Consider the following 40,669-nt stretch of genomic DNA (forward strand, 5'->3'; position numbering starts at 1 on the left):
CCCGCTTTGATTGCACCTGCATTGGCACCATTGCTTGCCAAGTTCCAGCCTTTGTCTAATTCACTGATCGCAGCACCTACGTTGTTCACGTCTGTGCCATTCACGCTATAGGTCGGTGCTGTCACTGCGCCTGTCGTACTGTTGTATGTTGCACCACCACCTAAGTTGTTGGCCGTGCTGTTGCCCAATGCATCAGTTTTGCCATCCGCTGCTGCTGTTACTGCATCCAATTGGCCTTTGTTCACCGCTTGGTCTGCTGTGGTCGCATCTGCAACATTGCTGATGTTGGTGTTTGCTGCATCAATGCCCGCTGTCGTGATGCTTGGCCCACCTGTAATCACTAAGCCACTGTTGTCGAGCTTACTGTTACCTGTGGTCACGCTGTCAAGGTCAAGGTCACGGCTTAAGCTGTATTGAATTGTGTTGCCACTCTTCGCAACTTGTAAATTCGTTTCGCCTGCTGCTGTACCGATATCTACCGTATCGCCCGCTTTGATTGCACCTGCATTGGCACCATTGCTTGCCAAGTTCCAGCCTTTGTCTAATTCACTGATCGCAGCACCTACGTTGTTCACGTCTGTGCCATTCACGCTATAGGTCGGTGCTGTCACTGCGCCTGTCGTACTGTTGTATGTTGCACCACCACCTAAGTTGTTGGCCGTGCTGTTGCCCAATGCATCAGTTTTGCCATCCGCTGCTGCTGTTACTGCATCCAATTGGCCTTTGTTCACCGCTTGGTCTGCTGTGGTCGCATCTGCAACATTGCTGATGTTGGTGTTTGCTGCATCAATACCCGCTGTCGTGATGCTTGGCCCACCTGTGATGGTTAAGCCATTGTTGTCTAATTTGCTGTTGCCTGTGGTCACGCTATCAAGAACGATATCGGATGCTAAACTAAGCTGTACACCATCTGCAGTTGTTACACTATTAACGTTGCTGTCACCTTTAACATTAATCGTTTCACCCAACGCATAGTTGTTTGATGTAGTACCATCGCCAAAATTAATACCTTTCTGAGCTTCACTTAAAGCAGTGTTAGCAGTACTTTGTGCTGCATTTGCAGAAGTCTGTGCATTATTAGCATTAGTTAAAGCAGTATTCGCTGTGTTTTGTGCTGTAGTTACGTTGTTGTTGGTCGTGGTTAATTGACTAAAATTAACCGCATCACCAGGTGCTGTACCTGCAGCAAGATTGGTAATTTTTTGGTTATTTAAATTTGCTCCACCATTTAAATTACTCACGCCTGTAACACTTAATGTGCCACCAGTTGCAAGATTTCCAGCTGTCACCGTACCAGCAAAAGTTGGTGCATCAACTACGTTATACTTATACGTATTTGTTGCTGCATCATAAGTTGCTGTTGTATTGGTGCCATTCGCAAAATTAACAGTTTCCCCTAATTTTACGTTATCACCAGCACCACCATTTACGCTGAAATTCAAACCCTTTTGAGCTTCTGTCAGTGCATTATTAGCATTAGTTAAAGCAGTATTCGCTGTGTTTTGTGCTGTAGTTACGTTGTTGTTGGTCGTGGTTAATTGACTAAAATTAACCGCATCACCAGGTGCTGTACCTGCAGCAAGATTGGTAATTTTTTGGTTATTTAAATTTGCTCCACCATTTAAATTACTCACGCCTGTAACACTTAATGTGCCACCAGTTGCAAGATTTCCAGCTGTCACCGTGCCAGCAAAAGTTGGCGCATCAACCACGTTATATTTATAAGTATTTGTTGCAGCATCATAAGTTGCAGTTGTATTAGTTCCATCTGCTAGGGTGATGGTTTCACCTAAACTAACTTTATCTGTAGCACCAGCATTTGCTCTAAAATTCAAACCTTTTTGTGCTTCAGTTAAAGCATTGTTAGCTGTACTTTGCGCTGCATTTGCAGAAGTCTGTGCATTATTAGCATTAGTTAAAGCAGTATTCGCTGTATTTTGTGCTGTAGTTACGTTGTTGTTAGTTGTGGTTAATTGGCTAAAATTAACCGCATCACCAGGTGCGGTACCTGCAGCAAGATTAGTAATTTTTTGGTTATTTAAGTTTGCCCCACCATTTAAATTACTCACGCCTGTAACACTTAATGTGCCACCAGTTGCAAGATTTCCAGCAGTTACAGTACCAGAAAATGTAGGGGCATCTGCAATTTGGATATCAACTGTATTTCCCGTAATGACAGTTTTGACATTTGCGTTTGAACCAGTACCTGCAAGACCACCAGTAATATTTAATGTTGATCCAAGTTTATTAGTTGAACTACCTGCATTAGCATTAAATATTATTGCTTTATTTACCGCTGTATCTAAACCAGAAAGTGCAGCACCAACATTATTTACATTACCCGTTTTTGTTCCTGCATTTGGATCGGTAGTGACATTATAGTTCGGTACTGTATACGCATTTGTGGCTGGATCATAGGCTGCTCCACCACCCAAAGCAGTTGCTAATCGGCTATGTGCGTCATCATAAGCCTTGTCTAATTGCGCTACATTCACGGCATCAGTAAGGGCGGCACCATCAGCGACATTCTGAATGCGTCGAGTTGCGCTAGTCGTACCAACTGAAACTACGCCATTCGTAGCAGAAGGTGCGACATTCGTTAGAAAAGAATTACCCGCCTGTGCAGTTGTAGTGGAACCCGCACCTAATGCAACGGAGTTAAGAACATTGGCATTTGCATTTTTACCTATAGCAACGGTGTTATTAGCAGAAGTAGCACTTGTTGTTCCTAGTGCAATACTATCAACTGTATTAGCTGCAACTTTAGCATCTACACCAAAAGCTATAGATCTATCTGCACCAGTTGCAGTTTGAGAGCCCGCCATTAATGCCGCACTATAAGCCGCCTTAGCATCAGGCCCTTGTTGATTGTATATTGTGCCATTTATAGCTGTACCATCGCCACTCGATCCTAACGCCAAAGATCCTTGTCCGTCAGCGATTGGGCTTTTATGGATAGTAGATAAACCACTACCTATTGCCACACCACCTTTACCATTCGATGTAGTAGGGTTTACATTAAAACTAGAACCAATAACTACTGATTGAGTGGCAGTTGTTGAAGCAATGACATCATTACCAACTACTGTTGATTGCGCACCTAAAGCTGCAATATTTGCACCTATAGCTAAAGACTCAACTGCAGGAGCACAAGCAATACTGTTTTCATTTGCAATAGCAATTCCTGCACCCTCCGCCCCTGATCCGGCTGATGTACGCGTACAGTTTGCAAAGGTTGATCCTCCTCCCGCTTCATAACCAGCAAATGCAAAATTTGCAGTAAAGACTGTAAAAATTGCAAGAGATAGAATTTTGTAGTTAAAAACTGAGCTTAATGAAACATCTTCTAGTTGTTGATTTTGTAAACAAGAAGCTTCGACACTACAACGACTTTTTGTTTTTCCTTTGGCTAACTCAGAAACCGCTACCCAAATACCCAAAGATGCATTCCATACAACCTTATAAACCTTATTCATAATAATTTCCAAATGCAGAAAAGAAGTTAGAACTTGTAGCCTTATGTATACAAGTCGGTTTACCAAGTAAAAAAATGTAATTTATTAGACCTCTTGCGAAAGTATCGTTTTACCTAATTTTTGAATTGGCTAAAACCTTATAAAATGTAGCTTTGGGCTGTTTAAATTTTGACTAACGCAAGAAGTTTATTATAGAGTAAAATAAAGTTTTTCTTGTGAGAAGTAAATCACACTTTGACCCGGCTTTGTTGCACAAAGGCTTGAAATGCACAGCTGCCCCTAAGTGATCCAAATTTAAGTGGCAACTTGGGTATGAGGTTGACCTAATTCTGTAAATTTCTTTAAGACTGCCACACGTGCATGAATCTCGTTGACTTGATTGTTAAATTTTTAGCGCTGAGTTTCTCCCCTAATAATTTGATGCAATGCATCTTGGTTTCCACCAAACTTCGCCGATGATAGCCTGACCATTTTTTCCATAGTGTTCTGCCTAAACGTTTAACTGTTCGAAGTAATTCATTTCGCTCCTGAGAATGTGATTTTGTATCTTTCCAAGGTCTTGCATTTTTTCTAGGAGGAATCACTGCATGTGCTTGTCGATCTGCAATGACTTGACGGCATCTTTTTGTGTCATAAGCTCCATCGGTATAAACAGATTCTATTTGCTCATCCAATAGAATCTGATCAAGTAAATCACTAAGTACTTGTGAATCGCTGACATTATTTGTGGTGAGTTGTACTGCACGTATTTGAAGGGTTTCAGCATCTATAGCAATATGAAGCTTATGCCATTGGCGACGATATTCAGGCTGATGTTTCTTGCGTTTCCATTCGCCTTCGCCTAAAAACTTTAAGCTAGTTGAGTCGACCAATAGATGTAGTCCCTCATGACTTTTTTGATAGCTTATCGCAATATCAATATGCTTTTGTCGTCTACAGAGGGTGGAGTAATCCGGTCAGTGGAATAACTGAAAACAATTAATGGGTATATAAGGCTGCTGGAACAGGTAACAGCCGCGGTGACTTTGGTGGTGGTGTCTCTTTTGGTTTCCAATGGAAATAAGAGATTGGATCTTATAGTAGTTTAATATTTATAAAACTACTGAAACTCATTTTTACAAAGTGATGATTTTCATCAGCACCATTAAAATTGGACTTTCTTAAGTCCAACTTTAATGGTGCTTTTTTAATCAAAAAGGTTAATGGAATACTGTGTTATAAAAACTTAAATAAGGATTTATATTTTATAACTTTTTGAAAAGCAAAAGCTCCAAAGTTCGCATCCATTCGGGATGCTCTGTACCTACCGTTTAAAATCGAAAGGGAGCTTGTAGTCAGAGAAAAGGCAGGGGCGAAATTTTAATGCCAGGTGGTCGCTCGTAGACACTCGCCGGCTCTTACTGGAATGATTAAAATATCTAATCAAAACCGTGGAACATTGATTAAAGAATATTCGTGGAACATGAAAAATCATAAAAAAAGCCCAAACGGGCTCGATTGGGCTATAAACTAGAAACTACAGCATTGATTTCTAATGAAAATTATAACACGTTTCGTATAAGGTGTATTATGTTAATTTTAGATTTACTAAAACTATTTTTTGAGAACTAGGCTGTTATGGGAACTGTAAAGCTCAAATCTTCTGATGAAGTTTTTCAATTAAAAATTAGTCTGCTAGGTAGTGATCCTGAAATCTGGAGAACTATTCAAATTTCATCGGCAGCTACTTTATCTAGGCTCCATAAGGCAATTCAATCTGCTTTTGATTGGGAAGATAGCCATTTACATGAATTCACGACTATTAAGCATGAAAAGATCAATAAAAGACAAAAATTGAAAGAAGTTCTACGTGTAGGTAAAAAAATTATATATACATATGATTTTGGCGATTGTTGGGAACATTTGATTACTGTAGAAAGCAGACAATCTCCTGATTTAAATAAAAAATATCCATGTTGTATAGATGGTCAAAATCATGCTCCATTTGAAGATATTGGAGGAATTTTTGGATATCTTGATATTTTAGATGCATTACAAGACCCCAAACATCCAAGATATGACGATTACATGCAAATTATCGAGGATGAAATAGGAGAGATAGAGTTTGATCCGACCTACTTTAATTCACATGATATTAAGTTTTAAACCTGATTTAACATAAGGGCTGTTATACGAATTCCCAAGGCATGGCTTTTAGTCATGCTTTTTTTATCAAAAGACTATAGCTGAATGATAGCAAGCCAAATCGCATACAATATCTATCATTAGACTTAATGCAATAATTAAATGATATTGTTATCATTAATCTAATAGAATTAAGATTAAATGATAGAAATGAATACACGTATTTATCTACGAGCTTCAACTAAAGATCAAGATGCAGAAAGGGCTTTGCAGATTCTTCAGGATCTAAACCAAAACTTGAATTTGGGTGAAACCATTGTGTACGTGGAAAACTATAGTGGTACGAAGTTAGACCGACCTGAATTGAATAAGCTGCTGTCAGAAGCAAATCAAGGTGACACCTTGTTAGTTGAAAGTATTGACCGCTTATCACGCCTAACCCAACGAGATTTTCAAGAGCTGAAGCGCAGGATCCAGGAGAAGGGACTTCGTTTAGTCGTAGCGGATCTTCCTACTACCTACCAAATGATTCAAACCAGTGACAGCATTACTCATTCAATCCTGGAACTCATCAACAATATGTTGATTGATCTCCTGGCAACAATGGCTCGCCTAGACAATGAGAAACGTATAGAACGTATTAAGCAGGGCCTGGCACGTTCGGGTTACAAGCCAACAGGTAAGAAAGCCAATGAGGCTAAGCACAAACGAATAAAAGAATTGCTAGCAGCTGGCAATATGACTAAGGAAGAAATTGCCAAAGCAGTGAATTGTGGAGTTGCAACTGTCTATCGAGTTGCTAAAGTTATCTAAAAGCGGACATTTTTACTTTGGAGAAACCGGACATTTCTATTTTGGAGTTACAAAGATTGCTTCACATAAGAGATTTTATGTTAAATAAATGGCTCCATTAGGAGCCAAAGTGGAGGTTTCCTGTTAATTCAGCACACATCACTACGATGTTTGGAAAGCATTAGAGATGCTGTAGATGGTTCTATCTCCATTTTTGTTAACTCTTGTGCTAATGCAAAACCATCGGTTCTAAACTTTCCAAGAGTTTCCTGTAGCTCACTAATATTATCAGTTTGTATAACCATACGTAATATGGTGCCTTTTAATCTGACTTTATGATCTTTTTTTTCGTCTTTAATCCATTGGAGACCATGTTTACCACTGGCAATAAAAAAATCTCCCCCCATTCCAGCTATACGATGAGTCATATACAAACCGAATCCACTATTTTTCCAAAAGTCGTCTGATTTCCTTTTTTGCTTTTTGCCATATGCAACTTTACTAGAAATACTTGGCAACAATGCAAAATTTAAAGCGTCTTTATCAGTTCCTATATCTGGTAATGTACTGTTTTCATTTAAAGAATTTCGAATACCTTGACCTCTATCAAGAACCACAATTTCAGCTTTTCTTAGATATGGCCAATATTGAGCGCAAAAAGTAATTTTTGGGGCCTTTGAATGTTCAACAACATTTCTAATGATTTCTCTGAAACAAAAAGTTAATGTGTCTACTAGAGTAGTATCTTTCTGAGAGGTAAGTAATTTTGCTAATCTTTCACTATAATTTTCAACAATTTGACCAACTTGCTCGTACGTGTCTCTTGCTTCTTGTCGTAAATTTTCTACATCAACAATGGTGATAGGTATATGGGATGCTTCTTTGGTTGGAAATTCCTCTCTAGGTGGTTTTCCAATATCAAAACCACAATTTTGAAAAAGTCCCATGTGCTTAGCATAACTAATGCCTTCATTATCATGGTAAATACAAGAAAGCTCTATATCTCTAAGTCTTGAAAAAGTTTTAACAAAATTTGAAAAATAGACTATCCCGAAAGGTTCAATAGTTCCTAATTTCCTAAAATCGAGTTCAATTTTTTTAGTGCCTTCAACGATCATATCTCTTATATTTTCACAATAAGATAGTGATGTATCAAACGTTAAACTTAAAATTTCTAAAGTAGTTTTCAAATTAACCCCCCAAAAAAAGAACTAATATTATCATTAAATTAAAATCTATTTTTTATTACAGCCATATGTTCAATAGCTTTGCTCCAGAGCTATTAGGGTAATATTTTTCTCCATGTCATTATGTAGGAATATTCTTCCCAATAGGCTTGAAGTTTACTAGCATTTAATACAAGAGGGTTTTCTTGAAAGCTCCAATAGTGATCTGGAATTTTTTCATAATTTTCGATAGCTCTATCAAAAATATTCATAGATCGAATTTCGATACTATTATGATTTTCAAAAGCTCTCCATAAGCTAGCCTCTCTAGCCTCCCAATCACTTTTTTCACCAATTACTAGGATATATCTGAACTTCCTTACCGCACCAAAAATTCTTCTTTTTTCAGCGGGATTAAACTCAAAATATCTTTGCCAACTTTTTACTTGTTCGATTCCGTGATTTAACTCTGCACTTGGTTCCCTGTTTTGATTAAAAAGTCTTGCACAAGGTTTTTCAATTTCAACTAATACCCATTCAGGACCATCTGAATTATCATTTAGCCAACAAAAATCACATCTAAAATTATTACCAAAACTAACTTCTGAAAAAATGGGCTGTATCCCAAAATGTCTTGAGAATAATTCAGAGAAAAGAAAGCTATTTTCTTTTAGTAATTGTAGAAGTTGTCTTTCAGAAGAATTAGATCTAGCCGTTTTTAGCTGTTCTCTTACTTTTTCTATATCAAAACCCATTATTCATCCGCATAGTTATTAAAATGCAAAATCATACTTCATTGAACCTAAATTTTGCTTAATGAAGTGAAGGTGTTTCTTTTGTGTATAAAAAAATTATTTTTAAAGTTTTCCTAAAATTAACATAATGGCGGTTATACGAAGTCGACTTGTAATGCAATTTGCATTACAGTACTCCTAGTACATTAAATAACTGGGAGATATGATGGCTACTGTTAACTTCAGGGTCGATGAAGCCCTTAAAGAAAAATCCTATTCCATCCTTAAAGAACAAGGTATTGCACCTACAGATTTCTTTACTAGTATTCTTGAGTATGTTGCTACGACTGGGAAACTACCTGTCAAAAAAGCTTTGCTTTCAGAAGAAGACGAAGAATTATTAGCTCTTGTCCGTAAGCGCATTAATGACCCTAAAGAGATGTTTGAGGAAGTCACATTAGATGACTTATAAGCTTTTACGTCACAAGGACTTTACAGCAGAATGGGAAAGACTCCCTGTTGCTATACGAGATCAATTTAAGAAGAAACTAGCCAAAGTCATAGAGCAGCCACATATTCCAAAGAATATGCTTAGAGGCGATCTTGCAGGTTGCTATAAAATTAAATTATTAAAAGCTGGTGTCAGACTTGTCTATCAAGTTAAAGATGATCAGGTAGTTATCTTGCTCATCACAGTCGGGAAACGAGCTGATAGCATAGTTTATGACGAAGCTAAAAAGCGCATTAAAGACTAAAAATGGGAGCTTATAGCTCCCATTTTTGCATTCGTATAACGTGTATTATGTTAATTTTAGAGAAATTTAAAACTCAACATAATTAATTAGGATTTAAGTATGTATTCAATTTCATGGACATTCATAGTCATTTTTTTTTCGGCATTGCTTTTGATCATTTCTAAACGAGATTTCAGACATAAAAAGATGATTCAATATTTTGCTGTATTTACGATCTTTTTTATACCTACTTTAGCAATTTTAGGTTATTTTGATTAAGCCATTTAACATAATGGAGCTTATACGAAATCACTTCTAAAAAATTATTGTTTTTCAATTATTTAAAAAAATAGTCATGACTAAAAAATAGGTGAAAAGCCGACTCCGAAACAAGTCGGCTGCTTTTTAAGCAATTTTGTCACTTTTAGCCAATAAAATTGATTAAAAAATGCTCAAAATTTCAATTTTTCCTGATTTCTAAAGGCCTTCATTTCTGAAATTATCCCCATTTCCTGCGGACAAATATTGGGATAATTTGAGGATATCTGCATGTACGTTTTGGCGTACAGCCATTCAAGAAAATTGCTAATAGGCAGACACCACCAGATTGCATATCATGGCTTCATTGAGAACAGGATGTTCCAGATTAAAATAAGAAGATCAGCGACAGGACGCGAGGGATGACAGGAGTTGCCCCTAGTACCAAATACGAAAAACCCCGACAGGATGTCGGGGTTTTTTATTGCCTATCCTTTCTCATTTGCAAAACAAACATAATGCCCCTAAAATATAGACTATAATCTATATTTTGGTTGTGGTATGTGGACAGTCATTACGACAGATCTATTTAATCAGTGGCTTGAACAGCAAGATGAACCTACACAAGAGAAGGTCCTAGCTGCCCTGGTTGTTCTACAGCAGCAGGGACCGAGTTTAGGCCGTCCTTTAGTAGATACTGTGTATGAGTCTAAATTTACCAATATGAAAGAACTGCGTGTTCAACATCGCGGTAGACCCTTAAGAGCTTTCTTCGCATTTGATCCCTTACGACAGGCTATTGTTCTATGTATTGCTGATAAAGGCGGTAAAAAGCGTTTTTATAAAGACATGCTGGATATTGCAGATGAACAATACCAACTTCATCTCACTACCCTAGGAGATAAATCTAATGGCTAAGACTCTGCAAGAATTGTTAGCTAGCCGCTCTCCAGAGAGCCAAGCCCGTATTCAAAAAATGGCTGATGAATTACTGCTAGAAAATCAGCTTCATCTTATTCGTGAAGAACTCGAAATTTCTCAAAAAGAGCTTGCTGAAACTTTGGGAATAAAACAGCCATCGCTTTCAGCAATAGAAAATCGTGGCAATGATCTTAAGATTTCAACCATGAAAAAGTATGTTGAGGCAATGGGTGGGAAGCTCCGTATTGATGTAGAGCTTCCAACAGGAAAACATATAGGATTCAACGTTTAACAATAAAAATGGGAGCTATAGGCTCCCATTTTTATTGTTAAACGTTGAACCCAACGGTAAATATTCGTGTGATCAACATTCGCACCCCGTTCGGCCAGCATTTCCTGCAGTTCACGATAGCTAATGCCATATTTACAATACCAGCGCACAGCCCAAAGAATGATTTCGCCCTGAAAATGCCGACCATGGAAAGGATTCATATGCTGCACATTTAGCTAAAACAGTCTTCAGCTTACCATTCGTGGTTATTTGCAACAGTGCCTTAAAAAAGCCTGTCATTAACGTCTCACCATTTATCGAAATATTCTTGAATCTGTAATACATTCAGTCATATATTTGATTACGTCACAAAATCAAAAAGTAGATGAGTCATGAGCAATAGTCGTGGCGGAAGCCGAGATGGTTCCGGTAGAAAGTTTAAATACAATGAGCCTACGAAAACGGTAAGAGTACCTGTATCCAAAATTATAGAGATCAAGAATTATCTCAATGAAGTAGAGAAGCAAAGGTTCAATGAAGTTGCATCCATCACGCTGATTGATGCGACTACTCAGATGAGAATCCCTTTGGCTTCAGAGAAAGTCGCTGCTGGTTTCCCTTCGCCAGCTCAGGACTACATCGACAAAACATTAGACATGAATGAACACCTCATCAAAAATGAAGCTGCAACATTCGTTGTAAAGGTTGCTTCACTTTCGATGAGAGATGCAGGCATTGAGATTGATGATGAACTGATTGTAGACCGGAGCATTGAAGCCAAGCATGAAGACATCGTAATTGCGCTGATCGACAATGAGTTCACTGTAAAACGTCTCATGATTGAAGGTGATGATAATCGTTGGCTTAAAGCAGAGAACCCTGAGTATTCCGACATTCATCTGAAGGATGGTCAGGAAATGGTGATTTGGGGTGTAGTGACTTTTGTCATCAAGCCTTTCAGAAAGCGTTAATACTTTATTGGTTTCATGCTCATGCAAGCAGCTCACCATAATATCTACGCTTTAGTAGACATCAACAACTGCTATGTCAGTTGTGAACGCATCTTTAACCCAAGCTTGAACAATAAGCCTGTCATTGTGCTATCGAACAATGATGGCTGTGCTGTAGCACGGTCTCAGGAAGCCAAGGACTTGGGCATCAAGATGGGTGTTCCTCTCTTCCAGATCAAGGACATCGTAGAGCAGCATCAGGTACAAGTGCTATCGAGCAACTATGCACTGTATGCAGAGATGTCCCGCAGATTGATGAAAGTCCTGTCTGACTTTGTGTCTCCTAAAGAGCAGGAGATTTACTCTATTGATGAATGCTTTCTGGATCTGACGGCTCATGCAGAGAATTATGATCTAACCGATTATGCTCAACAGATTCGTCAACGTATCTTTTCTTGGCTTGGTTTACCTGTATGTATTGGCATTGGGCGCTCAAAGACTGAAGCGAAACTGGCGAACCATATTGCCAAGAAGAACAGCTATTTCAATGGCGTATGTAACTTGGTTTCAATGGATCACTGCTCTGCTGAAACACTGTACCAATCCATTGAGGTAAGTGAGATTTGGGGTGTAGGACGTAAACATTCGAAGAAGCTCAACAGTATGGGCATCCATTCTGTCATGGATTTTGTCATGGCTTATCCTCTGATGATCAGGGACCAATTCTCTATCGTAATGCATCGAACTTTATTAGAGCTTCATGGAACCGCTTGCATTGAACTGGAACATACGCCACCTGCAAAGAAGCAAATCATTGCTAGTCGCTCTTTTGGGCAGAGGATCTACCACATAGATGATCTAAAAGAAGCTATGACCCTGTATGTACAAGATGCTGTAAGTAGACTGAGAGACGATGAGCTATTGTGTGGCTGTCTTATTAGTTTCGTGCAATCAAATCCATTTGATGTCTCTAAGCCTTTCTACAATAAGTCTCTATCGCTACCTTTACCAGAACCTACTGACAACCTGTTGGTGCTCTCTAAACTCGCTACAGCGATGATTGATGGCCTGTATGCCAAGGACATTGCCTTCAAGAAATGTGGCGTGATTCTGACGTGTCTCGAACCAAAGGCAAGCCATGTGTATGACATGTTTACCGACATGAAGCACATCGAAGTTAGCAATGCCTTGATGGATTCTATGGAAAGTATTCATAGCAAATTTGGTAAAAGTAAACTTGCCTTAGGTGCTAGCATGTTGCCGGACAGAGCATGGAATATGTCACGAGATCGGCTAACACAGAACTACTTTAAATGGGATCAACTGCTTTGTGTAAAGTAATTTTCCTCCCTATAAAGTGATTTCGTTTTAGTTTCATAATAGTTTTTTATTGATTGCAAAATAATTGTAATTTACAACTACCTAATCGAAGATTATCGGCACTGTTGCAAATAACCACGAATGGTAAGCTGAAGACTGTTTTAGCTAAATGTGCAGCATATGAATCCTTTCCATGGTCGGCATTTTCAGGGCGAAATCATTCTTTGGGCTGTGCGCTGGTATTGTAAATATGGCATTAGCTATCGTGAACTGCAGGAAATGCTGGCCGAACGGGGTGTGAATGTTGATCACACGACTATTTACCGTTGGGTTCAACGTTATGCTCCTGAAATAGAAAAACGTTTACGCTGGTATTGGCGTAATCCTACAGATCTGAGCTCGTGGCATATTGATGAAACCTATGTAAAAGTGAATGGACGATGATCTTATCTGTATCGTGCAGTCGATCAACGTGGCGATACCATTGATTTTTATCTTTCTTCTAGACGTAATACCAAATCAACATATTGTTTTCTTGGAAAAATTTTAAATAATGTGAAGAAGTGGCAAATTCCACAAGTGATCAACACGGATAAAGCACCCACATATGGACGTGCTTTATCACGGTTAAAACGGGAATGTAAATGTCCACCAGACCTTGAGCACAGGCAGATTAAGTATAAAAATAACGTGATTGAATGTGATCATGGCAAGCTAAAGCGGATCATCAGGGCCACATTAGGATTCAAATCTATGAAGACGGCTTATGCCACAATTAAAGGTATTGAAGTCATGCGTGCACTGCGTAAAGGACAAGCATCGTCATTTTATTATGGTCAGCCTCAGGGTGAAGTGTGTCTAATCAACAGGGTTTTCGGTCTCTAAGTACTTTTTAAAGGGAACATCATCGACTCAAATCTCTATTTGCAACAGTGCCCTTACAAAATGGTGTCTTTTTTTAATATCCACTGCATAACCTTAAAATAAAAATTAAATTAATAAGATAGTTATTTTAATAAGTTTTTTTCTAAATTTGATAAAAATTTAACTAAGTTAGGTTCCATTTAATATAATGGGTATTATTCGAAATTAAAATAAAATTATTTTATTTTTCAGCAGTTTATGTAAAAATGAAGTGGAACTCAAACCCGGAAAAGCCAATTTGGAAACAAGTCTGCTTTTTCTTGAACAAAACTGTCACCTTTCACTAATTAAATTGGTTAAAAAGAGATCGATTTTGCAGTTTTTCCAGCTTTAACAGGACATACAGACCGGAAAGTATCCCCAATTTCTGCGGATAAACCTGAGACAATTTTTGGTTAGATTTGTACGCCCTAGCTCACAGCAATTTAGGGATTTTACGGCTATGGCATCTGTGGTTTTTTACTTATGATGAAGTCATACAGGAACAGGAAGTTCCAGAACAGAAAACAATAATGATAAGTTCCAGCACCAGGACGTGGGGTAGTACAGCAGCCCTACCTAGCAGCCAAATACGAAAAAGCCCAACAGGAGTCGGGCTTTTTTATTAACTAAATATTAGATGTAATCCGTGATGTAAACCTTTTCAGATTTTAAATATTTTTCTATTACATCATTGGGATCTAAATATAAGCATTCAATAGGAACAAAGTCTTCCGTTAATTTCACTAGCTTTTCTACTTCTTTAGATTCATCTCGATAAGTCATTTGAATTTTAGATATCAAGTTAGTGACACCAGGAAATATAAAAATATTTTTGATTTCTTTAAGCTCAGGATAAATGAGTTTAATCGCTTTAATATAGAAAAATTGCTTAACTAAATCTGACCATCCTGGAGCATCAGTTGCTCCTGTGGCCGTATAGTATTTACTATCTATGACCCAGCAACGATTCTCATCTTTAATAAATATATCTAAACGCATGCCCTTTTGAGCTGAGATTTCAGTTAACTCTATAGGACCTGAAAATTGATATTGAGGTATAGGTAATAAAGAATTAATTTTTAAATCAACATCGTGAAAAATATTTTTAAGCAAGAACTCCCAAACATAATGAAATTTTCGAATTCCGATCACAACATTATTTGAACCAAGTTCGTGAATCCGTTCTAAATATCTAATAAGTAATTGTAAAGTTCTAATTTCAAGTGATACAAAAGTCGAATGTAATCTTTGCTTCAGTAAAGAAATTTTCTGATTTATATCCAACTCATTGAATAAGATTTTCTCAGCTAATTGATCCTCGGATACAAAATTAAATCTGTCATCTAGCCAATGGAATTTTTTAAAAATATCTAAAATAATTTCACAGTGAATACTTGAGATTAAATCATCCTGATAGACAGAAATCGGATATTTTTGAAGATCCAAATATACTGGAACATCATCACTAGTAAAAACAGGAAATTCTCTATTAACAGTTTTAGACCAATTCGTTCGACCTTTTTCACTATAACTATGCGTTTTAGATCTTAGTATCCCTACATTAAAATACAGGTCAACGATTTCAAAAATGTCTGTTAAAGAAATCTCTTCGATAACACTACCTTGTTCATCTTCATCATATGCTAATAGACTGGAATCAACTGAATTTTTATAAAAATGAATGGCTTTTATTAGGTTGCCTATTGATTTAACGTGATTACCAAATGATTTTGCAGGAGTAAAACAGTATGTGCAGCCATCAAAAATAATGACTCCACAAAATGTAATTTTCATTCCCTGATTAACAACATCAATACCATCAAGTACCTTTAATTTATCAATTACAAAATCAGGAATTTCCTTTAGAGTGACAATTTTTTTGTCTTCAAAATATCGATATTCCATCATTCTGTTTCAGTCTTATCTGTTTTATCTTCATCTTTTTTACTTATAAGAGTTTCTATAAATTTTTCAGAAAAGATACACTTTCCATTTGAATACATTTGATGTAGTTGACCATAGCTATGAATATCACGCTTAAATATTTCATCATTATGGTTTTTATATTTGAGAGCATCATCCCATAAGTATGAACAAATTTTACCAATAAAAGTATCTTTGGCAGTCTCTTCTGTAAGATCACTATCATTAACAAACCATGGCCCAATAAGCTTATCTTCTACAACTTTTAGTTGAACTAAAACCGTATTTATCGCCTGTGCTAAAGTTTTCCATTCTATGTTCGAAAGGTCGGCATGATAGATAGGGATTAATCCTGTTGCACATTCGGTAAAATTTATCGGTAAGTATTCAAAGATCCAACGACGTTTGAAGGCTGTATCCAATGGGAAAACAGCCTGATCACTACTATTCATCGTTGCAATGATTGATAGGTTGTTAGGTATGATCAGTTGGCGATTTAAAATAAACTCATTGGTTTTTAGACCAGGTACATTATTTAATTCATCAAATAAATCTTCATCCTGTATCAGAATTGGATATTCACTTTTCCCTTCTTTATCCCTGTCTAATAATTGAAAAATCTCTCCGAACACAGCTGCAGTATTTGCTCTATTAAGCTCTTCAATGACTAAAAAGTAATGAGTGTGTGGATTCAAAAGTGCTTTTTCAAGAATCTGAATAAAGGGACCTTTTCGGAAACTATAAGTAATGTTTCCACTAGAGTCTTTATGTGGTTTTAAACAGCCAATAAAGTCTGAATATTGAGTTTCTGGATGAAAAACTGTACGAATATAGTTTTTACCCACTACTTTACTAACTGTGGCACTTTTTCCAGCACCTGGGGCACCATAAATGATTTTGTTATAGCCTTTAATTTCACTTGAGGTTGGGCTAGATCCAGTATCCGTTTCTTCATCTTCAATAAGACTTTCATCATCATAATTGACACTAAAAATATTAAATAAATTATCAATACGGCTTTTTTTGTTCTGTAATTCTATAGGCGTTAGAGACGTTGAATTAGGATATAAATCATATAAACCTTGCTTAGTAAAAGATTTTAAAATTCTAGAAGGACCATTTTTGAAAAAGTCTATTTGTCCATCAAATTTTTTATATAGCCGATCTTGTTCTGTGTCATCTGCTAATTTATATTTCGTTTGTTCGACAAGAAAACTAATAAACCCTGAAAATTGTTTAAAGAATTTATGAGAAACAAAGTTATCTTTATTTAAAATTAAAATAAATAGATCTAAATATTCATCTAAGGAGTGTTCGACAAAGCAATCAAATAAATCTATGAAAGAGGTATATTCTAATTTCTTGTCATACCTATTACCACCAGATCTTTCACATGAATTCGAGAGGCTGATATCTAAATGAGTTGTATATGCTACTTTATAGCAGTTAAGTAAGCCTACCTGTAAGTGTTCAATTTGTGCCGCTAATAGAGGGCTATTATCAAACACTTTGGAATCATACTTGGCATATGTATTCAAAAAACTGTCTAATGCTGTCAGAATAGTATCTTTAAATTTTATTTTTTTCAGGCCATCTAAATCTGTAAACTCTTCAGAGTATTCAATAACTGTATGTTTATTATTAGTTTTCCATATTAGATATACTGTAACAAATGCTTCTAAATGCTCAGGAAGAGAAGATTTTATTCCTAATCTTGGGGATACACTTTCAATCACAACTCATTCCTTAAAATTTTATTTCACAACTTAGCTTTACAAAGCGTCAATTGAGGACGCAGAGAAAGTACAAGACTCTATAATATTGGTATCATACAACAATTAAGTTAAATATTTTGCTGTCAAATGAATTCTCAATTAAATGAACACTATCTAAATCATCATGTTAGCTTAGATAAACAGCAATATAGAGACTCCTCTTCTGTACTCCTTAATCTAGACTGCTTAGCAGGACTAGAGTTACTTAAGGATGAATCAGTTCATTTATGCCTAACAGATCCACCATATAACTTGGGAAATTTCATGAAAGGTCGAAATACTGGAGTATTTCGATTAAGAGAAAATCATTTTGTAGCTAGTGGTTGGGATGATTTAGCATATGAAGATTGGTATGTTCAAATGCTAGATTTTCTTCAATTAACATATGCAAAACTAGCTCCAAATGGGGCTGTTATTATCTTTATGTCTATCATGAAAGTTGAGAGCATTATAGAAATTGCGCAAAAAGCTGGTTTCTATTACAAAACTACTGGGATATGGCATAAAACGAATCCAATGCCTAGAAATATGAACTTAACCTTCGTTAACTCAACAGAAGCTTGGATTTACTTCGTTAAGAAAGGTCCTTCGGGGACTTTTAACAATAATGGCAAATTATTGCACGATTTTATTGAAACTGGTCTTACACCAAAATCTGAAAAGAAATTTGGAAAGCATCCAACTCAGAAGCCTGAGAAACTTATCCAACACTTTGTAGAAATTCTATCACACCCAAATGATTTGATCATTGATCCATTCATGGGAAGTGGAACAACAGCTGTTGTATCTAAAAAATGTGGACGACGTTTCTTTGGTACAGAATTAAATTCTGAATATTTTGACTCAGCTTGTAATCGAGTTAAGGATGTATGATGTTAAAAACTATTGATCTATTTTCTGGTGTTGGTGGTATGTCATACGGCTTTGAAATGGCAGGATTTCAAAGTCTTTTAGCTGTAGAAAAAGAGCCAAATATCGCAAAAACCTACCAACTTAACTTCCCATATTCAAAAGTAATAAATGAAGATGTCACTAATTTAAAAATTAGCGAAGTCTTTGCGAATATGGTTGGAAAAATCGATGTGGTGTTTGGTGGACCACCATGCCAAGGCTTTTCTCAAAAAGGTAAACGCCTAAGCCTTGATGATGAAAGGAATTATCTTTTTAAATATTTTTTAAATGTTGTTGAATATGTTCATCCCAAAGCTTTTGTGATTGAAAATGTACCTAATCTTCTTACAACTAGTGATAGCTACTTTTTCAATTTGATTAAAGAAGATTGTGAAAAAATGGGATATACCATTAATGCACAAATTTTAGATGCATCTGATTTTGGTGTGCCTCAACAAAGAAAGAGAGCTTTTATTGTTGGTATTAAAAATAATAAATGTTTCGATTTCTCTGAATTAAATCGAAAAGCGCCTCCAAAATTACATGAGATTTTTTCTGATTTACCTAAGCTTGTAGCAGGAGAAGGTGAAGAGTTTTACGAATATACGTCTCAAATTAAGACTGAATATCAGTCATATTTGAGAGAACATTCATTAAATATTCGAAATCATCAAGCAACGAATCACTCTCCATTAGTCCTTGAACGTCTTAAAATGATTCCTCATGAAGGTGGTGGTAAAGAAAGTTTGCCTCAAGAACACCTTACTAAATCAATTTACAGTGGTACATGGACACGTTTAAGAAGTGATGGGATAGCAAGGACTATTACAACTCGATTTGATACTCCATCATCAGGTCAGTTTACCCTTCCTCAACAAGATCGATGCTTAACAGTTCGAGAGGCTGCTAGAATCCAATCATTCCCTGATCATTTTATATTTTCTGGTCCAAAGTCTAATCAAATGCTTCAAGTAGGGAATGCTGTTCCTCCTTTACTTGCATATGCTATAGCGCATAAATTAAAAGACTATATTGCATAGAAGGAAAAAGAATAGGGAAATAGATTTCGCTATTTAACATAAAAACTCTTATGCACAGTTGGGTTGTAAGCCCCAAATAGAAATGTCCGATTTGGATGAGTGATGTCAAACAGAAGCCATCAAACCAGATGTTATTCCAAACGGTGCTCAGCCGATATAAATACACTGGTTCTCAAAACCCGAAACTTTATTGAAAAGTTCTATCGAGGTTTATAAGTACCCGAAACGAAAAAATGCCTGAACTTCAGGCATTTTCTACATCATCACTAACAGCTTAAAACAATCAACAAACGAGAGTCTTAGTCTTTTGAATATGACTTAATTTTTTCGAAAATAGGATAGAAATCCAATCCCTCATCTTTCATCGTAGAAATCAACGCAACAATTACAGCGATATGTGTAGGCACGACACCTTGTTTACTGTAATTCGTAATCGAATTAGGTTTCATGTCCAATAATTCAGCAAATTCTTTAATTGAAAGCCCTGCTTTACCGATAAGACGTTGAAATTCAGTATATGGCATTTGATTAAATTTATAGAAATGGTGTCTTGAGATTATAGCATAGGGTTACATTTACATAAAAACACACAAAAATATGTGTTAAACACACATTTTTGTGTGTTATAAATAGCTTATCAACTAATCTATTTACCATCTCTATAGGAGAAAACATTATGTATTCATACCCTAATGCAAATACTGAAAAGAAAATTGCACTTATGATCATCAATGACTTTTTCATCCAAAAAGCACATGAACTTTGGATTTTTTTACAACTCGATCAGTGCTTTAACGATTATGAAGCAACACTAATTTGGACTCGACGGTATTTAGAGGAACATCCAGAAGGTGAATACAGCGATATTCAAAAAGCATTTCTGTCTTGTTTTCCAGAAAATTTCTTTAATTTTGACTATTAATTTATGACTACCCTTTCCTCTTTTGTAGCATTTGAAATCAAAGTAACCGCTACAAAAGAGGAAAAATTCAAACCATAAAAAACAGAAAAATGAAAGTCTTAGATTCACTTTATAAAAAATTATTTATTGAGACAAACACACATAAAACATAAACCATTTTCATGAACTAAAAAAAATTTCGACCATCTTCCGATTTACTATTGAAGGTATAAAGGGGATCGGAATGCAAAAAGCAAGCCTACCTGTATATACAAATTCTTCGAATTTTATATACAGGGCTTGTTAGGAGGGAGCCCCTCCTAAGACCACCCTTAGCCCATCACAGATGGGCAGCTCAACTTCGTTGAGCTAAAAGCAAAAGCCTTTCATAGGGGAATGGGATGCGAACAAAAAATAAGATTTTCAGATTAACCGAACTGCAATTAGAGCAGTTGGAAGCCTATCTAAAAAAAGAAAGCATGACCTTTACGGACTTTATTCATTCACTCATTCAGCAGGAGATAATGAAAGATGTGATCACGGTTAAACGACTACACGACCAAGAAGAACCACCAAGAATCAAAACAAAAACGGTTTTACAGGTTATCAATCGGTATCAGCATAGCGACCCACTACTTCTGCTTGAGCTTTCCAAAATTGGTAACAACTTGAATCAAATGGCCAGGGCATTGAACATCATTAAAAATGCCGACACCCAAGAGCAACGCAAGTTGAATATTTTTGGTTGCTTCCAAGTTTTAAAAGCCATGCAGACAGAACTAGAAAATCTGTCCCCCACTTTACCTAATCTCAACCGACAGCCACCTGAACGCATTGAAAAAAAACTGGACTCACTTCAGTCAATGGAGATCGATGAAAGTGCATATTAAGTTTTTAGAGCACGGTAAGGGATCGGCTGCACACGCTTCAGCTTATCTACTGGATGACTTGGATCACAAAGGACATGTACGAGCAGGAATCGAAGTTTTACGAGGCGATGCGACCACATTCAACGCCATTTGCAATGCCACCCCCCACTTGTGGAAGTACACATCGGGCGTGATTGCATGGTCACCTGATGATGCCCCGACTCAAGAGCAAATCCACGAAGTATTAACAGAGTTTGAGAAACATTCGTTTGCAGGGTTAGATCCATCACAGTACCACCTGTTTGCTGTACTGCACACTGACGATAATGGCTCAAAGCATATCCACGTTTTGATTCCACGTATCGACCTGGCAAGTGGGAAAGCAATGAACATTGCACCACCTGGTCATCAAGACCACTTCGACCCACTGCGAGATTACTTCAACACCAAGTATGAATGGTCACGCCCAGATGACATACGGTGGGTCAGGGAAGTACAAGAACCCAACTGGGTTGCCAAAATCAATAAGAGTGCAGAAAAAATCATTCCAAAACAAAATCTTGAAACCATGAAAAGAAAGCAGTTTGTTAGATATGTGGATGCTCACATCCGTGAAATGATGAAACTTGGAGAGATTGTAAATCAGGCTGACATCGTTGCGGAAATTCAATGTTTTAAAGGAGTGAAGTCAGTAAAGGCAGGGAAAGCATTTGTATCAGTCACACTAGACAACGAAAAAGAAACCACACACCGACTTAGAGGAGACCTTTATTGTGAAAACTTCGAACTTGGAGCTTATGCAGAGCGTCTTAGACAGGCAGCAACAGGCCACCGACCTGATAGCGAGCTTGCAGAAGCTATCGGAGAAGCTGAGGAGCTTCTTGAGCTTAGTAGAGCAAAGCGAGCTGCCTATCATGCAAAGCACCACCCTTCTAAACAAGGTAGAAACCAAGACCACAGCTATAGAGTCGACTCTAAGCTCGATTTTGACCGAAATCGGGAACTTGAATCCCCAAGACCTGAAAGAAGAAAAAGCGAGCTTTCTAGCGCAATTAGACGCGACTCAAAAGATAATCTCGAATACAGATTTGTCGAAAATCCAAGAAGTTTCAGTTTCAGTCCAATCGTTGCAGACCGAAATCGACAAGGCAATAAACAGCATTTCGATAGATCAGAAGCAAGTCCAAGCCCTAGTCCAAGCCCAAGTAAAACAAGCGATAGAGAACCAAGCGGAGTTCACACAGACCGCAATCCAGTCTCTATTGCAGTCGCAAGCAGCCAAGCACACGACATGGGGAGTTACAGTGTTTGGAGTGCTGATGCTTTTAATGAGCTTATATACAACCTATCTGTCCAGTACGAACTTAAAAACAATCAGCGCCCAAAAAGAAATGATCCAACAAAACTCGCAGTCAATACAAAGCCAAATCAATTACCTGAACACTTTACGGAGATAAACAATGAAGACAGAAATAGATCAGTACCTAGCAGAACAAAACTACTTGCTGACGCAACAAACCGAATTATTGCTGGAGCAAGTCAGTTCATTAAAAACCATCTTGGATTCCTACAAGACGCTGGAACAAGACTTGAACAACAAAATCAGCGATTTAGAGAAAGAGAACCAAACAAAAAAGGATTTGATTTCGCAGATGAAATCGGAAATTTCACAGCTAGAACACGGAAATTTTTCAGCAGAATTTCAACAGAAATTAATAACCAATTTCACCTCTCAATATCAAAAGTTATGGATGAAGGTCTCAGAAGGTCAGGACTTAGTGAATATGCTAAAAAATATAGTGCAAACGGAGTTGAAAGACGAAAAGACACAGCTCAAGACCATACTCTTGAAGGTGTCGCAGATGCCTGCACCACAGGATTACAGCAAAGAAATAGAAGCATTGATCTCAACGGTAAGCGGCTTACAGACACAGATAAAGAGTGTCATGAGCTTGGTCGAGATATTGATCGACTAACAGCAGAAATCAGCAAAATACGTCCCAAACCTAAACCTGCCAAGGAATTTAAATACCTACGAGGTGATGCCTACTATCCTGACTATGCGCTTGCACATCAAGAGTTTTCAGCACAGCAAGACTATGCCTATCAGCATGGTAGAAAATTTGATGTTATTCATATAATTAGCAGGAAGTCAAAAAAACTTAACGATTACATGAATCGGGCAAGAAATATGCTGAACCAAAGTGACTATGAGCTAATAGAAAAAATCATAAAAAATGACGAAAGGATGCTCAAAAATTTGAAATGTGATGTTGTTTTAGAGCCACAAAATTCACGTTTTAAGGACGAAATATCCGCATACAAGGCCTGTTTAGACAACTTTGAAAGTATGAAATCAACCCTTGAGGCGGTCAAATCTCCAAAACCTAACAACATCACGTCTCAACCGAGCGATAGCGAGCTTAGAGTAGATCAAAGCCTAGACCCTGAGCTGGCCAATACTTTTAACTTTGAAAGTCCTTAAAGAAATCAGCCAACGGGATTTTTTAATGCTTCCCTAACAACATCGGAAATGGTGTCAAAAGTAATTTCTCTCTTTCGAGCATTATCAGAATAGAGTAACTAAAGATTATATAAGTAATCTTTAGCTTAATTTGTCCTGATTTATTTGATGTACACTAAGATTAGTGAATTGATTTATAATAAAAAAATTCGATCAATACAATTTATAAAATGCCAAAATCCTACATTATTCAATCAATAAGTAGCCATAGATTATCTTCATACAGGAGGATATTTAAATGCGGCACAGATGATGACTGCCTTCACTACTACCACTGGAATCAAGCTTTATCATCAGAGCTGTATATTCTGCTTAGTACGATTGAAGTGTGCCTAAGAAATAGGATACACGTAGCATTAAGCGAAGAAGTATCAGCAAAGTTCCCGAAAAAAGTTGAAAGCAACTTCAGATGGTATGAATATTTTAGCTTTGTGGATGTTGACCCTAATGGTGATCCTAAACAGGATAGAAAAGGTAGACCAATCTATACCGAAACAGGAAAAGCATTTAGAAAGATCACCCATAAAGGAGAAACAGACCTAAAGTTGCTGCCACAAATCATCGTGTCAAAACTCGAATTTGGAAAATGGACCTATGTATTATCAGCAAAGAAATACAATAATGGCGATTTGATAGATTGGCATAAGCTATTCCCTATCATCTTCCAAAACTTTACCAACATGGTGCCAGACAAGCATCACCAGATGATCATTGATCGTATTAAAACGGTCAAAGACTGGAGAAACCGATTGGCACATTTAGAACCAGTATGGAAATTCAGTGACGTGAAGGAAAAGGGTACCGGTAAAATTTTAATATATGAACCAACTAATCAAGTAGAAGTAATCAAGCGTTTGAATAATGAGATCCGCTATGCGTTACAGCTGCTTTCGTGGTTATGTGCTGTTACCTTAGAGCATTACAAAGCGACAAAGTCATACCAAAGGTTATTACACCTGGCATCAAATGATGGGATTAGGGAATTTTCGTGCTGACGTGAAAAAGGCCGGTCATTACTGATCGGCCTTTTTCGTATCTCTGCCTACAGATACCAGTCAATAACACTCCTTGGGTTAAAGACCTTATGAACCAAATCATCAGTTCTGTAAGACTACATGGTAATCATACCAATAACGTTGCAAATGTTGCAACATAATAATTATGACGGAAGTCATAAATAAAATTAGAGAACATAAATTGGAAGTTTTAAAAGTGGCATAGTTGCTGAAATATTAACTTTGAATTCATGGTATTAGTTCCCATGTAATTTAATTAAATGCTCTCGTATATACGATGATAGTAGAAAGGTATAATTAAAAATATGAATCTGCTGTTTCTGGTGCGTACTTGCTGTCTACCTGGTCCACTGGACAATCAAGCAGATAGAAATGATTTCGGTAAATAACGAAAGTAACCTGAAGGACATTATACTCGTAATGTCTTTCTGGCCCTGATCACCAAAATAGCCTAAGAATGATTGCTTAGGCTATCCAATCGACGCCCGGCTACTGATCATTGAATTGATTAAATCCAACTCTAATACCTGTTGAGCACTGCCAGCAGAAACGTGCTGTTTCGGTAAATGCTCTGCGTAATCTTTCAAACGGTACAAATCAGCAAGGGTTAAGTCTGACCGCATAAGCTCCTGCATCACATCAATGAATACCGCGTCATTGCATGGCTCAATAGCAAGCTGCTGTTCTGTTGCTGTGGTTACGACTGCAACGGATGCAATATCAATCTGCACCTCATCCAAAGAAACAACATCAGAAACAAAGTCAGGCTTCCCGACTGAAGCGACAACATCAGCAAACTGCTGCATATCTTCAGTCGTGATCTGCTGTTCACTGGCATTGAATAGAGAATCACAAAGCTGCTGCATCACGCTGAATTTTTCCGCATCAATCTTATAAGCAAAATCATCCGTTATCTGTGCAGATGGCTCTATTCTTATATATAGATTATGGGGCATCTGCACACTTATTTTTCTTTTCTCATGTGGCTTAAATGGATTTCTGCAACGTCTGTAACTGATGCCGATATGCTTCAGAATCTCGTTTAAATCCCTGGATGAATATTCGGACGCTTTCCATGACGGCACACCGAAACGAGTTGGGATTGCACCAATGGCAGCAAGCAGCAATCTGTATTTTGTGATCTGCTGAATAAGTGCTTTGGCACCTGTTTCTGTGAATACTGCATTCGGCTGCATGTTCACACCATCGAAGGCCAGTCTGTAAACTTTCCCCATAGCTTCGCGGTATCGTCTAACTGCTAAGTCTTTGGCCTTATCTTGGCTTGTCTTAAAACGGCCCATAAAGGCGTTAAAACGTATCAATTGACCTAAATCAATATCAAAGTGCTGATCATTCAACTCTGCATCATGCTGAAGTCCTAACTTCATTCGCATTTCATGAGCTTGTAGGGCGTATGCTTCAGGATCAGACAGGAAGTCTTTGCGCTGAAGTCTTTGCGCTGTATCTGCATCAATCTTGTAAGCGTTTTTAATCCGTTCTTGATGATCCGCCTTGATCTTGGCCTTGGTGTACTTGAATATCTCTGCATGACCTGAAGTATCAAACTGCTGCACACGTTTAACAGCGAACTTTTTGCTTTCCAGAATCCAAATCAGATTATTGGCGAAATTGGAACGGCGCGTTTCACGTACCTTTTCAAGTTCTGTTTTAAATAATGAGAACTCTGTGATTTTAGCTTTTGATCCTTCTAATGCACTGGCCTGTTGCTTTCCTTGTAATGCGTCTAAAACATCCATCACATAGCGTCTGCTCTGATCCGCGTATATGTGGAACTCTTTGCACTGGCGAACCCGTCCAAGCATCTGATAAGCATCAGTAGGCTGAACACTTGAACCCGTAAAGAATCCAGCAACAAAATCAAAATGATCATGCTCAATTGATACGCCTGAAGCGATTGCACTTGTAGAAATGACAACTTGATAATTCAAAGATTCAGCTTCGGGATTCTTCAGAAATTCGGCTGTTTCTTTTTTTACGTTTTCGTTCCCGACAATTGCAATGTTTTTAACGTCCAAATCATTGAGAATGGCTTGCAGCGTTTGAACGTGGCTCTTTGAATCGCATGTAATCCATACGTTTTGATTTTCGACCATGACCCGTTGCAGCATGAAGCTCTGCAACTCTGCAAAACTGTTATACAAGTGAGCCGTTTTGTTTTCGTTCTTTGGATCAACCTCAACAATATTCAGCTTTTCACCCACTCGGCATGACTCGATAAAATCCAACGTCTGTTGGTTAATATTGGCATCCGCAACAATGACACACTCAGCATTCTTAATGATGATCTTTAGCAACTGATAAACGTGTTCAATGTCGGTTCTTTTGAATAGTTTGTCACTGTTGAAAGTTTCGATCACTTGGCTGATCTCATCAATGAACACATGCTTGCAGTTCTTAATAAATGGCTTGAATAGCTCATTCGCCAGACTTGGCAGACAGACAGACAGTGATTCAATCGAGTGACTTAAAGCAGCATCCAGACCGATTTTACGCGCTTCTGCTATGCCTTTTTTCTCATCGTCATAATGGGCTGTATTCAAACGTGAAGCCATTTCACGGATCAAACTACGCAAATGTGCAATTGTTAAGAATGAATAACCGCTTGAGTCGCACCAATTGCGGAAAGGTCGTCCGACTTTTTGCGTTTTTCCCGATCCTGTTGGCGCTTTGATTAGGTACGCACCGCGATAATTCGGCTTAAACTGATCCAATGAATCTAATTTAATTACATTATGATTTTTATAATCTTGAATCGTGACCGCCGTTAGACCTTGTGTCTTGATGAACTCAATTCTTTTGTGAACATATAGAACAATATTATCCAAAGTGACAGGATGAACACGGCCCACGCAAAACGGCTCTATTTCGTTTCTAAGCTCGATTAGGCTTTTTCTATATGGAACATGCACCGAGTTCTTAATCATGTACTGATAAGCCAAAATGGCGCATTGATGAGCATCTTTTTCATCTGTCAGCGCACTAAGCAATAATTTTGCATCAATACCGCAATGCTGATCTTTTAACTGTGACCAAACGTCAAAAATTGGCAGCTCTGAAGTGGCTTTATCATTAAGCAGTGCATTGATCTGATCATGCGACAAGCTACCTGCATCAGAACCAAGTACAGATGCTAGATAAAACTTTGCACCAAGTTCGGTTGCAACTTTATGACCTTTCCCGTGAGCAGTGATCTGCTTCAGTGAATAGAGAACCTTTCTGGATTCATCATCATTGAGCTTTGCTTTGTTGTCGTTGTCGGAAAGAATAGCGTCCTGTTGCTTTCCTAAGACTGGATAGACCTCTTTGATCTTGTCAGCAGTGATACATGCAATGACGCGCCGTCCGTTGGCGTGATGCACATTGCAAGCATCCTTGTAACCTTCAACAAAAATTGTCGGCTCTGTACCTTCAATCACAAAGTAATAATTTTTACTTTGAGCGCCTGATAATGGCCGTTTTTCCCCATCTGGCGTGATGAATTGCAGATTCACGATTTCATGCGTATGAACATCAAACAATGGAATAATTAACGGATCAGTGAACGTCTGACCGCCTGAAGTTCTAACCACTGGCATTGTTCGCGCATTAATTGGCTTAATGCCTGCAACGGCCATGTATGGATGATCTGCACAATGTTGGGCCTGATCCCAAATTGTTTTGGCTTCATTGGCTTTTGTTTTGAATTGAATGATTTTGGCTAGAACTTCAGCTTTGCGCTGCTGCTCAATTTCAAAACGGCGCTTTTCAATCTGGGCTGCATCACGCTCGGCTTTGATCTGTGACCATTCAGGATTGAATGAATGGCTTTCACCAGTAGCATGATCGTAAATTAAATACGTGCCATTGGATTTCAAAACAACGTCAGTGGATCGGTTTTTTTGACTTTTTCCGATGCTTGGGATGCGATAATGCTTTTCTGGTACAAATTGAAACGGTAATTTCTTAGTTTCGTAACCTAGATTCAATAAAAAGTCGTGTATATTATTTTTGAACACGTTACAATGTTCCTGTATTTCAGACCTCGATAGCTAGTTCCGCCACAAGATTTAGCTATTGGGGTTTTTTATTTATGAGACTTTAACTTCTGAAGCAATATTTTTGAATACAGTCAGGTCTATAGCTCACTCACTATTCATTAAGTAATCAGCTATATGTCCTCGACGTGTACTCAGTAACGGACATTAACAAATAAAAAAAAAATGATTCTCCAAAAGTTGGGATTTTTAAAAAAAAGTTTGATCACTGACTTAAAAATACGTCAGTGATTTTTTAAATCAGTAAAAATTGATATACCAACCTGAATCCACTTCTTGCTGCTTTGGCATGGATTAATTTTAGAATTATTTCAATGTCAGGTTTTGCCATTTAAATCAAGGACATGACTTTCGAAAGCTTAGGTTTTCGCTTTGCTCAATCCGAGAGGAAGTAGGGATTTAGCTTTGTTACATAAATAGTTTGAAATATGATTTTATAAAGCTTAACTTAAATTAGAACTAAAACAAAACCAAAGTAAAACCAAATTAGTTTCACTTAACAACTAATTTTATTTCACCATTAAACTTCTAATCCCAACTCTTTTAGAACACCAGAATACTTTCTAACATTTTGAACATCCTCTAATTCAATTAGAAGCCTTTTTTCTAGATCAGCATAGCTTTCCCCTACTGCAGCTTTTTGGCTTGCAAATGGGTCATGGTGAGCTAGCTTGTTGGCAAAAAATTGAATCTGCTTATCCGTTAGCTTCTTGGCTTTGGTGTGAGTGACTTCCTTAGGTTGCTGCTTTGTTGTGAACGTAAATGAGAAGCCACTAATCACACGTCCATTTTTATGTTGCTCATAAGAAGCAATGATATCTGTTAATTCATTAATTTGGTTTAATGCTGTATCGAGTACCCTGGCTTTGAAGTTCGCCATTTTGACATAGTCACTCTCTGCTAATCCAAGCTTAAAGCGAAAGTCATCTAACGCAAACATAGGTGTCTTACCAACACTACGCCATTGAATCAGTAACTCGTAAAGACGAATTGCATATTTGCTTGTAAGAGAGCTAATCTGTTTCAGCTCATAAGCAGTGAAAGACTTCTCTAACTGTGTAATCAAGGGTATGACATCAGGTGCAAAAGTGAGCTCTACAATCCCGGCTGAATCAACATAGGCTATTTTGGAAACCCAACGTGATTTCACTATCTTTTCCTGTTGAGTCCCCTCATGGATACCCTTGTAACTGAATTTGCGCTCAAATAGGTTGCTAGCTGCGTTTTTAAGCCCCTCATAGGCTGCATGTTTATCGACGTTGAACTGCTTCATGTAATGATGAGCATGAACCTCTAGCGTGCTATTAGCATCCACATGCTTACTTAACTCTCTCGCTTGGACAATTGCCAATAAAATCAATCGTTGTTCCGTTGTGTCTAAATTATAGCTAGCATTAATTAACGCATTATCTTTAACTACGAGCTCATTTTTCACTGAGACTTCCCCATGTAATTATCAGATTAGCATACACTAACAAACAGTGTAGGCACAAGGTGGGAAAATGTAGACTTAAAGGTGGGAAAATGTAGACTTAAAGGTGGGAAAATGTAGACTTAAAGGTGGGAAAATGTAGACTAATAAGCTCTCAAACACTTTCTAGATAAGGCTTACAGAGGATTTAAAAATAAAAATATTAAAATTATTTAAAAATAAAAATGTTATTGCTTAAAAATTTAAGAGAATTTCTTGTTTTACGAGTATCCATTTACAGTGATGAATTAGCATGAAGTATAACCCTAATTTAGGTGGGAAAATGTAGACTAATACTAAATCAATGGACAACAAGATTTTTTAAGTAAGTATTTACACCAATGAAAAATAAAACTATATTGAATTCAAATTAGTTACAAATTACAAGTAAAATGATTATCTTAATTGGAAGTCAAAAAGGCGGATGTGGTAAATCAACAATAGCCATCAACATTGCAGCATATCTTGCTAAACATAAGAAAGACATAGTATTAGTTGATGCAGATCCTCAACAAAGTTCAGCTAATTGGGTAAAAGACAGAGATGAAACTGATCTGCCAAAAGTTCATTGTGTTCAACGCTATGGTGACATCAAGAACACACTGAAAGACCTGGATAGCCGTTATAACTATGTGATTGTTGATGTGGCTGGACATGATAGTAAAGAGCTTAGAACAGCAATGCTAACAGCTCATTACCTTGTAGTACCATTTAGACCATCACAGTTCGATCTTGATACTTTACCTCATCTCTCTGAAGTCATAGATCAAGCCAAGTCATTTAATGAAGACTTAAAACCATTTGGTTTATTAACGCTGGCACCAACCAATCCATCTGTATCTGAAGTACAACAAGCAAATGATTACCTGGCGGATTTTCCATTATTCACAGCGTTGTCGTCAGTAATTCATGACAGGAAGGTTTATCGTGATGTTACTGCTGAAGGGAAAGGTGTTGTTGAATCAAATAATCCAAAAGCAATCGAAGAGTTTGAATCATTTATGAAGGAGCTTTTAGCGTGATTAAGAAAAGAGAAATTACGAAGCCTTCATCACCCGAAATTGACGCATTCATCAATGGGGCAAATGAGCAGACTACTCAAAAACTAGATCCCAAAGCACCTCGAAAATTTAAGACGCATACGATTCCAATGAACGAATATGAGTATCAGCTATTGGCTGAGTTAGCTGAAAAATATGGTCAAACCCATAATGGAATTATCAGATTTGCTCTGAAGAAACTTAGTGAAGAAAATTAACTAATTTGAAACTAATATAAAACTAATTTAGTTTTTAATTGGTTGTGATTTGCGTGTGGAAAAGCCCTTAATGATTAAGGGCTTTATTGTATTTGTTAGACCTATATCATGTCGGAACATGACCAAGGATGAAATAGCTAAAGCAGTTGGTTGTGGAGTTTCTACCGTTTATCGAGTAGCGAAAAGTACTCATTATGGTTTTTTTAATCGCATCTTTAAATGTGCTTCTAGGAATGCTATAGTCATAGCGTTGAATAGGAGAATCTATGAATTCTGATACTGTTTGGAATATGACTGAAAAATCTCGTTTGAAACGAGAGGATGAAGTTCGTATGCAGGAACTCAGACATCTATTCGATTTGATGGATGAAAGAGAGGAAGAGTGGCAGGTAACTAAAACTACTACATTAGAAAAAGCTCTAAAGATACTTTCATGGTGTGATCTTGACGTAGCTCCTGGGTTAGCTGAGCTAGAGATGCAACAACCTATAGATATTATTGAGCAACATCGTAAGTGGTTAAAGGTATTTCGTTCAGCGATGCCTTATCTTGCAAAGATGCTCCTCGTCACTGATTCAACCCTACTTATCAAATTAAGATGCACATTAGAGAGGTATGCTGAGATTAGCTACCCGAACCTACTTGTAGTGATTCAACCCAAACTGCAAACACTTAACTTTATAAAGGCCTAACTATGACTCAATTAATCCATGCACGAATGACTGCAAGTATTACTGAACTCAAAAAGAGTCCGATGGATACAGTGTTAGCAGGTAAAGGTGAACCTGTAGCGATCCTTAATCGTAATATACCAGCGTTTTACTGTGTTCCGGCTGATTTGTATGAAACCATGATGGAACAACTGGAAGACCTGGAACTCAACAAAATTGCAGATGCTCGTGCGAATCAAAAACGCATTCGAGTAAATATTGATGACCTATAAGTTAGACTTTTTAGAAGAAGCATTAGCAGAATGGAAAAAGCTTAATCCAAGTATTAAGCAACCATTGAAGAAGAAACTGATCAAGGTACTAGAGAATCCTCGCATTCCCAAGAATAAGCTCCCAGGACATCCTAACCGCTACAAGATCAAACTTCGCAGTGTTGGTTATCGTTTGGTTTATGAAGTGATTGATGATGAGGTTATTTTCATCGTCATTGCCGTAGGCAGACGTGAAAACAATGCTGTGTATGATGAAGCCAACTCTCGACATTCATAAGTAATTGATTGCATTAAGCAGGAATTCTTTCATTAAGGAATTCCTGCTTAATGCACATATGGAATATATCTTACAGATTTTAGTTGTTTTTTAATATTTAATTGAAACTAAATTAAAACTAATTAGAAACTATAATTGTGCATTTAATAGGGGATCATCTCTATTTCACAACCCAGAGTTGATCCCACTTAAAGTAGTTATGCGTCAACTTATCTCTGGTCATCTTCCATGTCCTATTGGGTAGCATACTTGCTCCAAGTACCAGTTTTGTCTTGCTAAACTTATATTGAATCTTTTCTAGTGTTTCCATTAAAACTGAAGGTATTTGCAAAATTAGCCATGTAATTTAATTATTGATGGGCTATTGGAAGAAGGAATGAGTGATAGACTATGAACAAGAATGCGTAGTCATTTTATTCAGTATTTTTTAATTTAACTAAATGAAATTTATTGAATTTTAATTATTAATTAAAACGCCCAATTTGAAAAACTGGGCGCTTCACTAATGGTAATAATCATTACCATTAACCACTAGAGAACACAAACTATGGTTCAGTTTTGTGTTTTATAAACATACTTTGTGTATGTGAGTTTGTAAATGATTTTGCTCAGAGATTTAAAAATCAAAGTATCTTCTTATTGATATTTGTAATATTAGACTATACCCTAAGATAACATTATAAAAGTTCTTAAAACCATGTAACATTTAAATGATTTTTAACCATATGTAACATGTAACTTTGATATTAAAGATTTATAATTTACGAAATTGTTCATTTTTATCCAATTGGGGCATAAAAGAATGAAAGGTCAAAAAGTAGGCTATGTCCGGGTGAGTTCGGTCGAGCAAAATACGGGACGTCAACTTGAGGGAACTGAAGTCGACCGGATTTTTGTTGATCGTGCTTCAGGTAAAAATACCGACCGACCGAAATTTCAAGAAATGTTGAACTATGTCCGGGAAGGGGACAGGGTGATAGTACATTCCATGGATCGTTTTGCGCGAAGCCTGAAAGATTTGGTCACTGAAGTAGATAAACTGGTTAAAAGAGGGATCGCCATCCAGTTTGTAAAAGAAAATATTACTTTTACCGCTCAATCTACCCCGATGGATAATTTGATGCTGCAATTGATGGGTGCTTTTGCCCAGTTCGAACGTGAGATCATTTTAGAACGGCAAAAGGAAGGAATTAAATTAGCCTCTGCTCAAGGGAAGTACAAAGGCCGGGTACATAAATTGAAGCCTGATCAAGCTGAAGCTTTACGACAAGCATGGAATGAAGGGAAATACCCTTCAAAAATGGCATTAGGTCAGGCATTTGGAATTAGTCGCCAAGCGGTATACCGTTATTTAAAAACCGGTGAATAACGGCACTGTTGCAAATAGAGATTTGAGTCGATAAAGTTTCCTTTAAAAAGTGCTTATGTATGAGAGTAAAAAAGTTTCATACTAAGTAATAGTGTTTAATATTCTATTATCCATAAATTTTTTAATTCTACAAAAAACCACTTTCCAGTGGTTTTTTAAATTAATTTGATATATCTATTTGATATCAAATATAAGATTTTCTTTATCATATTTAGCAGAATATGCTACTACAGACTCAGAATGAAGTTTTTTATCTTTGTCCGTATAATTAATACTTATTGAATCCTCAGTATCTGAATACTGTATTTGATATTTATATGAAGCATTTGGTGCTAAATCACCAATAACATCTACTTTTTTTGATGTTTCATACTTAAAATTAACATTATAAACGGGACTATCAGTTTTGTTATTTACGGTGATAGTTCCATTATCTTTTTCCATAGGTGAGCAAGCCACTATAAATATACTCGCAGCACCTAATAAAATACCTTTATTAAAAGTCATAGACATTCCACCTTATAAATCCTAATTTTTTTATTTTTCACCGACTGAATTTGACCATACCAAATTCCCATTTGATATGATTTTCAATCTTCCTGCCCGTACTTGAGCTTGAGTTAAACTCGCAAATGATGATTGTAAAAGCGTCGTAGGATTGTTTTTCCCTAAACTGATACCTATCGAGTTATTATAAATATCCATAGACCGTTCTGTTGCAGGCTGTCCTGTAGAACCGAATTCATGTGCATCACTCCATTTTTTTGCAAAATCGGCTCCCACATCTATTGTCATGCCAAAGTTCCAAACAGCATGTCTAAATGCATCACCATTTCCATTATGCATAACTGAACTAGTATTTACATATCTCGCTTTAGTAAGATCTATAGCAGTTTTGGCATTTGCGATACATAGTAAACCCTTAGCTCGGTTTGCATTATAAAGTGCTTGTTCTTGAGCATTTAGATAACCATTTATATATCCGTCCATATCGGTATATACAGACGAAATTGTAGCTCTGGATGAGCGCCCAGGAGTTTGCACTACTTCTGTTTTCAATAAAGAATCGGCATATTCATTTAATTCAGCTTCACTAGCATCAGGGTTTTTATTCTGAAATTCACGTAACTTTTCAGCAATATTGTCAATTGAATTAGCAACAGAAGCATTATAGGTGATTACAGGTTCAGGAGAAGCAGTATTACTATCAGCAGCGTATAACTGTCCTGTTATTAAAGATAAAGACAAAGCAAGAATATAAGTTTTTTTCATTTTCCAATAGTATCCTTTTAATTCGATTGATATTCCAATTTAGAATGTTTTCTGCCTTACAAAGTAATCTTTTGTTTATTTAATTTTTATAAGACTTATAAGATGAAATTAACTCATTGAGCCTAAAGCTTCATATAAGTATGAAACTTTATTACTTTAAAAAAAATTAGTTGGTCATGTTGGATTGCTTCAGTATGAGTCTTTATTTTTTTAGCTTAGGTCTTACCATTTAAAATCAAAGGGTTAAGAGTAACCTAGTATGATACTTTTTTACTCTCACACACCGATCGCAGCTTCAACCTATTACCGAACTTTAGATCTTGCTGACAATCCAGAACATCGAGCGAAACGAGATCTACATGATGAGCATCATGCTGAACAAATTCAACGAATTTGGAAAGAAAGTTCAGGTCGATATGGTGTGCGTAAGGTCTGGCAACAATTGAAACGTGAAGGCTATGTTATTGCACGTTGTACAGTTGCTCGATTGATGCAGAAGTTAGGTATACAAGGTGTTTGGCGTGGTAAGAATAAACAAACTACTCGTAACCGAGATGACCAAAAACGAGCAGATGATTTAGTGAAACGTAATTTTAATGCTGATCGACCTGACCAACTGTGGGTAAGTGATTTTACGTATATTCAAACAAATTCAGGCTGGGTCTATACCGCCTTTATTATTGATGTGTTCTCACGAGCAATTGTTGGATGGAAAGTATCTACACGGATGAATACAGATATGGTACTCGATGCACTTGAGCAAGCATTGCACGATCGAGGCATGCCAAAGAATGTGATTCATCATTCCGACAGAGGTGTGCAATATCTTTCCATTCGCTATACCAATCGTTTAGAAGCTGCAAATTTACGAGCATCAGTCGGTACGACTGGTGATTCATACGATAATGCTTTGGCTGAAACAGTGAATGGCTTATACAAAACAGAGGTGATTGAATATCTAAAAGCAGATTGGCAAGGTTTAGCAGATGTACAACTTGCGACACTAAACTGGGTAGATTGGTTCAATAAAAAGCGTGTACACAGTGCACTGGGTTATGTATCGCCTTTTGAGTTTGAAGCAATGTACTATGATAAGATTAACCCGTTAGGTTAGGTGGCCTAACTTAAATAAAAAAGTCTCCGACAAACCCGGTACGGTTCACATTGAAGTAGCTTCAAAATGAAGCTACTTCAATGTCTAGGGTACTGGGTGCAGTCCACTATTCACTTCAGCCTACCTTGACTGTAGGTGTTTAAAAGCTGCTTTATAATAAACAGAAGAGTGTTCATTCTTAAGATTATTATACTATAATCGTTTGATAATATAGCACAGTTATAAACACTCTCCAGATACATAAATTACCAACTAACATTCACACGTCGATTTGGAGCTAAACAGCCAACAAGACGATTATTAGCTTTGTTACCAGCACATTGTTGGTATAAATCAGTTTGGCTATTGGCTTGGATTTGAATGCGATTTACATCAATGCCTTCATTTACCAAAAGCTTCGCTACTGTATTCGCTCGCTGAGCTGAAAGTTGATGGTTGTATGAAAATTTACCCAATGGATCAGCAAACCCTGCAACTGTAATCGGACCTGTTGAATTGCTTTGCTTAATTCGCTCGGCAATTGCCGCCACAGAACTTGAACCTTGTTCGATTGCATTTGCATTTGAACGATCAAATGCAAAGAATACGCTTCCTGATCTTGCTCCAGCTAAATTCGTATCATTTGGTACTTGATTGTTTGCACCCCAAGCCATTAAACCTTCACAAGCCTCCCCTTTCCAGAATAAGCGCTCAGATAGATTTTTTTTATCAAAGTCTACGCGTAATTGGCAACGTAAATAATCTTGGCTATTTGGTTGGCGAATATCTAACACATAGTTCCACGTTTTGACAAAAAATACCCCTTCGCTAAATTGAGGATTGCCCAAAATATATCGAATTTGGTCTTTAGTTAAACCTGTATCTAAGCGTGCAACATTGTCATATTCATAACGCTGTACTTGTTTAAGGTAACTTTTTTCAACCGTAGGAAATTTAATTTCCTCTTGCTGAACAACCACTTCATCATCTGCAATTGCAGTGATTGCTATCGTAGAAACCATCCCAAATACTAATGCTTTTATCATATTTTTCATTTTTTACTCTCTTAATCTGTTGGAAGCTAGGAGAGTCAGATGACTCTCCTCGACAATGAATTAGTCGATTACACCGCTGATACCGATACGTACACTTGGATCACCTTGTGATGCTGCTGCAACACCACCTGTGATTGACCAACGTCCATTGTCAGCAGTTTTACGTAAGGTCACACCCACTGCATTTTCACCACCATGATAAGAAGCGCCTGCTGCATACGTATATTTACCTGGTACGAATGGTGCTGTCTCTAAAGCCATTGCCGCCGCAATGCCCGCATTCGCACGTTTTTCTACATCATCAATACGTTGGTTTGTTGAGTAGAACGCTTGCTCTAGACGATTACTTACATTGTCAATTTTGGTATTCAATGCTTGATCTGCTTTATTTAAAGCATCTACTGCACCACCAACATTGTTGTAATCTTTACCACCTACGTTATATGTAGGATTAGTAAAGCTTTGCGTAATATTGTCATACCCAGCTCCACCACCAAGATACTCAACAATTTTTTGGTTCGTTGTATTCAACTGTGAACCATTTACCGCATCTTTAGAATCTGCTTTGATTGCACCATCTTTAACGCCAGTTACAACACGATCACCATCTTTACCTGCAACATTTACTGTAGTACCACCAGTATCTTTACCAACTGTGATTTCACCATTTGGTGTTTGTTGTTGAACAAGACCAGATTTACCACTGTTGATATTGTCGATATTGGTTTGGATGTTAGAAATATCACTTGTGTTTTGGTTCACTTGTTGTTGAACATTCCACAACTGACCGCCATTCACAGCATCTTTAGAGCCTTGAGCAACTTCACCATCTTTTACATTACTGATGGTTGTGCCATTAGCACCACCTAATGTGATTTTGTCTTTATTTGCGTCATCGTATTTAACCGCATTATTCGCAAGCTCATTAACATTGTTATTTACATTGCTAATCGCTGTGTCTAATTGACCCTTATTCACAGCATCTGTAGCACTCGTACCTGCTGCAACATTGGTAATTTGTTTATTACCTGCATTGATTCCTTGTGTTGTTACACTCGGACCGCCTGCAATTACTAAACCAGTGTTGTTTAATACAACAGCATTATTACCAATGTTAATGCCTGAATTGTTCAGAACAGTATCACCTGCTGCAATAGAATCGACTGTTAAGTCCTTAGCAGTTGAAACTTCATAGTTATCTGAACCATCTGCATTTTTCGTCTTATTCACAACAATGTTTTCACCATTTGACACTGTTGTTTTAGACGTGGTTGCAGCATTGCCAATTGCTTGATCAAGTGCTGTTAATGCATCACCAACGTTAGTTTGAGTACCTTGAGCCACATTATAAGTTGGGCCTGTGATCGTACCATCAGCATTTACCTTCGCATTACCACCAAGGCTGTCTACAAGTGCAGTTTGTGTTTCAACCACTTGATTACCGACAGCTTTCAATTGAGCAACGTTAACTACATCTGCATCGGCTGTACCAGCCGCAACGCCAGTAATTTGACGGTAGATACCATTTGCAGCATCACCAACTGCGACTGCACCAGTTGTAGATGTAGTGTTGCTAATTGCAGTTTTGTCAGCTGTAGTTGCTGCTGACAATGTATAACCTGCAACATCAGCACCTGTAGTCGCTGCCGAACCCGTACCTAAAACAACTGAACCAGCAACTGTTTGAGTTACATTGTTTCCAAGTACAAAGGTATCGTCTGTCAATACTTGGTTGTTGTTACCCACAGAGTAACTGTTGCTGCCATCAACAATCGTTGGGTCACCAATTGCTCCTGAATGATCCCCATTCACTTTGTTACCAGTACCGATGCTGATAGATTGAGTACCTAATGCTTCTGCACCGTTACCAATCGCAATTGACTGAGCGCCAGCAACTTTCGTGTTGTGACCTAGTGCAACAGAACTATCTGCACCCGCTTCAACGATCGCGTTGACACCAATTGCAGTTGAGTTCAATCCACCTGCACTTGAGTCATTTGTCGTACCTAAATCACCTTTAGAAGTGTCTGCATTGGTATGGAAGAATTTCACACCTTCTGTATTCATCTTCTGAACAGTCTGAGCAATCGTCAAACGATCAGTCGTTTCTTGACCTTGCTTATCATAAGTAAGGAACAAAGAGTCCTGATTTTTATTGTCTGGTTGAGTATTTACAACCTGATCAATAATGTTGACTTTATTACCATTACCATCAACAACTTCTGTAATATTGTTGCTAATTACTTGTTGTAATTGTTCTTCAGTCGCTGCACGACCTTGAGTTGCAAAGTCAGCAGCCGTTAAGTCTTTATTACTTAAGCCTTTGATAGTATTTGTCGTACTATCGATAGCAACATTTCCAACTGCTATTTGACCAGTCGTTACGCTATCCAAAGTCAAGTCTTTACTTAAAGCAAATGCAACATTATTACCTGTCTTAGTTGCTGTTAAGTTGCTATCTGTTGGATCAGCTACACCGATATCTACCGTATCACCCGCTTTGATTGCACCTGCATTGGCACCATTGCTTGCCAAGTTCCAGCCTTTGTCTAATTCACTGATCGCAGCACCTACGTTGTTCACGTCTGTGCCATTCACGCTATAGGTCGGTGCTGTCACTGCGCCTGTCGTACTGTTGTATGTTGCACCACCACCTAAGTTGTTGGCTGTGCTGTTGCCCAATGCATCAGTTTTGCCATCCGCTGCTGCTGTTACTGCATCCAATTGGCCTTTGTTCACCGCTTGGTCTGCTGTGGTCGCATCTGCAACATTGCTGATGTTGGTGTTTGCTGCATCAATGCCCGCTGTCGTGATGCTTGGCCCACCTGTAATCACTAAGCCACTGTTGTCGAGCTTACTGTTACCTGTGGTCACGCTGTCAAGGTCAAGGTCACGGCTTAAGCTGTATTGAATTGTGTTGCCACTCTTCGCAACTTGTAAATTCGTTTCGCCTGCTGCTGTACCGATATCTACCGTATCGCCCGCTTTGATTGCACCTGCATTGGCACCATTGCTTGCCAAGTTCCAGCCTTTGTCTAATTCACTGATCGCAGCACCTACGTTGTTCACGTCTGTGCCATTCACGCTATAGGTCGGTGCTGTCACTGCGCCTGTCGTACTGTTGTATGTTGCACCACCACCTAAGTTGTTGGCCGTGCTGTTGCCCAATGCATCAGTTTTGCCATCCGCTGCTGCTGTTACTGCATCCAATTGGCCTTTGTTCACCGCTTGGTCTGCTGTGGTCGCATCTGCAACATTGCTGATGTTGGTGTTTGCTGCATCAAT

32 protein-coding genes and 6 pseudogenes are annotated in these 40,669 nt (G+C 37.6%); 23 read left to right on the forward strand and 15 right to left on the reverse strand.

The window, feature by feature from the left end; all coding sequences use genetic code 11:
• Together HJG58_RS16920 and HJG58_RS16925 are read right to left on the reverse strand one after the other, a co-directional pair.
• Positions 1 to 3,476: ESPR-type extended signal peptide-containing protein (locus HJG58_RS16920; RefSeq protein ID WP_268915868.1), on the reverse strand; the 3,476-nt coding region annotated here is incomplete at its 3' end.
• Positions 3,477 to 3,770: 294 nt separating this feature from the next.
• Positions 3,771 to 4,432, reverse strand: a pseudogene (locus HJG58_RS16925) (IS5 family transposase); the annotation flags it as partial.
• A 661-nt stretch (positions 4,433 to 5,093) separates the two neighbouring features.
• On the opposite strand from HJG58_RS16925, the gene HJG58_RS16930 reads away from it, so the two are divergent.
• Positions 5,094 to 5,621 carry a plasmid pRiA4b ORF-3 family protein gene (locus HJG58_RS16930; protein WP_000537572.1) on the forward strand — a complete coding sequence of 176 codons (528 nt, stop codon included), beginning with the start codon at positions 5,094 to 5,096 and terminating at the stop codon, positions 5,619 to 5,621.
• A gap of 180 nt (positions 5,622 to 5,801) precedes the next feature.
• Positions 5,802 to 6,413 carry a recombinase family protein gene (locus HJG58_RS16935; RefSeq protein ID WP_004740252.1) on the forward strand — a complete coding sequence of 204 codons (612 nt, stop codon included), beginning with the start codon at positions 5,802 to 5,804 and terminating at the stop codon, positions 6,411 to 6,413.
• Positions 6,414 to 6,541: 128 nt separating this feature from the next.
• On the opposite strand, the gene HJG58_RS16940 is transcribed toward HJG58_RS16935, so the two are convergent.
• On the reverse strand, positions 6,542 to 7,582 hold the full coding sequence (locus tag HJG58_RS16940) for a hypothetical protein (protein ID WP_071211299.1): 1,041 nt from the start codon (positions 7,580 to 7,582) through the stop codon (positions 6,542 to 6,544).
• A 92-nt stretch (positions 7,583 to 7,674) separates the two neighbouring features.
• The gene (locus tag HJG58_RS16945) at positions 7,675 to 8,313 is read right to left on the reverse strand and encodes a Shedu anti-phage system protein SduA domain-containing protein (RefSeq protein WP_071211298.1); all 639 of its coding nucleotides are present in this window, start codon (positions 8,311 to 8,313) and stop codon (positions 7,675 to 7,677) included.
• Between the two features lie 205 nt (positions 8,314 to 8,518).
• On the opposite strand from HJG58_RS16945, the gene HJG58_RS16950 reads away from it, so the two are divergent.
• The 4 genes from HJG58_RS16950 to HJG58_RS16965 all read left to right on the forward strand — a co-directional run bounded on the left by HJG58_RS16950 (position 8,519) and on the right by HJG58_RS16965 (position 10,497).
• A complete protein-coding gene (locus HJG58_RS16950; protein ID WP_000246756.1) occupies positions 8,519 to 8,764 on the forward strand; it encodes a type II toxin-antitoxin system RelB/DinJ family antitoxin in 246 nt (81 codons plus the stop codon).
• Positions 8,754 to 9,047 carry a type II toxin-antitoxin system RelE family toxin gene (locus HJG58_RS16955; protein WP_038349496.1) on the forward strand — a complete coding sequence of 98 codons (294 nt, stop codon included), beginning with the start codon at positions 8,754 to 8,756 and terminating at the stop codon, positions 9,045 to 9,047. The genes HJG58_RS16950 and HJG58_RS16955 overlap by 11 nt, the downstream gene beginning before the upstream one ends.
• A gap of 798 nt (positions 9,048 to 9,845) precedes the next feature.
• Positions 9,846 to 10,202 carry a type II toxin-antitoxin system RelE/ParE family toxin gene (locus HJG58_RS16960; protein ID WP_004668307.1) on the forward strand — a complete coding sequence of 119 codons (357 nt, stop codon included), beginning with the start codon at positions 9,846 to 9,848 and terminating at the stop codon, positions 10,200 to 10,202.
• Positions 10,195 to 10,497: a helix-turn-helix domain-containing protein gene (locus HJG58_RS16965; protein ID WP_001140620.1), complete on the forward strand. Its 303-nt coding sequence runs from the start codon at positions 10,195 to 10,197 to the stop codon at positions 10,495 to 10,497. Before HJG58_RS16960 ends, HJG58_RS16965 begins: the two co-directional genes overlap by 8 nt.
• 26 nt (positions 10,498 to 10,523) lie before the next feature.
• On the opposite strand, the pseudogene HJG58_RS16970 reads toward HJG58_RS16965, so the two are convergent.
• Positions 10,524 to 10,697 (reverse strand): annotated as a pseudogene (locus HJG58_RS16970) (IS6 family transposase); the annotation flags it as partial.
• A gap of 171 nt (positions 10,698 to 10,868) precedes the next feature.
• On the opposite strand from HJG58_RS16970, the gene HJG58_RS16975 reads away from it, so the two are divergent.
• From HJG58_RS16975 to HJG58_RS16985, 3 genes and pseudogenes are all read left to right on the forward strand, one after another.
• Positions 10,869 to 11,447 carry a LexA family protein gene (locus tag HJG58_RS16975; RefSeq protein WP_068520013.1) on the forward strand — a complete coding sequence of 193 codons (579 nt, stop codon included), beginning with the start codon at positions 10,869 to 10,871 and terminating at the stop codon, positions 11,445 to 11,447.
• A gap of 15 nt (positions 11,448 to 11,462) precedes the next feature.
• A complete protein-coding gene (locus HJG58_RS16980) occupies positions 11,463 to 12,767 on the forward strand; it encodes a Y-family DNA polymerase (protein ID WP_068558395.1) in 1,305 nt (434 codons plus the stop codon).
• 159 nt (positions 12,768 to 12,926) lie between these two features.
• Positions 12,927 to 13,631 (forward strand): annotated as a pseudogene (locus HJG58_RS16985) (IS6-like element IS1006 family transposase).
• Positions 13,632 to 14,285: 654 nt separating this feature from the next.
• Here HJG58_RS16985 and HJG58_RS16990 read toward each other — a convergent pair.
• Complete coding sequence (locus HJG58_RS16990) at positions 14,286 to 15,560, reverse strand: LlaJI family restriction endonuclease (protein ID WP_226789439.1); 1,275 nt, start codon at positions 15,558 to 15,560, stop codon at positions 14,286 to 14,288.
• Entirely contained in the window at positions 15,557 to 17,311 is a 1,755-nt protein-coding gene (locus HJG58_RS16995; protein ID WP_226789438.1) for an McrB family protein, read from the reverse strand. Before HJG58_RS16995 ends, HJG58_RS16990 begins: the two co-directional genes overlap by 4 nt.
• A 126-nt stretch (positions 17,312 to 17,437) precedes the next feature.
• On the opposite strand from HJG58_RS16995, the gene HJG58_RS17000 reads away from it, so the two are divergent.
• Both HJG58_RS17000 and HJG58_RS17005 read left to right on the forward strand, forming a co-directional pair.
• The gene (locus HJG58_RS17000; RefSeq protein ID WP_079878060.1) at positions 17,438 to 18,223 is read left to right on the forward strand and encodes a DNA-methyltransferase; all 786 of its coding nucleotides are present in this window, start codon (positions 17,438 to 17,440) and stop codon (positions 18,221 to 18,223) included.
• The gene (locus HJG58_RS17005) at positions 18,223 to 19,281 is read left to right on the forward strand and encodes a DNA cytosine methyltransferase (protein ID WP_086353492.1); all 1,059 of its coding nucleotides are present in this window, start codon (positions 18,223 to 18,225) and stop codon (positions 19,279 to 19,281) included. Before HJG58_RS17000 ends, HJG58_RS17005 begins: the two co-directional genes overlap by 1 nt.
• 299 nt (positions 19,282 to 19,580) lie before the next feature.
• On the opposite strand, the gene HJG58_RS17010 is transcribed toward HJG58_RS17005, so the two are convergent.
• Positions 19,581 to 19,805, reverse strand: a complete 225-nt coding sequence (locus tag HJG58_RS17010) for a hypothetical protein (protein WP_005264124.1) — start codon at positions 19,803 to 19,805, stop codon at positions 19,581 to 19,583.
• A 152-nt stretch (positions 19,806 to 19,957) separates the two neighbouring features.
• Between HJG58_RS17010 and HJG58_RS17015 the strand changes: the two genes are divergently transcribed.
• The 4 genes from HJG58_RS17015 to HJG58_RS17030 all read left to right on the forward strand — a co-directional run bounded on the left by HJG58_RS17015 (position 19,958) and on the right by HJG58_RS17030 (position 24,570).
• Entirely contained in the window at positions 19,958 to 20,203 is a 246-nt protein-coding gene (locus HJG58_RS17015; protein WP_005130387.1) for a hypothetical protein, read from the forward strand.
• A 380-nt stretch (positions 20,204 to 20,583) separates the two neighbouring features.
• Positions 20,584 to 21,072, forward strand: coding sequence for a plasmid mobilization relaxosome protein MobC (gene mobC / locus HJG58_RS17020; protein ID WP_065996242.1), 489 nt, complete (start codon positions 20,584 to 20,586; stop codon positions 21,070 to 21,072).
• Positions 21,056 to 23,536 (forward strand): relaxase/mobilization nuclease domain-containing protein, encoded by a 2,481-nt coding sequence (locus HJG58_RS17025; RefSeq protein ID WP_068520166.1) that lies wholly within the window; start codon positions 21,056 to 21,058, stop codon positions 23,534 to 23,536. The genes mobC and HJG58_RS17025 overlap by 17 nt, the downstream gene beginning before the upstream one ends.
• 209 nt (positions 23,537 to 23,745) lie before the next feature.
• Positions 23,746 to 24,570: an Abi family protein gene (locus HJG58_RS17030; protein ID WP_065996236.1), complete on the forward strand. Its 825-nt coding sequence runs from the start codon at positions 23,746 to 23,748 to the stop codon at positions 24,568 to 24,570.
• A gap of 491 nt (positions 24,571 to 25,061) precedes the next feature.
• On the opposite strand, the gene HJG58_RS17035 is transcribed toward HJG58_RS17030, so the two are convergent.
• Both HJG58_RS17035 and repM read right to left on the reverse strand, forming a co-directional pair.
• On the reverse strand, positions 25,062 to 28,607 hold the full coding sequence (locus tag HJG58_RS17035) for a plasmid replication protein, CyRepA1 family (protein ID WP_065996235.1): 3,546 nt from the start codon (positions 28,605 to 28,607) through the stop codon (positions 25,062 to 25,064).
• Positions 28,608 to 29,166: 559 nt separating this feature from the next.
• On the reverse strand, positions 29,167 to 30,081 hold the full coding sequence (repM, locus tag HJG58_RS17040; protein ID WP_004843977.1) for a replication initiation protein RepM: 915 nt from the start codon (positions 30,079 to 30,081) through the stop codon (positions 29,167 to 29,169).
• Positions 30,082 to 30,509: 428 nt separating this feature from the next.
• Here repM and HJG58_RS17045 point away from each other — a divergent pair, with 428 nt between their 5' ends.
• From HJG58_RS17045 to HJG58_RS17070, 6 genes and pseudogenes are all read left to right on the forward strand, one after another.
• Positions 30,510 to 31,139: an AAA family ATPase gene (locus tag HJG58_RS17045; protein ID WP_005130378.1), complete on the forward strand. Its 630-nt coding sequence runs from the start codon at positions 30,510 to 30,512 to the stop codon at positions 31,137 to 31,139.
• A complete protein-coding gene (locus HJG58_RS17050) occupies positions 31,136 to 31,375 on the forward strand; it encodes a hypothetical protein (protein ID WP_005130377.1) in 240 nt (79 codons plus the stop codon). Before HJG58_RS17045 ends, HJG58_RS17050 begins: the two co-directional genes overlap by 4 nt.
• Positions 31,376 to 31,478: 103 nt before the next feature.
• Positions 31,479 to 31,559 (forward strand): annotated as a pseudogene (locus tag HJG58_RS17055) (helix-turn-helix domain-containing protein); the annotation flags it as partial.
• An 82-nt stretch (positions 31,560 to 31,641) separates the two neighbouring features.
• On the forward strand, positions 31,642 to 32,067 hold the full coding sequence (locus HJG58_RS17060) for a hypothetical protein (RefSeq protein WP_065996232.1): 426 nt from the start codon (positions 31,642 to 31,644) through the stop codon (positions 32,065 to 32,067).
• A 2-nt stretch (positions 32,068 to 32,069) separates the two neighbouring features.
• Positions 32,070 to 32,318 carry a type II toxin-antitoxin system Phd/YefM family antitoxin gene (locus HJG58_RS17065; protein WP_005130375.1) on the forward strand — a complete coding sequence of 83 codons (249 nt, stop codon included), beginning with the start codon at positions 32,070 to 32,072 and terminating at the stop codon, positions 32,316 to 32,318.
• The gene (locus HJG58_RS17070) at positions 32,308 to 32,595 is read left to right on the forward strand and encodes a type II toxin-antitoxin system RelE family toxin (RefSeq protein ID WP_065996230.1); all 288 of its coding nucleotides are present in this window, start codon (positions 32,308 to 32,310) and stop codon (positions 32,593 to 32,595) included. Before HJG58_RS17065 ends, HJG58_RS17070 begins: the two co-directional genes overlap by 11 nt.
• 160 nt (positions 32,596 to 32,755) lie before the next feature.
• On the opposite strand, the pseudogene HJG58_RS17075 reads toward HJG58_RS17070, so the two are convergent.
• Positions 32,756 to 32,908 (reverse strand): annotated as a pseudogene (locus tag HJG58_RS17075) (DUF4113 domain-containing protein); the annotation flags it as partial.
• A gap of 489 nt (positions 32,909 to 33,397) precedes the next feature.
• Between HJG58_RS17075 and HJG58_RS17080 the strand changes: the two are divergent.
• Entirely contained in the window at positions 33,398 to 33,964 is a 567-nt protein-coding gene (locus HJG58_RS17080) for a recombinase family protein (RefSeq protein ID WP_004282045.1), read from the forward strand.
• Positions 33,965 to 34,138: 174 nt separating this feature from the next.
• On the opposite strand, the gene HJG58_RS17085 is transcribed toward HJG58_RS17080, so the two are convergent.
• Complete coding sequence (locus HJG58_RS17085; RefSeq protein WP_005253224.1) at positions 34,139 to 34,471, reverse strand: hypothetical protein; 333 nt, start codon at positions 34,469 to 34,471, stop codon at positions 34,139 to 34,141.
• A gap of 30 nt (positions 34,472 to 34,501) precedes the next feature.
• Positions 34,502 to 35,236 (reverse strand): DUF6973 domain-containing protein, encoded by a 735-nt coding sequence (locus tag HJG58_RS17090; protein WP_071211297.1) that lies wholly within the window; start codon positions 35,234 to 35,236, stop codon positions 34,502 to 34,504.
• A gap of 283 nt (positions 35,237 to 35,519) precedes the next feature.
• Between HJG58_RS17090 and HJG58_RS17095 the strand changes: the two are divergent.
• Positions 35,520 to 36,350: pseudogene (locus HJG58_RS17095) on the forward strand (IS3 family transposase); the annotation flags it as partial.
• Between the two features lie 245 nt (positions 36,351 to 36,595).
• Here the strand turns inward: HJG58_RS17095 and tpgA are convergent.
• A complete protein-coding gene (gene tpgA, locus HJG58_RS17100) occupies positions 36,596 to 37,384 on the reverse strand; it encodes a trimeric autotransporter adhesin/peptidogylcan-associated protein TpgA (RefSeq protein WP_068558565.1) in 789 nt (262 codons plus the stop codon).
• A gap of 60 nt (positions 37,385 to 37,444) precedes the next feature.
• On the reverse strand, positions 37,445 to 40,669 hold a 3,225-nt coding region (locus HJG58_RS17105), incomplete at its 5' end, for a YadA-like family protein (RefSeq protein ID WP_442866114.1).

It is taken from the genome of Acinetobacter geminorum, assembly GCF_013009345.1.
GTDB classification, from domain to species: domain Bacteria; phylum Pseudomonadota; class Gammaproteobacteria; order Pseudomonadales; family Moraxellaceae; genus Acinetobacter; species Acinetobacter geminorum.

Bases quoted from the DNA above. Each gene is read 5' to 3' on its own strand.
- HJG58_RS16930 (WP_000537572.1), top strand. From the start codon at position 5,094: ATGGGAACTGTAAAGCTCAAATCTTCTGATGAAGTTTTTCAATTAAAA.
- HJG58_RS16935 (WP_004740252.1), top strand. From the start codon at position 5,802: ATGATAGAAATGAATACACGTATTTATCTACGAGCTTCAACTAAAGAT.
- HJG58_RS16945 (WP_071211298.1), bottom strand. From the start codon at position 8,313: ATGGGTTTTGATATAGAAAAAGTAAGAGAACAGCTAAAAACGGCTAGA.
- HJG58_RS16950 (WP_000246756.1), top strand. From the start codon at position 8,519: ATGGCTACTGTTAACTTCAGGGTCGATGAAGCCCTTAAAGAAAAATCC.
- HJG58_RS16955 (WP_038349496.1), top strand. From the start codon at position 8,754: ATGACTTATAAGCTTTTACGTCACAAGGACTTTACAGCAGAATGGGAA.
- HJG58_RS16960 (WP_004668307.1), top strand. From the start codon at position 9,846: ATGTGGACAGTCATTACGACAGATCTATTTAATCAGTGGCTTGAACAG.
- HJG58_RS16965 (WP_001140620.1), top strand. From the start codon at position 10,195: ATGGCTAAGACTCTGCAAGAATTGTTAGCTAGCCGCTCTCCAGAGAGC.
- HJG58_RS16975 (WP_068520013.1), top strand. From the start codon at position 10,869: ATGAGCAATAGTCGTGGCGGAAGCCGAGATGGTTCCGGTAGAAAGTTT.
- HJG58_RS16980 (WP_068558395.1), top strand. From the start codon at position 11,463: ATGCTCATGCAAGCAGCTCACCATAATATCTACGCTTTAGTAGACATC.
- HJG58_RS16990 (WP_226789439.1), bottom strand. From the start codon at position 15,560: ATGATGGAATATCGATATTTTGAAGACAAAAAAATTGTCACTCTAAAG.
- HJG58_RS17000 (WP_079878060.1), top strand. From the start codon at position 17,438: ATGAATTCTCAATTAAATGAACACTATCTAAATCATCATGTTAGCTTA.
- HJG58_RS17005 (WP_086353492.1), top strand. From the start codon at position 18,223: ATGTTAAAAACTATTGATCTATTTTCTGGTGTTGGTGGTATGTCATAC.
- HJG58_RS17010 (WP_005264124.1), bottom strand. From the start codon at position 19,805: ATGCCATATACTGAATTTCAACGTCTTATCGGTAAAGCAGGGCTTTCA.
- HJG58_RS17015 (WP_005130387.1), top strand. From the start codon at position 19,958: ATGTATTCATACCCTAATGCAAATACTGAAAAGAAAATTGCACTTATG.
- mobC (WP_065996242.1), top strand. From the start codon at position 20,584: ATGCGAACAAAAAATAAGATTTTCAGATTAACCGAACTGCAATTAGAG.
- HJG58_RS17025 (WP_068520166.1), top strand. From the start codon at position 21,056: ATGAAAGTGCATATTAAGTTTTTAGAGCACGGTAAGGGATCGGCTGCA.
- HJG58_RS17030 (WP_065996236.1), top strand. From the start codon at position 23,746: ATGCCAAAATCCTACATTATTCAATCAATAAGTAGCCATAGATTATCT.
- HJG58_RS17045 (WP_005130378.1), top strand. From the start codon at position 30,510: ATGATTATCTTAATTGGAAGTCAAAAAGGCGGATGTGGTAAATCAACA.
- HJG58_RS17060 (WP_065996232.1), top strand. From the start codon at position 31,642: ATGAATTCTGATACTGTTTGGAATATGACTGAAAAATCTCGTTTGAAA.
- HJG58_RS17065 (WP_005130375.1), top strand. From the start codon at position 32,070: ATGACTCAATTAATCCATGCACGAATGACTGCAAGTATTACTGAACTC.
- HJG58_RS17070 (WP_065996230.1), top strand. From the start codon at position 32,308: ATGACCTATAAGTTAGACTTTTTAGAAGAAGCATTAGCAGAATGGAAA.
- HJG58_RS17080 (WP_004282045.1), top strand. From the start codon at position 33,398: ATGAAAGGTCAAAAAGTAGGCTATGTCCGGGTGAGTTCGGTCGAGCAA.
- HJG58_RS17085 (WP_005253224.1), bottom strand. From the start codon at position 34,471: ATGACTTTTAATAAAGGTATTTTATTAGGTGCTGCGAGTATATTTATA.
- HJG58_RS17090 (WP_071211297.1), bottom strand. From the start codon at position 35,236: ATGAAAAAAACTTATATTCTTGCTTTGTCTTTATCTTTAATAACAGGA.
- tpgA (WP_068558565.1), bottom strand. From the start codon at position 37,384: ATGAAAAATATGATAAAAGCATTAGTATTTGGGATGGTTTCTACGATA.